We start from the raw sequence: 57,091 nt of genomic DNA on the forward strand, positions 1-57,091 counted from the left end.
CGTTGCCACACGAATGGCGCTGATGTCTTCGGGTTTGTTCGCCAGACGGCAGTGGATGTGAACCGCGCCGCCTTTTTGTGCCAGACCGGCCATCTCCATCACGCCTGCACCCTTGCCGTCGATCTGCGCGGCCTGCGCAAGGATCGCTCCGATAGTGACAACGCCGGTACCCCCCACTCCGGTAATCACCACGTTATGGGTGCCCCTGATCGCTGGCAGCGATGGGGCAGGCAAATCCGGCAGGTCCAGATCAGTGGTTGCCTCTTTGCGGATTTGCGCACCTTCCAGCGTCACAAACGACGGGCAGAACCCGTTCAGGCAAGAGAAATCCTTGTTACAGCTTGACTGGTCGATGGCCCGTTTGCGGCCAAACTCGGTTTCTTTGGGTACAATCGAGACGCAGTTGGATTGAACCCCGCAATCGCCGCAACCTTCGCAGATGTCGGTGTTGATGAAGACGCGTTTATCCGGGTCCGGAAAGCTGCCGCGTTTGCGCCGGCGGCGCTTTTCGGCGGCGCAGGTCTGAATGTAGACAATGACCGAGACGCCCTCGATCTCGCGAAACTTTTCCTGCACACGCATCAGATCGGCGCGCTCGTGGGTTTCGACATCCGAGGGCAAGGCCTTGAAGTTCACATCTTCTTTTTCGTCATAGACAACAGCAACATGCTGTACGCCCATGGCTTTGACTTCGCGCACGATGCGCTCGGCGGTCAGATCGCCTTCATTGTCCTGCCCACCGGTCATTGCAACCGCATCGTTGAACAGGATTTTAAAGGTGATGTTGGTCCCCGCCGACAAAGCCGCACGAATAGCCTGCACGCCCGAGTGGTTATAGGTGCCATCGCCAAGGTTCTGGAACACATGCTTGGTTGTGGAAAACGGCGCTTCACCGACCCAGTTGGCCCCCTCGCCGCCCATCTGGGTGAAACCGGTGGTTTCGCGGTCCATCCACTGCACCATATAGTGACACCCGATGCCTGCATAGGCGCGGCTGCCGTCGGGCACTTTTGTCGAGCTGTTATGCGGACAGCCCGAGCAGAAATACGGCAACCGGGTTGCGATTTCCTGAGCGTTGTCGGCGCGGCGTGCCTCGTCCAGCTTGTCCAGCCCGGCACGGACTCCATCCGTGTCGCGCCCCTCTTCGATGAGGATATTGCCCAGCTTTTCCGCAATCATGATCGGATCAAGCGCACCACGGGTCGGAAACAGCTCTTCGCGGTGCAGCGCGCCGGCGCCGCCCTTGTACCAGCCATAGACCCGACGACCGCGCCGGTCATCAAAGATGGCTTCTTTGACCTGGACCTCGATCAGCTTGCGCTTTTCTTCTACGATAATGATCAGGTCCAGACCTTCGGCCCAGTCGTGGAACCCTTTCATGTCCAGAGGAAACGTCTGTCCGATCTTATAGGTGGTGATCCCAAGACGCTCGGCCTCATTCGCGTCGATATTCAGCAGCGACATCGCATGAACCAGATCCAGCCAGTTCTTGCCTGCCGCAGCGATGCCGATCTTGGCACCAGACTTGCCCCAAACCCTGCGATCCAGCCGGTTAGCATGCGAAAATGTCTCGGCCGCAAAGCGCTTGTAGTCGATGATCCGCGTTTCCTGCAGATGCGGCGTATCCCCAAGACGAATGTTCAACCCACCTTCGGGCATGTCGAATTCGGGGGTCACCAGAGGCATCCGGTCAGGACGCCCGTCCACGACCGAGGTCACCTCGATCGTGTCTTTCATGGTCTTCAGACCGACCCATACGCCGGCAAACCGGCTGAGGGCGAAGCCATAGACGCCATAGTCAAGGATCTCTTGCACACCTGCTGGGCTGACCACGGGCATATACATGTCGACAAGCGACCATTCAGACTGGTGCAGCACCGTCGAGCTTTCGCCCGTATGGTCGTCGCCCATGGCCACCAGCACACCGCCATACTTGCCGGTGCCGGCCATATTCGCGTGGCGCATGACGTCGCCTGAGCGATCCACGCCCGGTCCTTTGCCGTACCACAGACCAAAGACACCGTCGAACTTGCCGTCGCCGCGCAGCCCCGCCTGTTGGCTGCCCCAAAGCGCGGTCGCGGCTAAATCCTCGTTCAATCCGTATTGAAACGTCACATCATTTTCGACCAGCTGCTTCTGCGCGCGCGACATTTGCAGATCGACAGCGCCCAAGGGCGACCCTCGATATCCTGTGACCAATCCGGCGGTATTCAGGCCTGCGGCGCGGTCCCGCGCCTTTTGCATCATCATAAGCCGCACGAGGGCTTGGGTGCCGTTCAGAAGCACCGGGCTTTTGGATAGATCGAAACGGTCGTTGAGCGAAATTTTCGGCTGACTCATCTGACGCCTCCCCTCGTCGGATTAGTGTGCTGCATTTCTATTCAATTTAGGTCATAAAACCTGACCTGTATAGTAATTTTCCCCTTCTACGTAACGATTTCGCCGTTTGATTGTGGAAATTGTTACCTCTTTCATATAGGGCTGCCTGAGGATAACGAAAGTTGCGATGATGGATTGGGATAAGCTCAGAATATTTCACGCGGTGGCTGATGCAGGCAGCCTGACTCATGCGGGAGACAAGCTGAATCTGTCCCAATCTGCGGTCAGCCGACAGATCAGGGCGCTGGAGGAATCGCTGGATGCCACCCTTTTCCACCGCCATGCGCGAGGTCTGATTCTCACCGAACAGGGCGAGCTGCTATTTGATGCCACCTCAGCCATGTCAAAACGGCTGGATGCCGCCGCGGCGCGGATCCGCGACAGCGAGGATGAGGTTTTCGGGGTGCTGCGCGTCACCACGACGTTCGGGTTCGGAACACTCTGGCTGGCCCCGCGCCTGCCGAAGCTCTATGAGAAGTATCCCGATCTCAATATCGACCTGATGCTGGAAGAGCGTGTGCTGGACCTGCCAATGCGCGAAGCGGACGTTGCAATCCGCATGAAAGAACCCAGTCAGGCCGATCTGGTTCGGAAACGGCTCATGACGGTGCGGATGCTGCTTTATGCGACACGAGATTATCTTGAGACCAATGGTGGTGCACCGCAATCACTGGAAGATATTTCCAAGCACCGACTGATTTGCCAGACTCCGTCCGCACCACAGGTTGGCGCTGGCGCATCTATGGTCCGGCATCTGATGACATGCAATCCTAGTTCGCTTCTTACAGTGAACAACTACTTTGGCGTCCTGCAGGGGGTGCTGCATGATCTTGGCATCGGTATGCTGCCCGATTACGTGACCGAAGATTTCCCCGATCTGGTCCCCATATTGTCCGACATCGAAAGCGCCGACGTTCCGGTCTATCTTGCCTATCCCGAAGAACTGCGGCAATCGCAGCGCATCGCGGCATTCCGCGACTTTGTTCAGGATGAGATCATCTCTCATCGCAAGCACTTGCGACAGATGGGAAAACTCTAGCTATGCGCTAGCAACATAGCGGCCATGTCAGAAACTTTACTAATAAATCTTGAACGTACTTACCGTGATAACTAAATGAGCAATCGAAGGCGGTGATGCTGAAACGCTCATCATCTTCATACCTCCCTGTTGGACTACGGCCGAGCTTAGTGCTCGGCCTTTTTTTTGGCTTCGGCTCTTCCCTGCTCGGCCTAGTTGATCAATTTCTCTGGGATTCTGCCTTTTGCCCGCCTATGATACGGTAAAACAAAAATAAACTTTTGCCTTCGAGGGAAAAAATATGTTCCATCCAGCGCGCCTATTTTTGGCGCTGATTGCTGCTATTTATTTGGCAGTGCCAGCTTTCGCACAAATTCCGGCCACCGGTGGTTCTTCTTCATCGGCAAGCACCGTGACGATACCCGAGGACCTGACACCGGATCAGGTGGACGATCTGGTTGCGCGGATGTCCGACGATCAGGTGCGCTCGATACTTTTGGAACGCCTCGACGCAGTTGCCGCCCAACAGCAGGCCGCAACGGCCAAGAAAAAAGGGCTGGTAACGCGCCTGTCCGAGTCTGCCACCGCGATTGCTGCGTCGTGGATGGACGTTATTCACAAACTGCCGTCGCTGGTCACACTGCAGCTCGAGGCCTTTTCCAACTTTGGCAAAACCTTTGGCATGAATGGCCTGACGACATTGTTTGGCTATACCTTGCTTGCTCTTGCCATCGGTTTTGCGGCGGAAAAAATCGTCGGAATCTGGACACGTCGGTGGATCAAAGCCGTTCCTGGAGGCGCCGAAAATGATCTGCGCGGTGCGGTGACGTTTCTCCTCCGCCGATTCTGCCGCGAGTTGCTGGGTCTTGTAGTATTCTATTACTCGCTGGTGCTGGTCGGACGACAATTGCTGGACCCCGAGCAGATCTCGCAAGTCGCACCATTTGTGTTCTTCCTGATCTGGGTTCCTCGGCTGGGCGCTGCCATTTCCCGCTTTGTGCTGGCCCCGGAGAAGTCAGAGCTGCGTTTGGTCAATATCGATGATCACTGGGCGAAATACCTGCACCGCAACCTGATCGGTCTGTTTTTGCTGATCGGTTTCACCATGTTCATCATCCGCTTCAACACGCTGAATGGTGTCGAGATGGGCGAAACGCGCCTAGGCTTCTGGCTGAACACTTCGATCCACATCTATATCGGGCTGATTGCGTGGACTGCACGCGCGGGTCTCAGCGAAATGATGCGCGGCACCGATCCAGATCGCACCGAATTTGATGAGCGTGTCGCCGAAGCGTACCCCTATTTCGCCATCGGCGTTTCATTCGTAATGTGGCTTGTGGTGGAATATCTGGCTGCGACCAGAAACCCCCAACTTGTTGCGCTGGCCGCAGAAGGCGCGCATTTCACCACGATGTTCTGGCTGCTGATCCTGCCGGCGATTGATACGTTGATCCGAGGTTTGGTTCGTCATTTGCAGCCGCCAATCATCGGCCATGGTGCGATCGCCGAACGCGCCTATAAATCGACCAAGCGCAGCTATATCCGCATTGGGCGCGTTCTGGCTGGCATCTTTATCGTGTTGATGATCGCCAACGCATGGGACCTTGACCTGCAAGAGATCGCGGGCGCGGGTACGGATGCCGGTGGACGTGTAATCCAGTTCTTCCTGCTAATCGCCGTTGGTTACATCCTGAACGAGGTCGTCTCGCTCTGGATCAACCGCCGGCTGGCCAAAGAAGAAACCGAAGGCCAGAGCCCGGACGAAGAAGCCGGCGAAGGCGGCGGATCGGGCGGCTCACGTCTGGCAACCGTGCTGCCGCTGCTGCGGGTCACGGCTCAGGTCGCGCTTGCGGTCATCTTCGGCCTGCTCGCGCTGGGCGCGCTGGGCATGGATATCACCCCGCTGCTGGCTGGCGCTGGTATCCTGGGTCTGGCCATTGGTTTTGGCGCGCAGAAACTGGTGTCGGATATAGTAGGCGGGATTTTCTTCCTGATCGACGATGCGTTCCGGGTGGGTGAGTATGTAGATGTGGGCGGAACAACCGGTACGGTCGAGAAAATCTCGATCCGCTCGATGCAACTGCGCCACCATCGCGGGCCGGTACACACCATTCCCTATGGTGAGATTCAGAAGCTGACCAACTACAGCCGCGACTGGGTCATCATGAAGCTCAAGTTCACCGTGCCCTTCGACACAGATCCGAACAAGGTGAAGAAGATCTTCAAAAAGATCGGTGCTGCGATGATGGAGGACGAACTGCACAAAGATGGTTTCCTGCAGCCGTTCAAGTCGCAGGGTGTCTTTGACTTTGACGATGTCGGCATGATCATCCGCGGGAAATTCATGGCCAAACCCGGCAAGCAGTTCACGCTGCGCAAGGAAATCTTCAACAGGGTCAAGGCAGCTTTCAAAGAAAACGGCATCGACTTTGCCCGCCGCGAGGTTCGTGTGGCGATCCCCGGGCTGGATGACGCCGAGAACCTCAATGAAGAGCAAAAGGCCGCGATTGGCGCTGCCGCTGGCGACGCAGTTGCCCAGCAGGCTCAGCAACAACAAGAGACCAAGTAAAACTGAAAACCGAGGGGCCCGAATGTCGGGCCCCTCTTCTTTTTGGGCTGTATTTCTTCGCAGGAACAGCATTCCTGCCTGTCTGCGCCCACTTGCCCCTTCCCAGCGCACCGCCGTTGCCCTAAAAGGCGCGCAACCTCGGCCACCTTTCAAACAGGACAGACCATGCAAGAGCCTGCCATCACTCCGGATCTGATTGCTGCACACGGGTTGAAGCCCGAAGAATACGACATGATCCTTGAGATCATCGGGCGCGAGCCAAGCTTTACCGAACTGGGCATTTTTTCGGCCATGTGGAACGAGCATTGTTCCTACAAATCCTCGAAGAAATGGCTGCGCACCCTGCCTACATCCGGTCCGCAGGTGATCTGCGGCCCTGGTGAAAACGCGGGCGTGGTCGATATTGGTGACGGCCAGGCCGTGGTCTTCAAGATGGAGAGCCACAACCACCCCTCGTATATCGAGCCTTATCAGGGTGCAGCAACCGGCGTAGGCGGCATCCTGCGGGACGTCTTCACCATGGGTGCGCGGCCTGTCGCCTCGATGAACGCGCTGTCCTTTGGTGAGCCCGATCACCACAAAACCCGCCAACTGGTCAATGGCGTGGTTGAGGGTATCGGCGGCTATGGCAACTGCTTTGGCGTGCCTTGTGTGGGTGGCGAGGTTCGGTTCCATCCGGCCTATAACGGCAACTGCCTTGTGAATGCCTTTGCCGCGGGTCTGGCCGACAGCGACAAGATTTTCTATTCGGCAGCGTCCGGCGTTGGGATGCCTGTGGTTTATCTCGGGGCCAAAACGGGCCGTGATGGCGTTGGCGGCGCAACCATGGCCTCGGCCGAGTTTGACGACACCATCGAAGAAAAGCGCCCCACCGTTCAGGTCGGTGATCCCTTTACCGAAAAGCGCCTGATGGAGGCGACGCTTGAGTTGATGAAGACCGGCGCAGTGATCTCCATTCAGGATATGGGCGCGGCGGGCCTGACCTGCTCTGCTGTTGAGATGGGCGACAAGGGTGGTCTGGGCGTCCGGCTTGATCTGGAAACCGTACCTCAGCGCGAAGAGAACATGACCGCATACGAGATGATGCTGTCAGAATCTCAGGAACGCATGCTCATGGTACTCAAGCCCGAACTGGAAGCTGAGGCGCGCGCCGTATTCGTGAAGTGGGATCTGGACTTTGCCATTGTCGGCGAAACCATCGCCGAGGACAGGTTCCTGATCATGCATAACGGCGAGATCAAGGCTGACCTGCCGCTGTCCAAACTCGCCTCGACCGCGCCGGAATATGATCGCCCATGGGTACCGACGCCGCAGGCCGAAGAACTGGCCGAAGTGCCGCAGATCGACCCGATTGACGGGCTGCGCGCCCTGCTCTCTTCGCCCAACTATGCGGGCAAACAATGGGTGTACGAGCAATATGACACGATGGTCATGGCCGATACCGCGCGCGCACCAGGGCTGGGCGCTGGCATGATCCGCGTGCATGGCACCGACAAGGTGCTGGCCTTCACGTCTGACGTCACGCCGCGCTATGTCCGTACAAACCCGGAAGAAGGTGGCAAACAGGCCGTGGCCGAAGCCTATCGCAATCTGACCGCTGTTGGGGCCAAGCCACTGGCAACCACAGACAACCTGAATTTCGGCAATCCCGAAAAGCCCGAGATCATGGGCCAGTTTGTGGGTGCCATCAAAGGCATCGGCGCAGCGGTGGCCGCGCTGGATATGCCCATCGTGTCGGGGAACGTGTCGCTCTATAACGAGACGGACGGTCAGGCGATCCTGCCGACACCGACAATCGGTGCGGTTGGTTTGCTGGCGCACGCTGATGAGGTCATTGGCAACGAGGTGCGCGAAGGCCACGTTGCGCTGGTAATTGGAGAAACCAAGGGCCATCTGGGCCAATCCGCCCTGCTGGCCGAAGTGTTCAACCGCGAAGACGGCGACGCGCCACATGTCGATTTGGACGCAGAACAGCGCAACGGCGATTTCATCCGCGCCAACCGCGACATGATCAAGGCCTGCACAGATCTGGGCGATGGCGGCCTTGCCCTGGCCGCGTTCGAACTGGCCGAGGTAGCGGGCGTTGGTGTCTGCCTTGACGAGGCCTCGACCGAGTTCCTGTTCGGCGAGGATCAGGCCCGCTATCTGGTGGCCTGCAACTTTGATCAGGCCGAGGCGCTGATGATCGCCGCGGGTCAGGCTGGCGTGCCGCTAGTATCGGTTGGCCGCTTCACCGGCGATGCCGTCAAGATCGGCAACTCTGAGGCCCCGCTGGAAGATCTGACCACCACGTTCCGGTCAAGTTTCGCGGCAGCCGTCGCCTGAGTGAAAACACGTATGCCGTGCCCGAAATCCTGCGCGTTCTGATCGCGCGGGATTTGCTGTTTCTCAAGTCACGGATGCTCTTGCACGGGCCTGCCCATAGCTCTACATCTTGAGAAAGACCATCAGGAGAAACCTACATGCCGATGAGCGCCCACGAAATTGAAAGCCTGCTGCGCGAAGCCTTTCCCGATGCGGATATTCAGGTTGGCGGGCATGATGGCGTCCATATGTCCGCGATGGTCGTAGATGAGAGCTTTCGTGGTAAAAACCGTGTGCAACAGCAACGCGCTGTCTATTCGGCCTTGAAAGGCAAGATGGACGGCCCAGATGGGGAATTGCACGCGCTGGCACTGACCACCAAAGTGCCGGAATGATTCAAAAGTTCTGGGACTTGCTATCTGCGATAGTCAGATGGCAAGCTCCCAAAATGAATGGGAAACCACCGCTTGGGATGGAAGCCACAGATATCGACCTCGTCAACAAGGCCCAGGCTGAAAACGAGCGACGAGAACGTATGAATGGGCGCGACTGAGCGCCGACGACAAGGAAACGCGACATGAGCGACGTGAAGACCCAGATCGACGAAACCGTCAAAGCCAACGACGTTGTACTGTATATGAAGGGCACCAAAGAGATGCCCCAGTGCGGGTTCTCGTCCCGCGTGGCCGGTGTTCTCAACTATATGGGCGTGGACTATACTGACGTGAACGTTCTGGCCGATGAAAACGTTCGCCAGGGCATCAAGGATTATTCCGACTGGCCTACGGTACCTCAACTGTATGTCAAAGGCGAATTTGTCGGCGGATGCGACATCATCACTGAGATGACCCTGTCAGGTGAGCTTGACACGTTGTTCGACGACAACGAGGTCGGCTACGACAAAGAGGCAGCCGACAAAATCCGCGAAGCCAACGCCTGATCAGCCGCTCAGCGGCTGCTACATTGCTGATAGATGACCTGCTCTTGACCGGCGGCGCTCCCTGCCGCCCTAAAGCTTATGGTCGCATCCCATCCTTTTGAGCTGAGGATATATGTGCCCTCGCCTCCGATGGATTCATAGCGAATGCCCGACCCGCTTTCGACCTGCCGCAAAGCCACAAGGCTGTTATCCACAATCATGGCGGCAGCACCTGACCCGTCAGATGCGTTAAAATAGCTGACCGGCAGCGGCACATTGTTTTCGCAGGTAAACGTGACCTCTAGAACATCAATCTCGGCAATGGCGGCGACTGGCATGATGATCAGGGACACAAAGGAAGCTGCGCGCAGCAAATTCATTTTATCGACCTTTCTTCGACAACAGATGCCAACGCTTCGGCTCGCGCGGCAAGTTCAGCCAGTGTATCAGTAACTGATGGCGGAACTACGGCAACTTCGATACGTTCTGGTTCCGGTGCTGGCGCATTGCGTAGATTTGACAACTCGGCCTCGACCTCGGCCAGTTTCGCTTCGACCGATTTGATCCGATCCTCGCTTGCCGCGGCTTTGTCCGCCAGCATCAGCCCGGCCATCAGCAACATGCGCGATTCCGGCATGCGCCCGATCTGATCGGACAGAACCTGCGCTTCGTCGTCCAGCATCTTGGCCGCAGCCTGCAGGAACACCTCTTCGCCATCCTGACAAGAGACGTCAAAGCCGCGCCCACCGATATGAATGGTCACCTCAGGCATTACTCCACCTCTCCTTCCGTCAGGTTAGCGCGGTTCAACAACGGTTCCAGCCGGGCCAGCACCGCGTGCGCCTCGGCCGCATCCGTTGCGCGTGCGGCACGTGTCGCCTCGAGCTCGGCGACAGTTGCGCGGTTGAGCATTTCGGCATCTGTCATACCCTCGCTGGCGGCGGCCCGCAGTTCCTCGACCGTCTCGCGCAGCTGGTCATTTGCCTTTCTGAGTCGCTGCAGATCGTCGTCCAGTCGGGACATCGCGGCGCCATGACTGGTCCGCTCGGCCCGTAACATTTCCAACTCTGCATTCAGCTCTGCGACACGCTCGCTGTCGGCCAACTCTGTCCGCAGACGGGCAACTTCTGATTCAAGCTCTTGCGACCGTTTCGCGATCGGGGCCAGTTGATCCAGTTCGGCGCGCAATGCAGTTGCGTCCTCAGCACTTTCCTGCGCGGAACGCATTGTCTCTATCTCTGCCTTCAGCGCCGTTACTTCATCGCGGTTTTCCAACGCGGCCTTGGCATCCGCCAGCTCAGCACGGGCCGCCTCGACAGAGGCCAGTTTTGCAGCAGCTTCGGCCAGTTGCTCGCGCAACCCGTCGGCCTCGGCATTGTCGGCAGGTTCCCGGTTCAGCGCACCGATTTCGGCGCGCATAGCATCAACTTCCTGCGTATGCTGCGTCTTCAGCGAATTCAGCCGCTCTTCCAGCTGTGCATTTGCGATACGTTCTTCGTCCAGCGCCTCACGCAGGTCCTGATCCGACCCGCTGGCCGCAGGGGCTGCCGCACCGAGTGTTTCAACACCCGCACCGATGCGTTCCATGGCAGCGATAATACGGCGCTGTAGTTCTTCTATCTGACTCATGCCCCTGTCACCTCTTTACCAAGGTTCATTCTGTTGCGCTGTGATCCGAATCGAATCCGGCCGCGCGCGGTCCTAGTCTAACGGAATGTTTCGGAAAATACCCACTCTTTGCTTTCAAGCACTTGAGCAGCACTCTTGAAGCACCGGCCGCGTGTCGCACAGGGTTCTGCTTGCACTTTGGGGGTTGAATGGTATTGACCGCCTATCTGTCCGTAATCCAAAGGAACAACGCCCGTGGACCTGACTGCGCTGCGCACTGCCAACCCTGAACACTGGGACAAAGCTGCGGCTATCCGCACCCTGACGCTTGATGCCGTCGCCGCCGCCAATTCCGGCCATTCCGGTATGCCGATGGGCATGGCTGACGTTGCAACCGTTCTGTTCGAAAAGCACCTGAAATTTGACGCCTCAGCTCCGAACTGGCCCGACCGCGACCGGTTTATCTTATCGGCGGGTCATGGCTCGATGCTGGTCTATTCGCTGCTCTATCTGACGGGTCACGCAGATGTCACGCTGAACGAGATCAAGAACTTCCGCCAGCTGGGTGCCAAAACTGCAGGCCACCCCGAGAATTTCCTGGTCGACGGGATCGAAACCACCACGGGCCCGCTGGGTCAGGGTATTTCGAACGCGGTCGGCTTTGCCATGGCCGAAGAGATCCAGCGCGCGCATTACGGCAAGAAGATCGTTGATCACTACACCTATGTGATCGCAGGAGACGGCTGCCTGATGGAAGGTGTCAGCCAAGAGGCTATCACCCTTGCCGGTCGTCATGAACTGGGCAAACTGATCGTCTTCTGGGACAACAACAACATCACCATCGACGGCACCGTGGATATCGCAGACCGCACCGATCAGGTCCGCCGTTTCTCGGCCTCGGGCTGGCATGTGATCGAGATCGATGGCCATGACCCGCAAGCCATCGACGCCGCGATTACACAAGCTAAGAAATCCAAAAAGCCAACCATGATTGCCTGCGAGAGCCATATCGCACTGGGTCACGCGGCGCAGGACACCTCGAAAGGTCACGGCGCGCTGACGGATCAAGACCAGCTGAAAGCCGCTAAGGAAGGTTATGGCTGGCCGCATGATGCGTTTGAAGTTCCGACAAACGTAAAATCCGCGTGGGAGGCTATTGGGGCCCGTGGCGCCGAAGAGCGTGCTGCGTGGGAAGAGCGCTTTGCCCAAATCTCCGAGCGTAAGCAGGCCGAATTCAACCGCGCCTATGCGTTTGATGCCCCGAAAAAGTTGGCCGGTGCCATTCGGGCGTTCAAAAAGCAGATGTCCGAGGATCAGCCGAAACTCGCCACCCGTGCATCGTCAGAGAAGGTTCTGAACGTTGTGAACCCGATCATGCCGGAAACCGTTGGTGGCTCGGCGGACCTGACCGGTTCGAACAACACCAAGTCGTCGGACATGAGCGTGTTCCTGCCGGAGAACCGCAAGGGCCGCTATATCCACTATGGTATCCGTGAACACGGCATGGCCGCTGCGATGAACGGTATGGCCCTGCATGGTGGTATCCGCCCCTATGGCGGCACCTTCATGGCCTTTACCGACTATGCCCGCCCGTCGATGCGTCTGGCAGCGTTGATGAAAGTGCCCACCGTGTTCGTCATGACCCATGACTCGATCGGCTTGGGCGAAGACGGCCCGACACACCAGCCGGTCGAACATCTGGCCATCTCGCGCGCGACGCCGAACACCTATGTGTTCCGCCCTGCCGATACCGTTGAAACTGCCGAGGCATGGGAACTGGCGCTGACCTTCAAAGACAGCCCCTCGGTTCTGTCATTGACCCGTCAGGGCGTACCGACCGTGCGCAAGGACCACAAAACCAAGAACCTGACCGCGCAAGGCGCCTATGTGCTGGCCGAGGCTGAAAGCAAGCGTCAGGCGATCCTGATCGCGACCGGTTCCGAGGTTTCGCTGGCGATGGAAGCCAAAGCGATGCTTGAGGCCGAAGGTATCGGCACCCGCGTTGTGTCTATGCCCTGCATGGAGCTGTTTGCTGAGCAGGACGAAGCCTATCGCAAGCGCGTCCTCCCGGGCGGCGCGGTACGGGTCGGCATCGAAGCCGCCGTGCGCGAAGGCGGTTGGGATCGCTGGCTAATGGGCGAACGTGGCCGCGACACCAAGGCAGGCTTTATCGGCATGTCCAGCTTTGGCGCATCTGCCCCTGCGGGCGAGCTGTACAACCATTTTGGCATCACAGCTGAGGCAACCGTTGCCAAGGTCAAAGAACTGCTGGGCTGAACACGGTCCTGAGCTTTAGACAAGGGGCGGCCTGCGGGCCGCCCTTAGTTGTCTTAGACACCCTTCTTCAGCCGCTCGTGGGCGCGCAAAGCATAATCCAGTCGCAATGCATAGCGGCCCTGCACCACTACTTTTTCAGGAGCCTCGATACCAACACAAAGCAGCGTCTGACGCAGATGCGTACCAGACAGGGGAATGTAAGTCCCCGACTGGCCGGTCAACGCATTGTAAATGCGCCCTCCGAACCATCGGCTGCGCTTTTGCGCTTTGGTTGCGGTATCGATGCGAAAATGCAGGAACCCGTAAAGCTCTTTTTCATCGAAGGGCAGCTCATCCGCAGCGACACTCAGCGCCGACAATAACAGCGATCGTCCCCCTGCCACTGAGCCGCGCGATCCGATTTCTTTGACGACAGGACCTTCTCTAGGGATTTCCAAGTCAAAAGCGGTCAAGCTAATGATCCGCGTTCTTTTTGAACAACGGCATCACTACCTTCGTTGCAATCGGTATCAGAACCAGCCCCCACGCCAGGCCAAATACCCCGTCCATCGTGGCTTTTGATACCCATTCAACAACACCGACCCACTGCTCGGACACCGAATGCCCGATGGCATATGCCCAGTCGTGGATGTGGTGCCCTAGCCAGCCGAACCCCAAAACCTCCATCCCGTGGATGATAATGGACCCGCCGACCCACAGCATGGCCGCCGTTCCAACAATCGAGAGGGTTTTCATAACCGTCGGCATTCCCTTAACCAGCCCACGCCCCAGCCCGCGGCCAATGGGGGTCGGCGCGTTTTGCGCCAGATACAGCCCGACGTCGTCCATCTTCACGATCAATGCGACCGAGCCATAAACGGCCAGCGTCACGCCAAGCCCGACCACCGCCAGAGTAGCGGCCTGCATCCAGACATTCGGGGCCTCGATCGCCGCCAGCGCAATGGTCATGATCTCGGCGGACAGAATGAAATCCGTTTTGATCGCACCTTTGATCTTTTGCTCTTCAAGATGTCCGGGGTCCCGAACGTTCATATCCTGTTCAATGGCATGACTGCCGTGGGGAAAGAGGACATGGAATATCTTCTCGGCCCCTTCAAAACACAAATACGATCCCCCGATCATCAGCAAAGGAGTGATCAGCCACGGCGCGAAATTCGCCAGCAGCAGCGCGACCGGCAGCAGCAGAATGATCTTGTTGAAAATCGAGCCACGCGCGATGCGCCAGATGATCGGCAACTCGCGCGCTGGTGCAAAACCCTGAACATATTTCGGCGTCACCGCCGCATCATCGATGATAACCCCTGCGGTTTTGGCCCCCGCCTTGCCGGCTGCTGCAACAACATCGTCAACTGATGACGCCGCAACCTTGGCAATCCCGGCTACGTCATCCAACAGGGCCAACAGACCACTCATCGCGCTTCCTTTCCAATTCCTGCCGCACCCGGACCCTACCTGATCCAACGGCTAGCGCAAGCGTTAGCGCAACCGGCGTAGGTTTGCGCTAACACCTTAAAATTATGCCACTTTTGCCCTTTTGAGACTCATCATTCGCCGCTATATGGCCTGCAACGCAAGCGCAGTTGGAGACGTCATATGACCATCAAGGTCGGTATCAATGGTTTTGGCCGCATTGGCCGCTGTACCCTGTCGCACATCGCGGCATCAGCTCGCAACGACATCGAGGTCATCAAGGTCAACGCGACCGGCCCGCTGGAAACCTCGGCGCATCTGCTGAAATATGACAGCATCCATGGGCGGTTCCCGCGCGACGTTTCCGTCGAAGGCAACACCATAGATCTGGGCCGCGGCCCGATGGAGATGTTTTCGACCTACGACATGAACGAACTGGACTGGGAAGGCTGCGACGTCGTTCTGGAATGTACCGGCAAGTTCAATGACGGCCTGAAAGCCAAAACCCATCTGGAACGTGGCGCGCAAAAGGTGCTGTTGTCGGCGCCGGGCAAGAACGTCGACAAGACGATCGTGTTTGGCGTGAACCACAACAGCCTGACCGCCAATGACAACATGGTTTCCAACGGATCCTGCACCACCAACTGCCTTGCCCCGCTTGCCAAGGTTCTGGACGAAGGTGTGGGCATCGAACACGGCATCATGACCACGATCCACGCCTATACCGGTGACCAACCCACCCTGGATCGCCGCCACAGCGACCTGTACCGCGCGCGCGCAGCGGCGATGTCGATGATCCCGACATCCACCGGCGCCGCAAAGGCGCTGGGAGAAGTCCTGCCCAACCTCAAGGGGCGTCTGGACGGTTCGGCCATCCGTGTGCCAACCCCAAATGTCTCGGCCGTTGATCTGACCTTCCGCGCCTCACGCGATGTGACCGTCGAAGAGGTCAACGCCATCGTCGAAGAAGCCGCCAAAGGCCCGATGCAGCGGGTTCTGGGGTATGAGCCTGCCCCGCTGGTGTCCACCGATTTCAATCACACCGAGGAAAGCTCGATCTTTGCACCGGATCAGACACGGGTTGTCGACAACCGCATGGTTCGCGTTCTGGCCTGGTATGACAACGAATGGGGTTTCTCAGTGCGCATGGCCGACGTGGCTGTGGCGATGGGCCGCCTTAACTGATCTCGAAGGGATCGCTTGAACAGAATTGCCCGCTCAGGTTATCTGGGCGGGCTTTTTGTTTCGGGGCCGCAATGACAAATCAAATCGCGATCTGGCTGGGAATTCTGCTTCTTGGCGGGTGTATGCTGGACTATGCGGTTTTTGGAACCGAGCATTTCCTGTTCCTGGGAAAGAAGTTTTACGATTTTCTGGATTGGCTGGCCTTCTGGCGCTGACAGAGGTTTTTCTTGACATTTCCGGCCATCTGACTTTGTTAGCGCTAACCAAGCTTCATTCCGGGGCTGGACCTCTATTGAGACGGAGCGCAGCATGACACTCAAACTGGCAATCAACGGCTTTGGACGGATCGGGCGCGGCGTACTGCGGGCCGTTATGGAATCGGGCCGCACCGATGTCGAAATCGTCGCGATCAACGACCTCGCGAAACCTGAAATGAACGCACATCTGTTTGAGTTTGACAGTGTGCATGGCCGCTATTCCAAGCCGGTGTCGCTGACAGAGGCAGGTCTGGACGTTGGGGCCGGCCCCATTCGCCTGACAAGCGAGCGCGACCCAGAAGCGCTGGATTGGTCCGACGTGGACGTTGTGCTGGAATGCACCGGTGTTTTCCGCACGCGCGAAGCGGCTGAACGGCATCTGAAAAACGGCTCGAAGAAAGTCCTGATCTCAGCGCCCGCACGTGGCGATGGTGGCGTGAAAACCATTGTGTTCGGCGTCAACGATGATCAGCTAACGGCTGACGACACAATTGTCTCAAATGCCTCGTGTACGACCAACTGTCTGTCCCCCGTTGCGGCCGCGCTGGATGCGGGGCTGGGCATTCTGCATGGCAACATGACAACCATTCACGCCTATACCGCCAGCCAGCCCGTTCATGACACTGCGGGCAAGGACCCCTATCTGTCGCGCGCAGCCGCCCTATCGATGATCCCGACGACAACAGGGGCCGCGTCAGCCGTGGGTCTTGTCCTGCCGCAGCTGGCCGGAAAACTGACCGGACAGGCGATCCGCGTTCCGACACCCAATGTTTCAGTCGTTGATCTGGTGGCCGAGGTTTCGCGCCCCACAAGCGAAGAAGAGGTCAACGCGCTGTTTGTTGAAGCAGCAGCCAAAATTCCGGGTGTTCTTGCAGCGGAAAACCGCCCGCTGATCTCGGTGGATTTCAACCACGACGCCCACAGCTCGACCGTGTCGCTGGCCGAAACCAAAGTGACCGACGGTACGCTTGTGCGCGTTCTGGCCTGGTATGACAACGAGTGGGGTTTCTCGAACCGGATGCTGGACACGGCGGCAGCGATGGGAGCCCTAGCCTAATCTCTCATCCAGTGCGGTCTTAACGCGGGGCGTGACGAATTTGGACACGTCCCCGTTCAACCGTGCGATCTCTTTGACCAGTTTCGACGCAATGGCCTGATGGCGCGCTTCGGCCATCAAAAAGACGGTCTCAATCGAATCGTCCAGCGCCCGGTTCATACCGACCATCTGGAATTCATATTCGAAATCCGCCACAGCACGAAGGCCACGCACAATGATCTGCGCCCCGACATCGCGGGCGCAATCGATCAGCAGGTTTTCAAACGGGTGCGCAACAATCTCGGTTCCGGTCTGTTCGGTGAGATGCGCGCACTCCGCCTCGATCATTGCGACTCGTTCTTCCAGCGAAAACAGCGGCCCCTTGTCTCGATTGATGGCAACGCCGATGACAAGCTTGTCCACCAACGCTGCAGCGCGGCGAATGATGTCGATATGGCCCAGTGTAATCGGGTCAAAAGTTCCGGGATATAATCCGACGCGCATGGCCACCTCCGGCGCAATAAAATTTCTGCGCAAGCAAACACAACTTCGCTGCGGGGGCAAGTGGCCGTATCAGGCGCAGGACACCTTAGTGCCCCATGATCATACCCTGCAGCGCGTCTTTTTCCATCGCAACCTCGGCCAGTTGGGCCTTGACCACGTCACCTAGCGTAACAATACCAACCAGCTTGCCCTCTTCGAGAATGGGCATGTGCCGAAAACGGCCCTCAGTCATGCGGGACAAGATATCTTGAACGGTGTCCTGCTGGGTGGCTGTGACCAGCTCTTTGGTCATATAAGCACTAACGGGTTCGGACAAGCATCCGCCGCCACGCGCTGCCAGTTCGCGCACGATATCCCGCTCTGACAGGATACCCGATGCGGTCTGGCCACCATCTTCTGAAATAATCACGGTCCCGATACGTTTCGCCGCCAGGATCTTGGAGACTTCTGAAACTGTCGCAGTCGGTTCGACGGTTACCACACTTTCTGTCGCCTTGGATTTCAGAATGGCCTGAACGAGCATATGTGAAAACCTCCGAAATAACGTACTGTTTTCCAAAGCGTTGCCGGAATGTCCGCACCTGTCAAGGTTGAGCTTTGGCTTCCAGCCGCGCAATCTCGTCGCGGATGCCTCGGGTCAGGGCCTTGGCAAAACGGTTCAGTCGCTCATTCCTGTGATCACCCTGATGCCGAACCAGGTGGAAGCTGCGGGTTAAACTCACCTGATCCGTCAGAATTTTTCGGAGTTGCGGATGAAACGGAAGCGTAAAATCATGCGCCACGCAGACCCCGGTTCCCAGAGACACCTGACGCAATTGAACAGAAACCGAGTTGGATGAAAGAGCAACCCGGTCAACGCCGATATCGTTCAGATAATCCAGTTCGCGATCAAAGATCATATCGGGAATATATCCGATCAGGCGATGCCCGGTTAAATCAGCAATGGTACGAACCGGATCGTGGCCCTCAAGATAACTTGCCGTCGCAACCAGGTGCAGCTTGTAGTCGCTGATTTTTTGCACCAGCAGCTTGCCGGCCGTCGGGGCGCTGACCGTCACCGCCATATCAGCTTCGCGCCGAGACAGGTTGATGATGCGCGGAAGCGCGAGGATTTGTATATCCAAATCGGGATTTGCCTCACTGATCGCCGCACAGACCTGCGGCAGCAGGTAGTTGGCACATCCGTCGGGGGCACCGATACGAATCTGGCCGCTCAGGGCTTTTGTAGGTCCTACCACCGCGCCCGCAGCGGCGCGCATCGCCTCTTCGGCGTGCAGGCTGTGGTCCAGTAGGCGTTCTCCGGCCGAGGTCAGCACATAGCCCTGCTGGGATTTCGTAAACAAAGAGGCGTTGAGGGCGGTTTCTAGCCGGGCAATCCGACGCCCAACCGTCGCCGGGTCGATCTTAAGCAGCCGCCCCGCAGATGAAAGGCTTTCCTCACGCGCGACCGCCAGAAATACCCGCATATCATCCCAATTCGGGTTCATGGCCTTACCTTTGCATTTTTGCAAAACTCTTTTGAATTATTGCCTCTGTTCGCGGGATTTCTGCAAGCCTATTCTGCGCCCAAGTTATCAGAGGAGTTTGCAATGCAAGATCTGACCCATTTCATCAACGGCGCAAACGTGGCTGGCACGTCGGGTCGTTTCGACGATGTGTTCAACCCTGCCACTGGCGAAGTGCAATATAACTGCCCGATGGCCAGCGCGGCCGAAGTGACTGCCGCTATCGAGGACGCCGCAGACGCACAGATCGCCTGGGGTGCAACCAACCCGCAGAAACGCGCCCGCGTCATGATGGCGATGGTGCATCTGATGAACCGCGATATGGACAAGCTGGCCGAAGCGCTGAGCCGCGAACATGGCAAGACCATCCCCGACGCCAAGGGCGACCTGCAGCGCGGCCTTGAGGTGATCGAGTACTGCATCGGCGCGCCGCAGATGCTCAAGGGCGAATACACCGACAGCGCAGGCCCCGGCATCGACATGTATTCCATGCGCCAGCCTTTAGGGGTTGTCGCCTCAATCATGCCCTTCAACTTTCCGGCCATGATGCCTCTGTGGCATGTCGGCCCTGCCCTGGCCTGTGGTAACGCGGTGGTCCTGAAGCCATCCGAGCGTGACCCGTCGGTTCCGCTGATGCTGGCAGAGCTGTTCGTCGAGGCGGGTCTTCCCAAAGGTGTGTTCCAGGTCGTCAATGGCGACAAGGAGGCTGTGGATACACTGCTGGACAGCGAAATCATCCAGGGCGTCAGCTTTGTCGGATCGACCCCGATTGCGCAGTACATATATTCTCGCGCAACGGCGAACGGAAAGCGCGCGCAGTGCTTTGGTGGCGCCAAGAACCATATGATCGTCATGCCTGACGCCGATATGGATCAGGCCGCAGATGCCCTTGTTGGAGCGGGGTTCGGCGCGGCGGGCGAGCGGTGCATGGCTGTATCGGTCGCGGTGCCGGTTGGCGACGAAACCGCAGACGCATTGATCGACAAACTGGTGCCTCGCATCGAAAAACTGAAGGTTGGGCCGTACACCGCAGGCGACGATGTGGATATGGGCCCGGTCGTAACGGGCGCGGCCAAAGAACGTATTCTGGGCCTGATCAATTCGGGCGTCGAACAGGGTGCAAAGCTGGTCGTCGACAATCGCAACTTCAGCCTGCAAGGCTATGAGGATGGCTTTTTCGTTGGCCCACATCTGTTCGATCACGTGACCCCGGAGATGGACATCTACAGGCAGGAGATTTTCGGCCCTGTCCTGTCGACTGTCCGCGCCGGTTCGTATGAAGAAGCGCTGAAGCTGGCGATGGACCATGAATACGGGAACGGCACCGCGATCTTTACCCGCGATGGCGACACGGCGCGCGACTTTGCCAGCCGGATCAACATCGGCATGGTGGGCATCAACGTTCCGATCCCGGTGCCGCTGGCCTATCACACCTTTGGCGGATGGAAGAAATCGATGTTCGGCGACCTGAATCAACATGGGCCCGACAGCTTTAAGTTCTACACCCGGACCAAAACCGTGACCGCGCGCTGGCCGTCGGGCATCAAAGAAGGCGGCGAATTCAACTTCAAGGCTATGGACTAATCCCGCAGGTCATTCCCTGATCAAGACCAGAAAACCGACCCACCACTACGAGGTCGGTTTTCCTGCAACTGCTGTAGACGTTTTCAGCCTAGCTCATGGTCTTCACGAGAAATTCAGAAGTCGACCTCTGGCAAAATACAGCCCACGCCCATATTTTACCGGCAAATTAGATGTTCGAGCAGTATTTCTTTCCGGAGGCAGCCTTGTCCCAATCCCGTATGACCCGCCGATCTGCCCTGTTGGGCGCTGCATCTTTGATCGCAACACCAGCGCTTGTTCGCGCGCAGAGCACGGACGCTTTCCCCACAACAGAGGAAGCTATCAGCACACAACTGCCTGTCCGTCGCAATGTCTCATCCTTTTCGCAACAGAATTGGCAAGATCATTTTGATGAGCTTGGCGTAGGCTGCCTGCTGGCGGATATCACCAGCCGCGCGGTTCACTACTGGGCCCCGGATGGCACTTACAAGCTGTACCCAAGTTCGGTGCCGATGAGCGAAGAACTGACCAAGCGCGGCTATACCAAAGTTGTCCGCAAGACCGAGAACCCCAGCTGGACACCCACCGCCTCGATGCGTGAACGTGATCCGTCGCTGCCTCTTCGTATGGAGGGCGGGGATCCGGGCAATCCGCTTGGCACCCGTGCGATGTATCTCAGCTGGCCCGCCTATCTGGTGCATGGCACACATGACACGCGCAAAATTGGGCGGCAAAGCTCGTCCGGTTGTATCGGTCTTTATAACCAGCATGTCGAAGAACTGTACCCGCTGGTTAAGGTTGGCACGCAGGTCCGGCTGGTCTGACGAATATGGCCCCGGACGCGCAAGTCCGGGGCCATATCGCTTTGGTGAAGCGGTGGTTTATTCGGGCAAAAGCACCGTATCAATCACGTGAATGACGCCGTTGCTGGCTTCGATATCAGCCTGAACAACTTCGGCGCTGTTCACTTTTACACCGTTCTTAGCATTCACTTTCAGGCGGTCACCCTGAACGGTCAGAACTTTTGCGCGCTTGCCGGCAATGTCACCGGACATCACCTTTGCTGGCACGACATGATAGGTCAGAATCGCCACCAGCTGATCCTTGTTCTCAGGTAACAGCAGCGTTTCCACGGTCCCCTCAGGCAGCGCAGCAAACGCTTCGTCGGTCGGCGCAAAGACCGTGTAGGGGCCATTGCCCTTCAAAGTGTCGACCAGATCAGCGGCCTGAACGGCAGCGACAAGGGTGTTGAATGACCCGGCGGACACGGCGGTATCAACAATATCAGCGGCCTGGGCCTTGATCGGAAGTGCCAGTGCGATTGCGGCGGCAGCGCCCATGAATGTGCGGCGGAACATAGCTGTCTTCTCCTCTCCAGTTGGTTATGGAAAGGGGTACGGGGGCCCACTCAGACCGGATCACTTTGGTTTTGCGATTATTTTGACTGAACCCAGATGCTCTGCGCCCGGCCTTCGCTTAGAAATGGCAGGGCATCAACCGCGTCCGGTCGTGCCTGCTGCAAGAAGTATCCGGGCCAAAGCATTGAATATGTTCCAGATTGCAGCAAGGCGTGCAGCATATACTGCTCACCCCATCCGGGGCAGTCATAAAAGAACCGCTTGGGATATTCGTAGGGCAAAAAGACGTCGTGGACGTGGATCACGACACCGGGTTTGAGCGCCGGAATAATCCGGCAGAACAGATGCGCCACGTCATTGCTCATCCGAACCACATGGCTGGAATCGATGAACAGAACATCCCCCGCTTCGAGCTGATCGAACAGCGCTGGATCAACCTCTTCCAATCGCTTCTGTTCAAAATCATCCACCACATGCGCGATATCAGCCCGCGGGTAAGGGTCGATGGCGGTGATGCGCGTGCCAAGGCCGCCATCAATGATCGCCTGCCGCGTGACACGGGTTGAGTTACCACAGCCGACCTCGATAACGCGTTTTGGCTGAAACCGACGGATCATCAGATACAAGGCATCTGCGTCAGGGCTGTCGTAATAGCCATTGCCAATACGATACCCGGTCTGATTGCGCGCGGGGTCTTTCAGCGCGGTTAAAGCCTCGGAGTGCTGACGATACTCCTCGGTCAGTTGCGTGATGTCGAACGTGTCCATACCCGGCGACAGCGCATAGGCAGGACGGGTCAGCCCCCCTGCCCGCTCAAACGCCTCTAGCCGCGCGCGCTCATCGCGTTCCGTCACCTTATCGACCAGTTTGACCCCCATCCGGTCGAGGACAGCGTTGATCCGGGGGAATTTTCTGGGTTTCACGCGGGCGGCTCCAATATGGCGTTGCACTGGCCGTTGCATATCGTTGCTTGAGGGGCATCTGCAAGAACCACAAACTCAAACCCTTGGCAAAATGGCAATTTCCGTATTGACTGGTTCGACAATCAGACGGGAGACCCGCGCATGCAGCAGGAATTCACGCTTGGCATCGAAGAAGAGTATTTGCTGGTCGACCGCGACAGCCTTCAACTCGCCGAAGCACCTGCTGCACTGATGGAGGCCTGCCAGGCCGATTTCCAGGGACAGGTCAGCCCCGAATTTCTGCAATGCCAGATTGAGGTGGGCACCCGCCCGCACACTACGATCAGATCCGCACGCGAAGACCTCAAGCGATTGCGGTCCTGTGTCTCAGAGCGCGCAGCGCAATATAACCTGGCGCCGATTGCCGTCTCCTGCCACCCCTTCGCGAACTGGAAGGATCAGCATCACACACGAAAAGAACGCTATGATGCCTTGCAACATGCGCTTGGCGGCGTTGCGCGCCGCATGCTGATCTGCGGAATGCATGTTCATGTGGGCGTCGAGGACCCCGCGCTACGAGCTGATCTCATGCCACAGCTCAGCTATTTCCTGCCACATCTGCTTGCCCTTTCCACCTCATCCCCATTCTGGAACGGTGAGGATACCGGGCTTTCGTCTTACCGGTTGACCGTATTCGACAACCTGCCCCGCACCGGCTTGCCGCCGGTCTTTAGCAGTTGGTCTGAATATGAACGGACCACAGGTATTCTGGTCGATCTTGGCGTGATCGAGGATACATCGAAAATCTGGTGGGACCTGCGCCCATCCCATCGTTTTCCCACGCTTGAAACCAGAATTATGGATGTGCAGCCAAGGCTGGAGCATACATTGTCGCTTGCGGCACTGGCTCAGGCGCTGACCCGAATGCTGTGCCGCCTTAAGGGTCGCAACCTGCGCTGGCGGCAATATGATCGCTTTCTGATCGGCGAAAACCGGTGGCGCGCGCAACGGTATGGTGTTGGCGAGGGGCTGATCGATTTCGGCGATCGTTCCATCAAACCCATGGCCGAACTGATCGGAGAATTGATGGGTATGCTGGCCGAAGATACCGAGGCACTGGGCACCATGACCGAACTGGCGCGCCTACGTCAGATCGCGGAAAGCGGAACCTCGGCCACCCGCCAGCGCCGTGTCCATGCCGAGGCCGTAGCTCAGGGTCAGGACCCCGGACGCGCTGTGGTCAAACACCTGATAGAAGAGTTTCACGCTGACCTCTAACCCCACAAACAGATTTTCGGGCTCGTTCCAACACCGCTTGCGTAGGTAGTCTTACGATTGCTGGCGTTGAAAAACTTCTGTAAGAATTCGGAAATAAACACTCGTTCAATTCATTACTCTGCAGGGAGGCAGGCCATGGATTTCGCGCTGACCGAGGAACAGACCGCCATATTCGATATGGCCTACGCGTTCGGGCAGGAAAACATCGCGCCTCATGCCCGCCAGTGGGAGGCAGACGGCACAATCCCCAAAGAGCTTTGGCCACAGATCGGCGAGCTTGGTTTTGGCGGGCTCTATGTGTCCGAGGAAAGCGGTGGATCGGGCCTGACCCGGCTGGATGCAACCTTGGTGTTCGAGGCCCTGTCGATGGCTTGCCCTTCAGTCGCGGCCTTTCTTTCCATACATAACATGTGCGCCAAGATGCTGGACAGTTTCGGCAGCGATGCGCTGAAGTCGCGCATCATGCCCGATATTCTCAGCCTGCAAACGGTCCTGAGCTATTGCCTGACGGAACCGGGATCCGGTTCTGACGCCGCCGCCCTGAAAACCCGCGCCGAGCGCAGCAACGAAGGGTATCTGCTGAACGGAACCAAGGCCTTCATCTCGGGCGGCGGCTATTCCGATGCCTATGTCTGCATGGTCCGCACGGGCGAAGACGGCCCCAAAGGCATTTCGACTGTTTATGTCGAAGACGGCACACCGGGGCTGAGCTTTGGCGCGCTGGAACAAAAGATGGGCTGGAAAAGCCAACCCACCGCGCAGGTACAGTTCGACGATTGCAGGATACCGTCGGGCAATCTGGTCGGTATCGAAGGGGACGGTTTCAAATACGCCATGATGGGGCTGGATGGCGGGCGTCTCAATATCGCCTCCTGCTCGCTGGGGGCGGCGCAGGCCGGGCTTGATATGACGTTGCAATACATGTCCGAACGCAAGGCCTTTGGTCAGTCTATCGATCAATTCCAGGCCTTGCAGTTCCGACTGGCCGATATGGAGATCGAGCTGCAGGCGGCCCGCGTTTTCTTGCGTCAGGCGGCATGGAAACTGGATCAAGGCGCACCGGATTCCAGCAAATTCTGTGCCATGGCCAAGAAGTTTGTCACCGAGACCGGGTCGAAAATTGTCGACCAGTGCCTGCAATTGCACGGCGGCTATGGCTATCTGGCCGACTATGGCATTGAAAAGCTTGTGCGCGACCTGAGGGTCCATCAGATATTGGAGGGCACCAACGAGATCATGCGCGTCATCGTAGCCCGCCAAATGCTGTCTAACCGCTGAGGATTTCATGCCAGACATCGACATTCGCATCACGGGCCGTGCCGGACGGATTACTCTGACACGCCCGCAGGCTCTGAACGCGCTCAGCTATGACATGTGCATGGCCATCGACGCCGCGCTGCGCAACTGGCGCGAGGATGACGCGGTCGACCTGATTGTCCTTGATGCTCAGGGCGACAAGGCGTTCTGCGCTGGCGGGGATATCGCCGAGCTGTATGACACGGGAACCAAGCGCGATTTCGCCTATGGGCAAACCTTCTGGCGCGATGAGTACCGCCTGAATGCGATGATCTTTGAATACCCCAAACCGGTCGTCAGCTTTCTGCAGGGCTTCACCATGGGCGGCGGTGTTGGAATTGGATGCCACGGCAGCCACCGGATCGTCGGAGAAAGCTCTCAGATCGCAATGCCCGAATGCGCGATTGGCCTTGTCCCTGACGTGGGCGGCTCGCTCATGCTGGCGTTGGCACCGGGGCGGATGGGAGAGTATCTGGGCACTACCGGTACACGTATGCGCGCAGAGGATGCAATCTATGCCGGGTTTGCCGATCTCTATATCCCACAATCGACATGGCCCGATCTTATCCAAATGCTCGAGGCATCCGGGGATGCCGAGATGTTGTCAGCCCATGCCGAAACCCCCGCCCCCAGCGCGCTTAAACGGGCGCAGCCTGACATCGACCAGCATTTCGATGGTGAAACCTTTGGCGATATTCTGACCAATCTGCGCAATGGGGACACCGATTTTGCGCAAAAGACGTTGGGGGCGCTAAGCCGCCCCTCGCCTCTTGCCATGGCCTGCGCTGTAGAGATGTTGCACAGGTTGCGTGGCCCCCTGCTGACGATGCGCAAGGCGCTGGAACTGGAATACCGCTATACCTATCGCGCGATGGAGCACGGAGATTTTCTGGAAGGCATACGCGCCCAGATTATCGATAAGGACCGAACCCCGAAATGGCAGTTTCCGGACATGAAAGTGCCTGCGGTTTCTGTTTCGAGGATGCTGCAGCCATTGGGCGCAAACACACTCAGCTTTGAGGAGGGATGAGAGATGAGAATTGGCTTCATCGGACTGGGCAATATGGGCGCGCCCATGGCGGCGAACCTTGCCAAGGCAGGGCATCAGGTACACGGGTTCGATACCGCGCAGATCGCAGCCGAAGGTGTGACGCTGATGGAAAGTGCAACCGCTGCGGTCGAGGCCGCCGATGCTGTGATTACGATGTTGCCAAACGGCGCGATCCTGCGCGCCGTGGCAGATCAGATCATTCCGCAGATGCAACCCGGCGCGGTGCTGATCGATTGCTCGACCGTAGATGTGGACAGTGCCCGGGCTGTTGCCAGCCAGGCCGAATCTGCTGGTCTTATGTCCGTGGATGCTCCGGTCTCGGGTGGCATCGGTGGTGCGGCGGCAGGAACATTGACCTTCATGGCGGGTGGATCCGAGCCCGCCTTTGCCAAGGCCAGCCCCCTGTTTGATATCATGGGGCAAAAGGCGGTCCATTGCGGTCAGGCAGGTGCGGGGCAAGCCGCCAAAATCTGTAACAACATGATCCTTGGCGTAACCATGATCGCGACATGTGAGGCGTTTGCACTGGCCGACAAGCTGGGTCTTGATCGCCAAAAGATGTTCGATGTGGTCAGCACCTCGTCGGGTTATAGCTGGACCATGAATGCCTATTGCCCTGCTCCGGGTGTCGGCCCGCAAAGCCCTGCGGACAATGGATATCAGCCCGGCTTCGCGGCAGAGCTGATGCTCAAGGACCTGCGCCTCAGCCAGCAGGCCGCTGAAAGCACGGATGCCGATACGCCTATGGGCGAGGCCGCGACGGCGCTTTATGAGCAGTTTGTTGAACACGAAGACGGTCAGGGGCAGGATTTCAGCGCCATGCTGCCTCGGTTCGAGCAACGTAGACGGTCATAACCGTTCGGCGATATCTCGCCCCGAGGTTTGACACACAGCCTGCGAATGGCCATCTGATGAGCGAACAGCAACGGGCGGACCGAACACAAGGACAGCGATATGACCAAGCTTTTTATGACCACAGTAGCGTTGCTTGCTCTGTCTCTGACGCCCGCCACCGCGATTGCCAAGAACAAAGGGGGACACTGTCCTCCGGGCCTCGCCAAAAAATCGATACCATGCGTGCCGCCGGGCCAGGCGAAGAAGATCTATGGCACGGGTGATTTCATTCGCGATGACTATCGGTGGATTAACGACCCCTACCGCTATGGGCTGAACCGCAACGACTATTATGTCCGCGCGGGCGACTATGTCTATCGGGTCGATCCGGAAACTCGGAAGGTGCTGAACCTGATTGGCGCGGTGGCGGATATTCTGAACTAGTGTGGCAACAGCTCGACCCGGGCTTGATCCCGCGCGGGCCATGAGCGAAAAATCTTGATCACTATGGGAACGCGTTCCAACTTTTGACGCAATTTAACGTCACTAGACTCGTCATTCTTCTGAGGATTTATGATGAGTAATGAAAGCCTGCTCTTTGAGTTCCGTGGTCCATGGAATATCCCAATACAATTCGGCCAAAGCCTGATCTTTCTGATTTTGATCATCGTGGGGTTCAATTTCGACCCTGCTAGCCTGCCCTATGCACTTGGATTCGCGGCGATTCTGATCGGCTCGATCCTGCTGCATGAACTGGGGCACGCCTGGGGATGCATGGTTCAGGGCGTGCCCGTAAGCCGTGTGGTTCTCTATGGCGGCGGCGGGTTTTGCGAGCCTCGCCGGTCGACCTCGTCTTATGAAGATGAACTGATCGTCGCGATGGGCCCGATCGTGAACCTGACCCTGTGGGCTGTCTGTTCGCTGGCCGAGCCTTATGTTGCCTCACCTGTGCTGGCCTGGGTTCTGATCGTCACGGCCGAGCTTAACCTCTGGCTGGCGCTGTTCAATCTGCTGCCCTTGATGCCGCTGGATGGCGGGCGGCTTTTGCACGCAGGCCTCAATCGCATCGTAGCACCTGCATCAGCAACCCGGATTGCCGGATTTGTCGGGCTGATCGGGTTCTTGCTGTGGATACCGCTGATGATTTTTGCCTATGTCAGCTTTGGTTTTATCTTTCTGTTCTTCCCGCCGCTGCTGCGGCATTGGCAGATGTTCCGATACGCCCGTTACTGAATGCGCGCAGCGTCAAAGGCGCGGTAGAGATCACTCTGCCGCGACGCGCGCATCATCCAACATCTGTTTCAGGTACCGACCTGTATGGCTGCGCTCGACGGTTGTGATCTGCTCGGGCGTCCCCGCAGCGACGATCTCGCCGCCACCGTCGCCGCCTTCGGGGCCTATGTCTATGATCCAGTCAGCGGTTTTAACCACATCGAGATTATGTTCGATGACGACCACCGTATTTCCCTGATCAACCAGCTCATGCAGCACTTCCAATAACTTACGGACATCTTCGAAATGCAGACCCGTTGTGGGCTCATCCAGAATATACAATGTACGCCCCGTCGAGCGTTTGCTGAGCTCTTTTGACAGCTTAACCCGCTGCGCCTCACCACCTGACAAGGTGGTCGCCTGCTGCCCGACCTTGATATAGCCCAACCCGACCCGCGCCAGCGCATCCATCTTGTCACGGATCGATGGCACGGCTTTGAAGAACTCCTGCGCATCTTCCACAGTCATATCAAGGACATCCGCGATGGACTTACCCTTGAACTTGATCTCCAGAGTCTCGCGGTTATAACGTGCGCCTTTACAGGTCTCACAGGTGACATAAACGTCGGGCAAAAAGTGCATCTCGATCTTGATGACACCGTCGCCCTGACACGCCTCGCATCGGCCACCTTTGACGTTAAAGCTGAACCGTCCAGGCTTGTACCCACGCGCTTTGGCCTCTGGCAGGCCAGCAAACCAGTCGCGGATCGGGGTGAAGGCCCCCGTGTAAGTTGCTGGATTTGAACGCGGAGTACGCCCGATAGGCCGCTGATCAATGTCGATGACCTTGTCGAGATGCTCAAGCCCTTTGATGGTCTCGCAAGGGGCTGGCGTCTGCCGCGCACCGTTCAGACGCATCGAGGCTGTCTTGAACAGAGTTTCAATCGTCAGCGTTGACTTACCGCCGCCCGACACACCGGTTACACAGACAAATTTGCCCAGCGGGAACTCGGCGGTCACAGTCTTGAGGTTGTTTCCTGTGGCCTTGACCACAGTGACCTTCTTTTTGTTGCCCTTGCGTCGCTCGACCGGGACCGCAATCTCGCGCAGGCCCGAAAGATACTGGCCCGTTATTGATGCCGCGTCGCTGGTGATCTGCTCTGGTGTTCCATGGCTAACCACCTGCCCGCCATGCACCCCGGCGCCGGGGCCAATGTCGAACACATAATCCGCCTCGCGGATCGCCTCTTCGTCGTGCTCGACCACGATCACGGTGTTCCCCTGATCCCGCAGGTTCTTGAGCGTATCCAGCAGACGATCGTTGTCCCGTTGGTGCAGCCCGATAGAAGGCTCATCCAAAACGTACAAAACGCCCGTCAGACCGGACCCGATTTGGCTGGCCAATCGAATACGCTGGCTCTCGCCCCCTGATAGGGTTCCACTTGAACGTGATAGCGTAAGATATTCCAAACCAACATTATTTAGAAATCCAAGGCGCTCACGGATTTCCTTTAAGATAGCGCGCGCGATTTCGTTTTTTTGCGCGCTCAGGTGATTGGGCGCGTCTTCGATCCAGGCCAGAGCTTGCCGGATCGACATCTCAACGACCTGACCCACATGCATGTCAGCGATTTTGACGGCCAAAGCCTCGGCCCGCAGGCGATAGCCTTCGCATGTACCGCAAGGACGGTTGTTCTGATACCGCTCGAACTCCTCGCGTATCCAGGCGCTGTCGGTTTCACGATAGCGGCGCTCCATATTGGGTATGACGCCCTCGAAGCTGCGCGTAACCTGATAAACCCGGCCGCCTTCATCATAACGGAACTGGATTTCTTCGTCGCCTGACCCTCGCAGAAACACCTGCTGGACTTTCTTGGGCAAGTCTTTCCAAGGCGTATTCTTGTCAAATTCGTAGTGGCGCGCAATCGCTTCGATTGTCTGCAGAAAATAAGGGGATTTCCCTTTCCGCCAAGGCGCAAGCGCACCATCGTACAGCTTGAGTGTCTGATCCGGCACCACCAGCCGTTCATCAAAAAACAGCTCAACCCCCAATCCGTCACAATCCGGGCAGGCCCCGAATGGCGCGTTGAACGAGAACAGCCGCGGTTCGATTTCGGGAATGGTGAAACCACTGACCGGGCACGCAAAATTCTCGCTGAATGTAATGCGTTCCGGGTCACCTTCTTTCGGTGCGGTTTCCAGCACCGCGATACCATCTGCCAGATCCAGCGCCGTGCGCAAGCTGTCAGCCAGCCGAGTTTCCATGCCTTCCCGCACAACAAGCCGATCTACGACGACATCGATGTCATGTCGGAATTTCTTGTCCAGGACTGGCGGTTCATCCAGTTCATAGAACTCACCATCGACCTTGACGCGTTGAAAGCCCTGCTTGCGCAGTTCAAGGAATTCCTTCTTGTACTCGCCCTTACGATCCCGAACGATGGGCGCCAGAAGGTAGCCACGCGTCCCCTCCTCCATCGTCATGATGCGGTCCACCATGTCCTGCACCTGCTGCGCTTCGATGGGCTGGCCGGTGGCGGGGCTGTAGGGCGTCCCCGCGCGGGCAAAAAGCAGGCGCAGGTAGTCATAGATCTCAGTCACCGTTCCAACGGTTGAACGCGGGTTCTTGGACGTTGTTTTTTGTTCAATCGAAATCGCAGGAGACAGCCCGCTGATGTGATCTACATCGGGCTTTTCCATCATATCGAGGAACTGCCGCGCATAAGCCGAAAGGCTTTCGACATAGCGGCGCTGACCTTCTGCATAAATCGTGTCAAACGCCAGAGAAGACTTGCCCGAGCCCGAAAGACCCGTGATCACGACCAACTGATCGCGCGGTATATCGACATCAATGCCCTTAAGGTTATGCTCGCGCGCGCCGCGCACTTCAATATTCTTCAGCTCAGCCATTCCGGCCCCCAACAAACAAGTGACCTAGAGATAGGCGAGCTGGCTTCAAACTCCAACAGAAAAGTTAGAACGAAGTGTGAACAAACAGATTATTGCCGACACCTGCTGACATTCGCTGGCACCTGCCCCGAACGGGTCTACGTGATCTTGGGCAATTCAGGAAAATGGCGCGGTTGACGGGGCTCGAACCCGCGACCCCCGGCGTGACAGGCCGGTACTCTAACCAACTGAGCTACAACCGCGCATTTAGGGTCTATATGCGACCCGTTCACCCGGATCAAAGGCTGGCAGCGATGGCGCGGTTGACGGGGCTCGAACCCGCGACCCCCGGCGTGACAGGCCGGTACTCTAACCAACTGAGCTACAACCGCCCGCTGCCCGTTCGTTGTTGAACGTTGGGGTGTATTATGGGTACGCCCCGGCATCGTCAAGCGGCGTTTTCAAGTTTTTTGCCCGATCCCGATTTTTTCCACCCGATCCGGGTTTTCATCTACGCCGCATAGGCCTTGATCGTAGCTGTTGAAGAAAACGCACCCACTTTTGTTTTCAAATATTTAGGTGCCGACAACACATCCTGACGCCACCTGCACCCTGAAAACGGGCGACACGTCAGCCCCCGACATAGACCCCCTTTTTGGGGCGATAAAAAATCTTCTGATCGTGCAACCGCCCCAGAAGATCATGTGCCCTGCGCACAAAATCTTCGCGGGCTTCCCTGACCTCATCAACCTCATCAGACTGTGCCTGTGATCTGGATGCTATGACATGGCGCATCGCTTCTTCGATTAGATCCATGTCTTCGACTGAAAGTTCAAACAGATCGTTATATTGAGGCATGCTGGGGTCTCCTGGCTTGACGTTCTTCCAACTTGCCCCAAAGCCTGCATCTTTGCCAGCTTCGATAAAATCGGGGCTGTTCAGCTTCTACTCCGAAATTTCCTCATGATTCTGGCGGCTTGCCAGCTTTCGGGCGTGTTGCGTATGCTGAGGCGAATAGCCGCTGTTTCGGCGGATCTCATTAAGGGCGGTTCGCATGGCAGACCTAAAGCGCGACATTGGCCTTGTCGGACTGACGTTTATTTCGGTCGGCGGCATCATTGGCTCGGGATGGTTGTTTGGGCCATTGCTGGCGGTTCAGCATGCCGGGCCTGCGGCGGTTCTGTCCTGGATTATAGGCGCTGTGGCCATGTTCATTCTGGCCATCACCTTCGCCGAAATCTCAGCCATGTTGCCAATCCCCGGCGGCATCGCGCGGGTTCCCCAGTTTTCTCATGGGAACATCGTTTCAATGGCGATGGGTTGGACGGCTTGGATCGGCTATAACACCACTGCTCCTATCGAAGTGGAGGCCATGTTGAAATACCTGGGCCCCTATGCGCCCTGGCTGCACGCCGCAGATACGGGCGACCTGACAGGAGCCGGTGTCGCCGTGGCCTTGTTTTTCATGCTGCTGTTTGTCGCCATTAACGCGTTGGGGGTGAAATTTTTTGCGCGGGTGAACACGGCTTTGACATGGGCCAAAGTGGCCATTCCGATCGTTCTGTCCGTTCTGTTAATCATCAACCGCTTCAACGTCGAAAACTTTTCGACCCCGGATGGATTTGCGCCGTACGGGCTGAAAGGCATCATGGCCGCAGTCTCGACCGGTGGAGTGATTTTTTCTTTTATCGGCTTTCGCCATGTCGTTGATATGGCGGGCGAAGTGCGAAATCCCAAATTCGCGATACCCGCCGCACTGGTTCTGTCCATCATCCTGTGCGCCATGATCTATCTTAGTTTGCAAATTGCCTTCATCGGATCGCTTGATCACGCGATGCTGCATAGCGGATGGGCGAGCCTGAGCTTTGGCAGTCAGGGCCCGCTGGACGGTGTGATTATGTCAGTTGGTATCCTTTGGTTCCTGAGCCTGCTCAACATCGGTTCAATAGTTGGCCCCTTTGGAAATGGTCTGGTTTCGACCGGCTCAAACGCGCGGATCGCACTGGCGCTGTCCCAAAACGGGGTCCTGCCCCGCCGGTTGCAGACCCTGTCATCGTTTGGCGTTCCACTATGGGCGCTGGCACTGAATTTTGTGATCGGTATCGTTTTCCTTCTGACCGTGCCCTTCACAACCGTCATTGCCCTGAACGGCGCGGCCATTGTGCTGTCTTTTGCCGTTGGGCCAATCGCAGTCGTTTGCCTGCGCGATTTGTTGCCCGATCACCCTCGGTCGATCCGGATACCTGCCGTCAAGCTTGTTGGCCTCACCTCTTTCGCCATCGCAACACTGATTGTGTACTGGAGCGGTTGGGACACGGTCTGGCGGCTGGGGATCGCGCTGGCTGCCGGTATGGTGCTGTTACTGATCAGGTTTCATAGCCGGCTGGAAGAGATGGACGTCACCGAAGCGCTCTGGCTGGTGCCCTATATGGGCGGCATCGGGCTGATCTCTTACCTCGGCCAGTTTGGCGAAGGAGCACTGCGCCAGATACCGTTTGGCTGGGACATCCTTCTGTGTGTGCTGTTTTCGGCCGTGATCTTCATTCTGGCCGTACGATCCGCGCTGCCGCACCAGAAGTTCCGGCGCTATATCGCAGAAGAAGAGGTTCTGGACCCCAAAAAACCGGTGATAGGCTTCTGAATGCAATGAAGGCAGGGTTTTACACCCTGCCTTCGCTGTTTTCTCACACCCGTCAGTGGGCGGTTGCAGAAGGGCTTGCGCTCTCTGCAGCTTTGGTGGCTGCGGCAGCCGCTTCCTCAGCGGCCTCATCCCACTCAATCGCTTCTGGTTCACGCACCAGCGCCTGCTTGAGAACTTCAGACACGTGGCTCACCGGAATGATGGTCAGCCCTTCTTTGACGTTGTCCGGGATTTCGGCCAGGTCTTTTTCGTTTTCCTCGGGGATCAGCACTGTTTTGATCCCGCCACGCAAGGCCGCCAGCAGTTTCTCTTTCAGACCACCGATTGGCATCGCGTTACCGCGCAACGAAACCTCACCCGTCATGGCGATATCTTTGCGCACCGGAATGCCGGTCAGCACCGAAACGATCGAGGTCACCATGGCCAGACCAGCCGAGGGCCCATCCTTGGGCGTCGCGCCATCCGGGACATGGACGTGGATATCCAAGGTATCAAATTTCGGAGGCTTCACCCCGATCTGAGGCGAAATCGACCGCACATAAGACGAGGCCGCATCGATGGATTCCTTCATCACATCGCCCAGCTTACCGGTGGTCTTCATGCGACCTTTACCCGGCAGTTTCAGCGCCTCGATATGCAGCAGATCGCCGCCCACGGATGTCCAGGCCAGCCCGGTGACAACGCCGACCTGATCGTCCTGCTCGGCCAGACCATAGCGGAACTTGGGCACACCGAGGAAGTCATCCAGATTGTCGGGCGTCACCGAGACCGAATCCGCCTCTTTCTTGATGATCTTGGTCAGCGACTTCCGCGCCACTTTGGCGATCTCGCGCTCAAGGTTCCGCACACCCGCCTCACGAGTATAGGTGCGGATGATCTTCTGCAGCGCCTCGTCAGTCAGTTCAAACTCCTTGGCCTTCAGACCATGGTTTTTGACCTGCTTGTTGATCAGATGCTGCTTGGCGATCTCGCTCTTTTCATCCTCGGTGTAACCGGCCAGCGGAATGATCTCCATCCGGTCCAGCAGAGGCCCAGGCATGTTGTAGCTGTTCGACGTGGTCAGGAACATCACGTTGGACAGGTCATATTCGACCTCAAGATAGTGGTCCATGAACGTGCTGTTCTGTTCCGGGTCCAACACCTCAAGCATGGCCGAGGCCGGGTCACCGCGGAAGTCCTGCCCCATCTTGTCGATTTCGTCGAGCAGGATGAGCGGGTTCGTGGTTTTCGCCTTTTTCAGCGCCTGAATGATCTTACCGGGCATCGAGCCGATATAGGTCCGACGGTGGCCCCTGATCTCGGATTCGTCGCGCACACCACCCAAGCTGATGCGAATGAACTCGCGTCCTGTGGCTTTGGCGACCGACTTTCCAAGCGAAGTCTTACCCACACCCGGAGGACCAACAAGGCACAGGATCGGACCTTTCAGCTTTTTCGAGCGTTGCTGCACCGCAAGATATTCGACGATCCGCTCTTTGACTTTCTCAAGCCCATAGTGATCTGCGTCCAGAATGTCCTGCGCGCGGCCCAGATCCTTTTTGACACGGGATTTGGTGCCCCATGGCAGTGCCAGAATCCAGTCCAGATAGTTACGCACAACAGTGGCCTCAGCCGACATGGGCGACATGTTCTTGAGCTTTTTCAGCTCACCTTCGGCCTTTTCGCGTGCCTCTTTCGACAGCTTTGTTTCGGCGATTTTGGCTTCCAGTTCGGCGACTTCGTTGCTGCCGTCCTCACCATCGCCCAGTTCTTTCTGAATGGCCTTCATCTGCTCATTCAGGTAGTACTCGCGCTGTGTCTTCTCCATTTGGGTCTTAACACGCGTCTTGATCTTTTTCTCGACCTGCAGAACCGACATCTCGCCCTGCATCAGGCCATAGACCTTCTCAAGCCGCTCGCTGACCGACAGCGTTTCCAGCAGCTCCTGTTTTTGCTCAACTTCGATGCCCAAATGGCCTGACACAAGGTCGGCCAGTTTGGCGGGCTCAGCCGTTTCACCCACAGCGGCCAGCGCCTCTTCGGGAATGTTCTTGCGCACTTTGGCATAGCGCTCAAACTCATCCGCGACTGTCCGCAGCAGAGCCTGCGTGGTGGTCACATCGCCGGGAATTTCTGTCAGATACTCGGCACGGGCCTCAAAGAACTCTTCGTTCTCAAGGAATTCGGTGATCTGCACGCGTGCCTGCCCCTCGACCAACACTTTTACGGTGCCATCGGGCAGCTTTAGCAACTGCAGTACATTGGCCAACACACCCGCGCGAAAAATGCCATCCGTCTCGGGGTCGTCAACGCTGGGGTCCATCTGGCTCGACAGAAGAATCTGTTTATCATCCTGCATGACCTCTTCCAGCGCACGAACCGATTTGTCGCGACCGACAAACAGCGGAACTATCATGTGAGGGAACACGACAATGTCGCGCAGTGGAAGTACCGGGTAAGAGGAATTCAGAGGCTCTTGCATGCTCAATCCTTATCATTGGCAAGACAGCACCGGTCCCTGATCCAGGCAACCTTTGGCCATCTCCTATCTTGGACGGTAAAAATGGGCTTTCGAGCCGCATGTTTCAACCGTACGTAAATCGTATCGACATCAAAATGAACTGCCGTCGAGGGAAGAACAAGGCATGATTTTTCGAAACCATTCCGAACTGCGGCAATTGCCTTATAATCTGGCTTGAATGACCGAAGCGCCACAATTTAGACACATTCAAATATCTATTTGATCCCTAATTTGAATAGACACATTTGGACCAAATATATGACCCAACAGGGCGACCTTACAGCAGCAGAGATAGATCGCGCGGAATATACAAGAATCCGCAAACAGACTCTTCAGGAACAACTGGTGTACGCCGCTCGGAAAAGCGGTCGTTCCGCTTTAACAATCCAAAGAGATTTCAGTCGTCTAGAGCGTTCAGACTCCAAGCTCAACATGACCGAATTTCTGCTACACGGGATGCACTACGAAGGGCGATACACAGCGCAACAACTCTCTGAATTTATTGGCAACAAAATTCATTGGCCGATAGCCCATGCCTGCAACGACCCAGGGTGGCTTGCTGCTGCAGAAGACAAGGTCCTTTCTTACACGATCATGGGAGCTGATAACCTCCCTATCCCGCAGAACCTTGCCGTCATCGACACTAGCCAACGGACATTTCCCGAACTCAACAAGATCACGACCCCACAAGAATTAAAGAACTTGTGTCTGCCAGAAGCCGGCCAGGGTTTGTTCGGTAAAATCATCGGCGGCATGATCGGCTTTGGTGTGTTCAGGATCGAATCCGCCACGGAATCGGAACTGACCTGTACCGGCATCGGCCCCATTTCATACGATGACTTCTTTACGCAGGTCGTTGGCGACAACAGTTATCTCATTCAACGCCAGCTTCGCAATCACTCCGAGATTGCACCGTATGCATCAGCCCTGGCTACCGTTCGAATGATAAACCTTGTTCGGGATCAGGATATCTATGTGCCCATGGCCGCTATGGCTCTTTCTCAAGGCAACAACATCGCGGATGCATTCTGGCGCGACGGCAACATTGCCTGCGCAATCGATGTGCAAAGCGGAGAACTCACCACAGTTGCGCAAAGAGATGAATACGAAATCGTCTATTTAGATGATCATCCAAACATCCCCGGCCTCAAGGGACGGAAACTTCCATTTTGGGAGGAATTGAAAGAGATCAATGAGCGCGCGGCACGCCTTTTTGCGCCGATGCGGTATCAATCCACCGACATCGCGATCACTGAAACCGGCCCGGTCATCGTCGAAATCAACTATGGCTGCGGCTTCGGCTTGCCTCAGCAGGCAAGCGGGAAAGGTCTTTTGACAAAAGAAGTCAGATCGTTCTTTGAGAACTGCGGCTATGACTTCGCGGCCAAGCCCAAGCGAAGGTTTTCTCTGTTTAAACGATAGCAGAACGCTCAGATCGGCTCGATGTCACCTTGTGCCCTGTGGGCGTGGAAATCAGCCTGCCATGCATCAAAAGTTCCCGCCGAGATGGCGTCGCGCATGCCCTGCATGATCTCCTGAAAATAATGCAGGTTATGCCAGGTCAGCAGCATGCCCGAGATCATCTCGTTCGAGCGGAACACATGGTGCAGATAGGCGCGCGAATAGTTCGAACAGGCCGGACATGTGCATTCTTCGTCCAGCGGGCGCGGATCATCTGCGTGGCGGGCGTTCTTGATATTGACCACGCCGCGCCGGGTGAACACCTGTCCCGTGCGCCCCGACCGTGAGGGCAGCACACAATCCATCATGTCGATGCCACGCGCCACCGCGCCAACAATATCATCGGGTTTCCCAACCCCCATCAGATATCGCGGCTTGTCGACGGGCAGATAATCGGGCGCATAGTCGAGGCATGAGAACATGGCCTCCTGCCCCTCACCCACGGCCAGCCCCCCCACGGCGTAGCCCTCAAACCCAATGTTCTTCAAAGCCTCGGCGCTTTCTTCGCGCAGGTCCTGTTCCAACCCGCCCTGCATGATGCCAAACAGCGCGTGGCCCGGTCTGTCTCCAAATGCGGCGCGCGAACGCTCTGCCCACCGCATCGACAGGCGCATCGACTCGGCGATGCGGTCGCGATCCGCCGGCAGCGCGGGGCATTCATCGAAACACATCACAATATCCGACCCCAGCAATCGTTGGATCTCCATCGAGCGTTCGGGGGTCAGTTCATGCTTGGACCCGTCGACATGCGATTTGAACGTCACGCCCTTTTCGGTCAGCTTGCGCAACCCGGCCAGAGACATAACCTGAAACCCGCCGGAATCCGTCAGAATCGGGCGCTCCCAGTTCATGAACTTGTGCAGCCCGCCCAAACGGTCGATCCGTTCGGCCGTCGGGCGCAACATCAGATGATAGGTGTTCCCCAGCAGAATGTCGGCCCCGGTTGCGCGCACACTCTCCGGCATCATGGCCTTGACCGTTGCCGCAGTGCCAACGGGCATGAACGCAGGCGTGCGAACCTCGCCCCGAGGGGTTTGGATCACGCCGGTGCGGGCTTTGCCATCGGTGGCCTTCAGTTCAAAGGAAAACTGCTGAGTCATATGAACGCCTCTGGTCGCTGAACCGGGCAGGCTTTGCCTCAGAAAGGTTGTGTTTGCAACCCGTCAGGGCAGCATTGCCACCCGTTCTGAGAACAGATCGACAACCCCCGCCCCATCCACATTCCTGCAGACCCGGACCGCAGGTCGCGACGGATCGGGCCGTGTCGCCCCCAATTCATCACCCTCCACTATCACCTGCAGGCCGGTTTCCACCGTCTCGAACATCGCTTCGTGGGTACAGGCGATCACAGCCGTGGAATCATGCAAACCGCATCCTTCCAGATTGCAGGCATCCTTGTAGAATCTGAGATAAAAGGCTGAAATGTCGCGCAAAAATGACCCGATATCGGGGGAACGCTGCGCCAGCGCCGCGAAATCCGAGGTTTCATAGAGCGTTTTCAACGTGACATCCAAACCCACCAGAACCGTGTCTGGCGGCGCGGCAAAGACCTCATCCGCGGCTTTCGGGTCGTGATAGATATTTGCTTCGGCGCTTTTGGTGATATTGCCCGCGCAAAAAACCGCGCCGCCCATAATGACGAGCCGCTTGATATTGGTGGCAAACGCAGGATCCAGACGCATCGCATCCGCGATATTGGTCAAGGGCCCGACAGCGCAGACCACCAGCTCTCCTTTGTGCTGCTGCGCCATATCGACCAGGAATTCAGCGGCGCTCAGACGATGGTTGGCGCCGATCTGAGGGATGTCGGTCAAATCACCAAAGCCTTCTGCCCCATGTACCGCGACCGACGGGGTATGCGCGTCCAATCCACGCGCATTGGCGGCACCTTCCGAAACCGGGAGGTCCAAGCCCAGCTTATGCAGCAAAAACCGGGCATTCCGGCTGGATTGATGCACATGCGTGTTGCCGAAAACGGTAGTCAGACCAATCAGGTCGATATCCGGTGCGGCCGCCGCATAGGCGATGGCGAGGGCATCGTCGATGCCGGGGTCAGTGTCGATAATCAGTTTCATCCCGCCCCGATAGCGCAACCAGCACGGGATGCAAAGCGGTCGCAATCAACAAAATCCGTGTCACACGACCCATTTCCGCCATAGGAATCCTGTTTAATTCCATCCATACCAGAGTTGAAATCAGACGACTCAACCATCAAATGTATACAATGGTACACAATAAATGAGGACAGTTATGACCGAAGACGAAATTATCGGGCTGCTTACATCAAACATCATTTACCTTCTCGCGGCGGTGCTTGTGATCATCGTTGTTCTCAAAGGGATCAAGATCGTTCCGCAATCCGAAAAATATGTGGTCGAACGGTTTGGGCGTCTGCATTCGGTGCTTGGCCCCGGGATCAACTTTATCGTTCCTTTTCTAGATGTTGCACGTCACAAGATATCCATTCTCGAGCGTCAGCTTCCGAACGCCACGCAGGATGCGATCACCAAGGACAACGTGTTGGTGCAAATCGACACCTCGGTGTTTTATCGCATTCTTGAACCGGAAAAGACGGTATACCGCATTCGGGACGTAGACGGCGCGATCGCCACCACCGTTGCAGGTATCGTGCGTGCAGAAATTGGTAAGATGGACCTTGATGAGGTACAGTCAAACCGCGCGCAGCTGATCACTCGCATTCAGGAAAGCGTGGAAACCGCTGTTGATGACTGGGGCATCGAGGTTACCCGCGCCGAGATTCTGGACGTAAATCTGGATCAGGCGACGCGCGACGCGATGCTGCAGCAGCTGAACGCCGAACGCGCCCGCCGCGCACAGGTCACCGAGGCCGAAGGTCAGAAACGCGCCGTTGAATTGCAGGCGGATGCCGAGCTTTACGCGGCAGAGCAAACCGCCAAGGCGCGCCGTATTCAGGCCGAGGCCGAAGCCTACGCCACCGAAGTTGTTGCGAAGGCGATTCAGGACAACGGCATCGAGGCCGCGCAATATCAGGTTGCGCTGAAACAGGTTGAGTCGCTGAACGCGCTGGGCAATGGTACAGGTAAGCAAACGATTGTGTTGCCTGCAAATGCGATCGAAGCCTTTGGCGATGCGTTCAAAATGTTGAAAGGCGGCAAGTAATGGCAGACCCCTTCTGGCTGACATGGTGGCTTTGGCTGGCCGGCGCGCTGGCCTTGGGCATACTCGAGGTCATGCTGCCCGGTTTCATCTTCCTTGGCTTTGCTATCGGTGCTGCGATCACGGGTATTCTGCTGGCCATTCCGGGTGTTGCGCCCCCTCTCGCGGTCCTGCTGCTGATGTTTGCGGTCTTGTCGCTGATCGCATGGCTGGTGCTGCGCCGGATGTTTGCCCTACCCCACGGTCAGGTCAAAACCTTCAAGCACGATATCAACGACTGAACAATGCTGGCGCCCGAATGCGGGCGCCATTGCCCCTCTGGACGCTGACCGGGGCTTTCCCTATATAATTCGTCAGGTAACAGTCCCGAGGCATCAATGACCCACCCAAGTGAACATCTTGAAGGTACCCCGCTGATCGCACCTTCAACCGTCGAACACCCCCTGTATGATCAGGTGGTCGAGGCCTGCCGGTCGGTGTTTGATCCGGAAATTCCGGTGAATATCTATGACCTTGGACTGATTTATACCATTGATATCGCACAAGATAACGCAGTCAAAGTGATCATGACGCTCACCGCACCCGGCTGTCCCGTGGCAGGCGAGATGCCCGGCTGGCTGGTCGAGGCCATCAGCCCGGTGGCAGGCGTGAAAGACGTCGATGTCGAAATCACGTGGGAGCCCCCCTGGGGTATGGAGATGATGTCCGACGAGGCGCGTCTTGAACTGGGCTTTATGTAACCCGACGCTTTTGCACTCTTAAATCGGCGATCTGTCATAAAACGGTAATCTGCGCGTTACCCTTTCTTCCTTTGTTTGTCACATGGATGCAGGACAAACTGCGTGCGTCGGTCGCGCTGGCATCAGATGCGCGCAGAAACTATCTGCCATCCAGTCAAAAGGATGCGTGGCAATCGAACGCGTGGGCTCTGTCACTGTCTGCCCCAAAAATTCCGAGCCCGAATTCGGACCGCTCTTGCCCGAGGGCGGTCCTTTTACACTTCAAGAGGATACAGTCGTTAGCTAATGTTACACTCTGCCTTAATCTGCGCGGATCGCTCATCAAGCTGCTTGATGTAATCCCCTGACAACATCTTGAGCCTTTTGTTCTCGGTCCCGGAAACCAACCCCAGCAGCGCACCTGCCGGAGTGATGGCAGTAACGCTTTCAACCTGTTGATCCTGGGCATGCTTTTTCTCGGCAGCGATAGCCCGCAAATCCCCCTCGGCGGTGGTGCAGTTGACCGGATGGCGCTTGTCCCCTCCGGCGGCTGAGACTGCAACCGCGGATGCGATCAGGACCATACCGCCAAACAACAGCACAGAACGGGCAGATTTGCGGCCAAATATAAATCCAGACATTCGATATCGCCTCTGTAAGATCAAGTTGGCGCCCCTAAACTCAAGGGCTGATCCAACGCTAATACCATTGCCGGAAGTGACGCAAGGATGGGTTTGCCCGATCACTTCCGCGAAATCTGAGGTCTTGCCTACCACTCTGACTTGAGCAGAGCGTCCGTCGGCCCTAGATTAGGGGAAACGCCCGACTACGGAGACCACAATGTTTGGAGTTCCCGGCAAACAGGCCGTGACCATAACGGCTAAAGCCGCAGAGCAGATCGTCCGTCTGATGACCTCGGGGGGGCATGCAGGTCTGCGCATCGGCGTCAAAAAGGGCGGATGTGCTGGTATGGAATACACGATGGACTATGTCGATCAGGCAGATTCAAACGACGAAGTGGTCGAACAGGACGGCGCGCGCGTCATGATCGCCCCCATGGCGCAGATGTTTCTGTTCGGGACCGAAATCGACTATGAGGTCTCGCTTTTGGAATCGGGTTTTAAATTCCGCAATCCCAATGTGGTTGATGCCTGTGGCTGCGGCGAATCCATCAAGTTTGACGAAAGCCTCGCACCGCAGAGCTGACCGCAGCCTGTTTTCATTTTAACGGATACTTAGGCCCCCTTCAGTGTGGGCTCCGCGAATGTTCAAGCGGAATTGTCACTGATCGTATAGGGTGTTAACTGGCATAGTGACGCTCGAACGATCAGGGAGATACCGATATGCGGCGCAAGCTGGCGGCAGGCAATTGGAAGATGAATGGCACAGGGTCGGCTTTGGCTCAGCTCCAGGCGCTGGCGCAAGCGCACCCTGCCCCGACGGTCGATGTATTGATCTGCCCCCCCGCGACATTGCTGCACCGAGCCTCTGAAACCGTTGAAGGAACAGGCATTGCTGTCGGAGGACAGGACTGCCATGCCGAGGTATCGGGTGCGCATACAGGTGATCTGAGCGCCGAGATGTTGAAAGACGCAGGCGCGGGCGCGGTCATTCTGGGCCATTCCGAACGTCGCGAGGATCACGGCGAACAGAACGAAGATGTCCGGGCCAAAGCCCGTGCCGCGATGGAGGCCGGGTTGGTCGCCATCATCTGCGTCGGCGAAAGTCTGGAACAACGCGAGGCCGCGAACACGCTGGACATCATCGGAGGCCAGATGTCCGGATCGATCCCGGACCAGTCCACTGGCGAAAACCTTGTGGTGGCGTATGAGCCGATCTGGGCCATTGGAACCGGCAAGGTTCCGACACTGGAAGAAATCGGAGAAGTCCACGACTTCATCCGCAGCCGTCTGGAACGTCGCTTTGGCGAAGGCGTGGGGCGTTCTGTGCGTCTGCTCTATGGTGGATCCGTCAAGCCCGGCAATGCGTCCGACATCTTTGCTGTGTCCAACGTTGACGGGGCGCTTGTAGGTGGCGCCAGCCTGAAGGCCGAGGATTTTTCGGGGATCATCCAGGCACTGGAAAACGCGTAACGCGCAAACGAACCTCGCGCTATTCAGCGATATCTTCGGCCCACAGCTCGGGCTTTTCTTCGATGAAACGCTTCATGAGCGCGATGCAATCAGGGTCTTCCGCAAGGATGACCTCAACGCCACGCTCGCGCAGGAACGCCTCGTTACCACCAAAGTTCTGAGTATCGCCAATCACAATGCGTGGAATGCCAAACTGAACGATCGTACCCGCGCACATCATGCAGGGCGAAAGTGAGGTGTACAGCACCGTATCGCGATAGGTCTTCTGACGCCCAGCCTTGCGCAGGGCATCCATTTCGCCATGGGCAATCGGATCGCCCTTTTGCACCCTTTGATTGCGCCCCTGCCCGATCACCTGCCCCTTGCGGGCCAGAACTGATCCGATCGGGCATCCGCCCTCATCAAACCCGGCCTTGGCTTCCTGATAGGCTATACGCAACAGCTGCGCGTCTGTCTGTGTAAGCATCGTGGCACCGCTATGGTAATTTCTAAGACAGCCTGCCGAAAGCCGAGGCGGTGGTCAACGGCAGGCTGGGTCCGGGTTCAGGCCATCTTCATGGTGATCATGCCAACAACGATCAGCGCAGCCGCCAACAGTCTCATCGGTGTCAGCGCCTCGCCCAACAACATTACGCCCACCAGAAACGCGCCAACCGCGCCAATTCCGGTCCAGATCACATAGGCCGTGCCCAGCGGCAGCGTCCGCATTGCAAGAGCTAGCAGCCCAAAAGAGCCCATCATAGAGACCCCCATGATGGCGGTGGGCCATAAACGTGTGAAACCCGCGGATTGCTTCATCGCAACGGCCCACACGATTTCGAGCAGGCCAGCACATAACAGATATATCCAGGACATAAGGAAACCTCTGACACATTCGGGTCGTCCCGAAACTGTTTCCAAGATGGAGAGGTCGTCCTCAACCCCTGATCTAAGAAGTGCGGCACTGGGTTCAAGGGCTCAAACGTAAAAAAGCCGGGCGAACCTGTCGCCCGGCTTTTGAAATCGCATCTGTCGATCTAGTTGGTCACAATCTCTGGCCCCATAAAGGTATTGGGCAGGAATGTGGATATCCACGGTATGTAGGTGACCATGATCAGGAAGACGAACAGAACGGCCAGGAAAGGTAGCGCAGCCTTTACCACACCCATCATGGGCATCCCCGCGACACCGGAGGTGACGAACAGGTTCAGACCAACCGGAGGCGTGATCATCCCGATCTCCATATTAACGACCATGATGATACCCAGGTGGATCGGGTCAATGCCCAGTTCGATGGCAATCGGGAACACCAGCGGTGCAACGATCACCAACAGGCCCGAAGGCTCCATGAACTGGCCACCAATCAAAAGGATCACGTTGACGACGATCAGGAAGGTGACCGGCCCCAGCCCCGCTGACAACATCGCCTCGGCAATGTGCTGCGGTACTTGTTCGTCGGTCAGAACGTGCTTCAAGATCAGCGCGTTGGCGATCACGAACAGCAGCGTCACGGTCAGCTTCCCGGCCTCGAACAACGTATGCTTGGTGTCAGGATGCACAAACGCGGTGATCAGGGCATAGGGCTTTTTCAGCAAAGAATGGTTGCGCGCGCCCTCTTCGGTATGCAGCGGCCCCATATCCTTGTAGACAAAGCTGGCGATGAAGAAGGCATAGACCGCAGCCACGGCGGCGGCTTCGGTCGGGGTGAATATCCCGCCATAGATGCCGCCCAAAATGATCACGATCAGGAACAGACCCCAACCGGCCTCGCGGGCCGAGGTGAAGATTTCTCCCCAGCCTTTCCAGTCGCCTTTGGGCAGGTTTTTGACCTTGGCCATGACGTAGATCGTGACCATCAGCATCAGACCCGCCATCAGACCGGGGATAACCCCCGCCAGGAACATACGCCCGACCGAGACCTCGACGGCTGCGGCATAGACCACCATCACGATTGAGGGCGGGATCAGGATACCCAGCGTACCGGCGTTACAGATCACGCCAGCGGCGAATTCCTTGGAATACCCAACCTGCCGCATTCCCGCGATAACGATAGAACCGATGGCCACCACCGTCGCCGGAGAGGACCCGGACAGAGCCGCAAACAGCATACAGGCAAAGACACCCGCAATGGCCAGGCCGCCGGGCAAATGCCCCACGCAAGCAATCGAGAAACGGATAATCCGCCGCGCCACGCCACCGGTCGTCATGAAGGACGAGGCGAGGATAAAGAACGGGATCGCCAGCAGTGTGAAATGCCCCTCGAACGCCTCAAACAGCGTTCCGGCCACAGAGGCCAGCGAACTGTCGGAATACATCAGCAGGAACAGGGTGGAGCTTAGGCCCAGAGCAACCGCTATCGGAACGCCGATCAGCAGCAGGCCGATGACCATGGAAAACAGAATTACAACATCCATCAGTCATGCTCTCCTTGCTGAGCGCGCACTTCTTCGATCTCGTCCTCGACCTCGTGGCTGGCAACGATCCGGTCGGTTTCACCACGCCAGATTTGCACAGCTGCCTGCGTAAAGCGGATCACAAGCAACAGCATGGAAACAGGCAAAACCAGATAGGGGATGACTTTGGGCAGCTTCTCATACCCTTCGCCATAGTTGATCATGTCTTCCAGAAACCGCAGAGGGGCGACCATGGGGATGTCGTCCACCTCGTAAAAGCTCTGACTGCGGGCATCCACATTGAACCCCGTCGGGAACCAGCGGCCCGAGGTCGGTGGTAGATCCGCAAAGACCGCCCAATAATCATAGGCGCCTTTGAGCATCAGCAGCGAAAACACCAGACAACAGCCCACAGCGATCAGCGCCATGATCCTGCGCGGCGCTGGCGCGAGCATATTCAGGATGGCATCAACACCCAGATGAGCATGCTTTTTTATCGCATAGGACGCGCCCAGCAGAACCAGCCAGCCAAAGGTGAACACCGTCAGTTCAAGCGCCCACAAAATGTTCGAGTTGAAAACAAATCGCGCGATCACGTTGGCGAATGTAACGGCCGTCATCAGGCCCAACAGCAACGCGATCAGGGTTTCTTCGATTTGGTCGATCAGCCCTGGTGGGCCGGACCTTGCACCAGACATCTCATTGTCCCCATAATTTTTTGATGAGAGGAGTGTTGGCGGGCCTCATTCGGCCCGCCTGAGCTGCGCGTCCGTAACTCCCCAGTCCCCCGGACGACGCAGTCTGCAAAACGGCTCAGAACCCGGCGTTGATCGCCTGTGCGGCGTCGATCTTGTCCTGACCAACATCGCCTGCAAACTGATCCCAAACCGGTTTCATCGCGTCGACCCAGGCCTGACGCTGCTCGGGGTTCAGATCGCGAATGATACCGCCCGCATCGGTGATCGATGCTTTGGCCGCTTCGTTCACCGCAAAGGCTTCTTTGTTCCGGGTCTCTGTCACCTCGGCCAGAATGGTCGTGAACTGATCACGGACCTCAGGATCAAGGCTGTCCAGCCAGTCCACCGATGTCACGACCAGATAGTCGATTATACCGTGATTGGTCTCGGTGATGCCGTCCTGCACTTCGAAGAACTTCTTGCCGTAGATGTTCGACCAGGTGTTTTCCTGTCCGTCCACAACGCCCTGCTGCAGCGCGCCATAGACTTCCGAGAACGCCATCTTTTGCGGGCTGCCGCCGATGGCTTCCATCTGTGCAACCAGAACGTCCGAGGACTGAACCCGGAACTTAAGGCCATCTGCATCGGATGGATCAACCAGGGGTTTGTTAGCCGACATCTGCTTCATGCCATTGTGCCAGAAGGCCAGCCCCTGCAGACCGCGACGCTGCATGCTGTCTTTCATCGCCTGACCTTCAGCCGAGGCCTGGAACGCGTCGACCGCTTCGATGTTCTTGAACATGAATGGCAGGTCGAACAGACGGAACTGCTTGGTGAACTTTTCGAATTTCGAAAGCGACGGGGCCGCCAGCTGAACGTCGCCCTGCAACATCGCCTCGAGCACTTTGTCGTCGTTGTAGAGGGTCGAGTTCGGATACACCTCAACACACATGACGCCGTTCATCTCGTCATTCACGCGCTGTTCCAGCAAAGAGGCAGCAATACCCTTGGGGTGTTTGTCGGTGTTGGTGACATGCGCGAACTTGACGACGATCTCACCATCGTCACAAGCCGCAAAACCAGCCGTCGCAGTTACAGTCAGAGCAACCGCAGTTGCAGCCGTTGTCAGGAATTTCATCAGTCTTTTCCTCCCAGACTTCCTTGGAAATTCTTCCCGGACGCCAAAACAGCGTCACATAGCGGGCAGTGAACCGAATCGGGCCCGGTCGCTCAACCTTTTGCACCAGATTCGCGAGAATTGCCTATTTGTCATTAATTTCAGAGTTTTATATAGGTTTATCTCGAACACCGCTTAAGATGCACCCAGGCGGTGTGCGGAATTCCGCACGCGCCCGCCGACATTTGTGCGAGATTCCGCACATTTTTCGAATCGCAACTACGAATCGCTTAAATACAAGGTGATAGGGCTGGCAGCGCTGCCCTTGCCATCACGCCGCCTCGCACCACGCGGTCCCTCACCTGCGATAGTCCTCGGGCCGGATCTGATACCGCGCGAGCTTATCATAGAGTGTCTTACGGGGCAGCTTGAGCGCCTTGGCCGCGTCGGCGGCTTTGCCGTTATGCCGCCCCAGCGCGGCTATCAAAAGAGAGCGCTCAACTCGGGCCATCTGCTCGCTCAGACCAAGATCACTGGCCCGCGAGACTTCTTCGGGCATACCCAGCACAAAGCGCATCGCGGCAGACATCAGCGACCTTGCGTTTCCCGGCCAGTCGCCAACCATGAGCGACGCCAGATGTTCCGAGCTTATCTCAGGCTGCGCGATGCCCGCCTGCTCCGCAGCTTGTGCCACATAGTGCTTGAAAATCACCGGGATATCCTCGGGCCGCTCAGCAAGCGAAGGGATGCGGACACGCATCACATCCAGCCTGTAGAACAGATCAGCAAGAAACCGTCCCTGAGACGACAGTTCCGCCAGATCAGCGGTAGTTCCTGCAATGATGCGTATCCCGCTGCCCTGCTCGATCAACTCCAGCGCTGAATACTGCGTATCTTCGGGCATTGCGGACACTTCGTCCAGAAACAGCGATCCCCCCGCCGCATCGGTGCATACGCGCCACAACTCTTCCGGGGTCAAACGGGCTGCAGGTCGTTTGACAAACGGCCCCTGCCCGACCGGTGACATCAGGTGGATCACTTCAGCGACCTTAGAGATACCGCTGCCGGGCGGGCCGGTTACCAAAACCTCAGCATCGGTGGGCGCCACACTGCGCACGCGCTCGCGCATCTCTTCGGCCTGAGCGGAAAGGCCAAACAGCATCCGCGCCGCAGGATCACCTCGCTCCAGCTCGGTTTTGAGCGCGCGTTGTGCGACAACATCGCCACGGGCGGCAAAGGCACGGTCGAGCACGGATAGCAGATCGGCGGCGGCACAAGGTTTCTCCAGAAAGTCGAAGGCCCCTTTTCCCATGGCCTGAACCGCCATTGGTATGTCGCCCTCTCCGGTCAGAAGGATCACGGGCAGTTCGGGGTCGACCTCCTGCGCATAAGACAAAAGGTGAAATCCGTCGCGCCCCGGCATTCTGATATCCGAGACGATAACACCGGGGAAATCGGCATTTATGTGATTTTTTGCGGCGACAAATGAGCTGGCGGCCACCGGGGCATAGTCCGCCAGTTCCAGCGTCTGCGACAACGCTTCGCGCACGGCAGCATCGTCATCGACCAAAAGCACCTTACGGATCATGCGACTTTGCCTTCTGTGAAGTACTCCAGCTCAACAGTGAACATCGCGCCTTGCTGGGTGTTCGACCCGCGGATATTGCCACCAAAGCTTTGCACAAGACCATATGAGATCGACAGCCCGAGGCCCATCCCTTCCGAAGATCCCACGGCTTTTGTCGAATAAAAGGGTTCAAACAGCTTTTCCGTATTCTCGATACCGGGCCCGATGTCCTGCACCGTCACGGTCAGCCGCTTACCTTTGTTGATTGCGATGCGGATTTGCCGTTCGTCCTGCTGGCTCATGGCATCTGCGGCGTTGTTGATCAGGTTCACAAAGACCTGCACCAAACGCACTTCGCCACCCCATGCATGGACAGGATCATCGTCGGGCTGCCAATCCAGCTTCACGTTATCGGCGCGCAATCGTGCCTCAGTCAGCTCGATCGCGGTATTGATGACCTCAACCAGATCAACCTTGCCCATCGGCTCGCTTTCGTTGCGTGCAAAGGACCTAAGGTTCTTGATGATACGCGCCATGCGGACAGCCATGTCCGAAATTCGCTCCAGATTTTCGGTGGCTTTTTCATTGCTGCCCCGATCAAGAAATGCGGAACCATTATCTGCATACTGCCGGATCGCCATCAGAGGCTGGTTCAATTCATGACTGATCCCCGCAGACATCTGCCCCAGCGCGCTCAGCTTACCGGCCTGAACCAAATCCGCCTGGGCACGCTTAAGCGCGGCCTCAGCCTCAAGCCGTTCGGCGACTTCGCGGCGCAGCGCGACATTGGCAGCGGTCAATGCGCGCGTCCGTTGCGCGACACGGCTTTCCAAAACCGCATTGGCGTCAGCCAGAGTGCGGCGTCGTTCCGTCGCCAGATATAACAACGCACCAAATGCCAAACAGATCGCCGCCACTGCGGCAGCCTGCGACGCGGCCAGTCGGCGCGCAGGGGCGACGTCCATCAAAACCTCTCCGGTCATTCCAATCACCGGCAACTCGCGCGTCAAATGCAGTGCCCGCGCCGGCAGGTACGGCCCCCACCCGATACGCCACAGATTGTGTGGCCCCAACCGACCCGAAGAGAAATCAACGGCAACCCCATCCGGGGGCGTCAGCCCCGTTTGGCCATCACGTCGCTGCCAGAACAACAATTCTGACCGGCTGGTGATAAAGACAAGACCTGTCTCATCGACAAAAAAGACGGCCTCGGTGCTGCCGCGCCATGCGCTTTCGACGTCTTCCATATCAGCAATGACCATCAGCGCGCCGATGATCTGCCCATCAGGACCAAATGAAGGGGCGGCGTAGGAATAGATACGATTTCGCGCACCTGACAGCACACCATGCGAGCTGCCCAAAGCGCCGTGCATGGCACGCTCGAACGCCGGGTGATCACGAATACTGCCCTGCACAACGTCGTGCGCCGCAGCAAGAACCTGTCCGTTGGCATCCGCGTAAATCACATCAACGGCTGCTGTTTTGTCGGCGACTTCCAGCAACAGGGCCTGCACCGCCTGCCTGTTCGACGGATCATCAAGCTGCCGCAAGACCGGGTGATCCGCCATCAGAACAGCGAGCTCCTGATAGACCTGCAACTGAGAGCTCAGCCCATCTGAGGCAAGCGCCAGATCTGCCTCGGCCTTTTCGCTTAGCTGCGTCAGGGCCTGCCGATAGCCATACGACCAGACAACGGCCGACAACAGCGCGACCGCAATGAGATATCCAGCGATGATCCAAAATCGTTGCATCAGAGATCGGTCTTGCATTCAGCGCGCGCCATGGCAAGTCTGCGCCGCATGAAAACACTTTGCCAGTCGCCCACAGACCCGACCTTTGCGCAAGACCCCTACCCCTTTTATGATAGGGCGCGCAGCTTTGGCGATCTTGTCTTCTGGGAAGACTATGGAGTGCCTGCGGCGGTTTCTCATTGTGCGGTGCAGACGCTGTTTCGGGATCGGCGCTTTGGTCGTGAGATACCACCGGAGCTGACCGTTGAAGGACCAAGTCACCTGGCACCGTGGCTGATGGTCGAACATAACTCATTGCTCGAGGCGGAGCCGCCCCGCCATACCAGGCTGCGTTCATTGGTCCTGCGCGCCTTTACGTCGCGCGCCATCACCGCGCTGAGCCCATCCATTGCGAACCTGTGCCATGAGTTGATTGATGAGTTTACAGGCCCCTCTTTTGATGTGCTGGAGGCTTATTGCACACAGATCCCGGTGATAACGATCTGCCGCCTGCTTGGCGTGCCAGAAGAGATGGCGCCACATCTGCTCCGCTGGTCCCACGACATGGTGGCGATGTACCAAACAGGACGCACGCGCGAGACTGAAGAGACAGCAGCCCGGTCATCGCAAGAGTTTACTGACTTTCTCGACGACTACATCCGACAACGCCGCAAAGAGTCACGCGACGATCTGATAACCCGGTTGATTGCCGCGGAAGAGGATGGCGACAAGCTCTCGCGCGATGAGTTGATCGCGACCTGCATTCTGCTTTTGAATGCCGGGCACGAAGCGACGGTACATGCGCTGGGCAATGGTCTGAAGACGCTTTTGCAAACCGGGATCGGCCCAGAGGCGTTGGTGCCCGAGGCACTGGACTGTACCATCGAGGAAATTCTGCGGTTTGACCCACCGCTGCACATGTTCACACGCTATGCATATGAAGATGTTGAGCTGTTCGGGCACAGTTTTGCTCGCGGGGACCAGGTGGCGTTGCTGTTGGGCGCCGCCAATCGCGATCCATCTGTATGGAGCGCGCCCGCACGTTTCGACCCGACCCGCGCGATCACAACCAACACCAGCTTTGGCGGAGGCCTGCATTTCTGTGTCGGCGCTCCGCTGGCGCGCCTCGAGATGCGTATCGCGCTTCCGATCTTATTTGATCGTTGCCCTGATCTGCGTCTGGCCGGGATGCCCAGCTATTCAGACAGCTACCATTTTCACGGCCTGACCAAGCTGATCGTGGACATCTGATCAGGTCAGCCTGTTTAGTCTTCGGACAATGCATTCAGAGGCAGCATTGTGGTCGACTTGATCTCTTCCATCGACAGCAGCGCGGTCACGTTATGGACCCGCACTTCGGTTATCAGCGTTTGATAAAAAGCGTCGTAGGCACGGGCGTTTTTGACACGCACCTTGAGGATATAATCGATGTCACCGGCCAACCTGTGCGCCTCCTGCACTTCGGGCCGGTCACGCAGCGCTTTCAGAAAACGTCTTTGCCAATCTGCTTCATGTTCAGACGTTCTGATCAACACGAAAAAAGTCGCCTCAAACCCAAGTGCTTCGGCATCCAGCAGCACGGTTTGCTGACCGATTACACCAGCGCCCCTCAGCTTGCGAATACGATTCCAGACCGGGGTCTTAGAACTGCCGACTCTGGCCGCGATTTCGTCCAGCGACTGGCTGGCGTCGCGCTGCAACTCGGCCAGAATTTTCCGATCCGTGCCGTCTATTCGCACTGACATTCCAAGATTCCTTCCAATTCAAAACCACCGTTCCACCCCGCGCTCGATATAGAACATGCGTTCTTATTTGTCGGGATATATGGCGCAATACCGGGAATATTTCCTATATTGCAAGTCAAGTCAAACAACAGCCAAGGCATTCTGATGCAGGATACGCAAACATACGGAGCAGCAGGACACGTCGATTTTGTCGGCGCTGGACCCGGCGATCCCGAATTGCTGACCCTCAAAGCGCTGACTGCGTTCGAGCGCGCGGACATTGTGCTGCATGATCGCCTGATTAGCGATGCCGTTCTCGAGCTGGCCGGCGCGTCTGCCCAGCTGGTTGACGTTGGCAAAGCCGGCTTCGGCCCGTCGTGGAAACAGGAAGATATTGACGCATTGCTGGTCAGCTTCGCCCTGAAGGGGCAGCGCGTCGTACGGTTGAAATCCGGGGATGCGACCATTTTCGGACGTCTGGACGAAGAGATCGATGCGCTGGACGCAGCCGGTATTTCGTGGAGCATCGTTCCGGGTATCACCGCCGCATCCGCCGCCGTTGCCGAGATCGGCCAAAGCCTGACGCGGCGCGGGCGCAACTCGTCGGTGCGGTTGCTGACCGGTCACGACATGAAAGGCTTTGCCGATCACGATTGGGCTGCACTGGCCCGCGCCGGTTCTGTTGCGGCCATCTATATGGGCAAGAAATCCGCCCGTTTCATACAGGGCCGCCTGATCATGCATGGTGCGGACCGCAAAACACCTGTCACCGTGATCGAAAACGCCTCGCGCCCTGAACAGCGCATTCTGTCGACCACCCTGGATCAATTGCCAGGCGATCTGACTGCCGCCGAGTTCGGCGGCCCCGCCCTGACATTTTATGGCCTCGCACCGCGCCACGCGACCAAGGCCGCCACCGAATTCAAAAAGGAGCTTGCCTGATGGCCCGCGCTTTTACTCCCAAAGTTGTCACCGCCAACGACCTGCTGGAAGGCGACGTAATCTATCAGACCGAAGATGACCGCTGGTCGCGCGATCTGTCAGAGGCCGAGCTGATCACCGACGAAGCCCATGCGCAGGTTCGTCTGCTGGATGCGTCACGTCAGGCCAACACAATCGTCGGCGCTTATCTGGCCGATGCCGTCGCTGGCGAGAATGGCCCCGAACCCACCCACTTTCGTGAAGATTTCCGCCGCACCGGCCCGTCCAACTATGCCCATGGCAAACAGGAAACTTCCCCGCAACCTCGGGCCTGACTTCAGGCCCAATCCTCTCTTCCCTTTTCAAGGCCCCAGGGTTTCGGGGCTGCAACTAAGGACAGCTAGACATGTATCGCTACTCCGAATTTGATCACGAATTTCTGGCAGAGCGCAACGCACAGTTCCGCGCCCAGGTAGAGCGCCGCATTGACGGGTCGCTGACCGAAGACGAATTCAAACCTCTGCGCCTGATGAACGGCCTCTATCTGCAGCTGCACGCCTATATGCTGCGGGTCGCCGTCCCTTACGGCACCTTGTCCAGCGCACAAATGCGCCAACTGGCCCTGCTGGCCGAAAAGTGGGACAAAGGCTATGGTCATTTCACCACTCGTCAGAATATCCAGTACAACTGGCCCAAGCTGAACGACGTACCGGATATGCTGGACGCGCTTGCCGAGGTTGGCATGCATGCCATCCAGACCTCTGGCAACACGATCCGCAATGTGACCGCTGACCATTTCGCCGGTGCCGCCGCGGATGAAGTCGCTGACCCGCGCCCCTATGCAGAACTGCTGCGCCAGTGGTCGACCGACCACCCGGAATTCCAGTTCATGCCGCGCAAGTTCAAGATCGCAATCACCGGTTCGGAAAATGACCGTGCCGTGATCAAGGCGCACGATATCGGCCTGCAACTGGTCGAGCGTGATGGCGTTCTGGGGGCCCGTGTAATCGTAGGTGGTGGCCTTGGCCGCACGCCGATGATCGGCAAAGAGCTGTCCGAATTCGTCGCCTTTGACGACCTTCTGGCCTATCTCGAAGCCACCGTGTCCGTCTGGAACCAGATCGGCCGCCGCGACAACAAATACAAAGCACGTATCAAGATCACCGTGCATGAGAACGGCATCGACACGATCCGCGCCAAGGTTAATGAGCGCTTTTTGCAAACCCGCCCACAATTCAAGGGCGCTGACATGAAGCTTCTGGAAGAGATCAAGGGCCACTTTGCACCGCCCGCCTTCCGTGGGGGTTCGGTCGCGTCGTTCGAAGGCACCTATACCAACGATCCGGTCTTCCGTGCATGGGTCGACACCAACATCGCGCCGCACAAGAATGCGGACCACGCGATTGTCACGATCTCGATCAAGAAGCACGGCGCGACACCGGGTGACGCGACAGCTGAACAGATGCGCGTGATGGCCGATCTGGCCGAAGAGTTCGCCTATGACGAGCTGCGCATCAGCCACGAGCAGAATGTGATCCTGCCGCATGTCCATAAATCGGACCTGCCCGCGATCCACGCCAAACTGAAAGAACACGAACTGGCCACTGCCAATATCGGCCTGATCAGCGACATCATCGCCTGCCCCGGCATGGACTACTGTGCGCTGGCAACGGCTCGCTCGATCCCAGTTGCGCAGGAAATCGCAACCCGTTTCGAAGACCTCAAGCTGGAGCATGATATCGGCCATCTGAAGATCAAGATCTCGGGCTGCATCAACGCCTGTGGTCACCATCACGTGGGCCATATCGGTATTCTGGGTCTGGATCGTGCAGGCGTCGAGAACTATCAGATCACTCTGGGCGGCGACGGTACCGAGACGGCTGCGATCGGCGACCGCACGGGTCCGGGCTTTGCCTATGACGAGATCGTACCAGCCGTTGAGCGTATCGTGGAAACCTATCTGGAACAGCGCGACAGCGCCGACGAGACTTTCCTGCAGACCTACCGTCGCGTTGGTATGGCACCGTTCAAGGCAGCCCTCTACCCCGAGGCACAGGCGAATGCCGCTTGATCTGATCCAGACGGAGCTGGGTGCTGACCGCGCGGAACTGACCGAAAAGGTCGACGCGCTTAATGCCCGGTTCCGCCATCACAGTGCGCATGATGTGATGCACGGAGCGATCCACGAGATCGACGCGCTGGCGCTGGTCTCGAGCTTTGGGGCGGAATCCGTGGTGTTGCTGCATATGGCGGCCGTGGTCGACAAGGCTACGCCTGTCCTGTTCATCGACACGCAGATGCTGTTTGCCGAAACGCTGGAGTATCAGCACGAGGTCGGCGAACGCCTGGGCCTGACCAACGTCAACATCATCCACGCAGATGACGAAGATGTTGAGCGCGACGACCCTTACGGCGCACTGCACCTGCGCGATACGGATGCCTGCTGCAACCTGCGCAAGACCTTTCCGCTGCAACGGGCATTGACCGGGTATTGCGGCTGGATCACCGGGCGCAAACGGTTTCAATCGGGCTCTCGCGCGGCGCTTGAGTTTTTTGAGGTTGAGGACGGTACAGGCCGGATCAAAGTCAACCCGCTGGCCCATTGGGCGCCCGAGGATGTGCGCACCTACATGGATGAAAACAACCTGCCCCGGCACCCGCTGGTGGCCAAAGGATACCCTTCGATTGGCTGTGCGCCCTGCACCTCGCCGGTCAAAGAGGGCGAAGACCCCCGCGCCGGACGCTGGCGCGAACAAAATAAAGAAGAATGTGGCATCCATTTTGTTGACGGCAAAATGATCCGCGATGGAGAAACAACATGAACGTAATCGTAACAGACGAAGGCTTCGCCCCCGACGATTGGACCGATGGCTATGTCACACTGGAAGATGCAGCCAATGACGTGGTTGCATTGGATGTGGCCTCGGACACAGACCCGGACGACTTGATTGACCGTCTGGGCAGCGCCCAGATGGTGCGGGTGGATTTCCCGTCATTTGCGGATGGCCGGGGCTTTACCATTGCGCGTACCCTGCGCCTGAAAGGCTATACTGGTCGCCTGCGGGCCAAAGGACATG

Annotated in this window: 54 protein-coding genes, 2 tRNA genes and 1 pseudogene (2 of these 57 cut by a window edge); 30 read left to right on the plus strand and 27 right to left on the minus strand. The window is 57.4% G+C overall.

All coding sequences use genetic code 11. The features are described 5' to 3' along the window. Positions 1–2,340, minus strand: partial view of an indolepyruvate ferredoxin oxidoreductase family protein gene (locus ACR0I7_RS05055; RefSeq protein ID WP_480509043.1) — the 5' portion only. 1,080 nt of this gene lie to the left of the window's left edge; the window shows 2,340 of its 3,420 coding nt (coding positions 1–2,340); the start codon lies at positions 2,338–2,340; its stop codon lies off the left edge, out of view. 169 nt (positions 2,341–2,509) lie between these two features. On the opposite strand from ACR0I7_RS05055, the gene ACR0I7_RS05060 reads away from it, so the two are divergent. From ACR0I7_RS05060 to grxD, 5 genes are all read left to right on the plus strand, one after another. Then, positions 2,510–3,418, plus strand: a complete 909-nt coding sequence (locus tag ACR0I7_RS05060; protein WP_480509714.1) for a LysR family transcriptional regulator — start codon at positions 2,510–2,512, stop codon at positions 3,416–3,418. A gap of 280 nt (positions 3,419–3,698) precedes the next feature. Further along, a complete protein-coding gene (locus ACR0I7_RS05065; RefSeq protein WP_480509045.1) occupies positions 3,699–5,966 on the plus strand; it encodes a mechanosensitive ion channel family protein in 2,268 nt (755 codons plus the stop codon). A gap of 165 nt (positions 5,967–6,131) precedes the next feature. After that, positions 6,132–8,291, plus strand: coding sequence for a phosphoribosylformylglycinamidine synthase subunit PurL (purL, locus tag ACR0I7_RS05070; RefSeq protein ID WP_480509047.1), 2,160 nt, complete (start codon positions 6,132–6,134; stop codon positions 8,289–8,291). Between the two features lie 137 nt (positions 8,292–8,428). Then, positions 8,429–8,665 (plus strand): BolA/IbaG family iron-sulfur metabolism protein, encoded by a 237-nt coding sequence (locus tag ACR0I7_RS05075; RefSeq protein ID WP_480509049.1) that lies wholly within the window; start codon positions 8,429–8,431, stop codon positions 8,663–8,665. 182 nt (positions 8,666–8,847) lie between these two features. Then, the gene (gene grxD / locus ACR0I7_RS05080) at positions 8,848–9,210 is read left to right on the plus strand and encodes a Grx4 family monothiol glutaredoxin (RefSeq protein ID WP_480509051.1); all 363 of its coding nucleotides are present in this window, start codon (positions 8,848–8,850) and stop codon (positions 9,208–9,210) included. 8 nt (positions 9,211–9,218) lie between these two features. On the opposite strand, the gene ACR0I7_RS05085 is transcribed toward grxD, so the two are convergent. The 3 genes from ACR0I7_RS05085 to ACR0I7_RS05095 are packed head-to-tail and all read right to left on the minus strand — an operon-like array spanning position 9,219 to position 10,818. Beyond that, the gene (locus ACR0I7_RS05085) at positions 9,219–9,569 is read right to left on the minus strand and encodes an MliC family protein (protein WP_480509053.1); all 351 of its coding nucleotides are present in this window, start codon (positions 9,567–9,569) and stop codon (positions 9,219–9,221) included. Continuing rightward, positions 9,566–9,961, minus strand: a complete 396-nt coding sequence (locus ACR0I7_RS05090; protein WP_480509055.1) for a cell division protein ZapA — start codon at positions 9,959–9,961, stop codon at positions 9,566–9,568. The genes ACR0I7_RS05085 and ACR0I7_RS05090 overlap by 4 nt, the downstream gene beginning before the upstream one ends. Next, a complete protein-coding gene (locus tag ACR0I7_RS05095) occupies positions 9,961–10,818 on the minus strand; it encodes a hypothetical protein (RefSeq protein ID WP_480509057.1) in 858 nt (285 codons plus the stop codon). The genes ACR0I7_RS05090 and ACR0I7_RS05095 overlap by 1 nt, the downstream gene beginning before the upstream one ends. Positions 10,819–11,052: 234 nt before the next feature. On the opposite strand from ACR0I7_RS05095, the gene tkt reads away from it, so the two are divergent. Next, positions 11,053–13,074: a transketolase gene (tkt, locus tag ACR0I7_RS05100; protein WP_480509059.1), complete on the plus strand. Its 2,022-nt coding sequence runs from the start codon at positions 11,053–11,055 to the stop codon at positions 13,072–13,074. A 53-nt stretch (positions 13,075–13,127) separates the two neighbouring features. On the opposite strand, the gene ACR0I7_RS05105 is transcribed toward tkt, so the two are convergent. Together ACR0I7_RS05105 and ACR0I7_RS05110 are read right to left on the minus strand one after the other, a co-directional pair. Then, positions 13,128–13,526, minus strand: a complete 399-nt coding sequence (locus ACR0I7_RS05105; protein ID WP_480509061.1) for a hypothetical protein — start codon at positions 13,524–13,526, stop codon at positions 13,128–13,130. Position 13,527: 1 nt separating this feature from the next. Next, a complete protein-coding gene (locus ACR0I7_RS05110) occupies positions 13,528–14,487 on the minus strand; it encodes a DUF808 domain-containing protein (RefSeq protein ID WP_480509063.1) in 960 nt (319 codons plus the stop codon). A gap of 180 nt (positions 14,488–14,667) precedes the next feature. Here ACR0I7_RS05110 and gap (ACR0I7_RS05115) point away from each other — a divergent pair, with 180 nt between their 5' ends. The 3 genes from gap (ACR0I7_RS05115) (at position 14,668) to gap (ACR0I7_RS05125) (ending at position 16,983) form a co-directional block, all read left to right on the plus strand. Continuing rightward, on the plus strand, positions 14,668–15,669 hold the full coding sequence (gap, locus tag ACR0I7_RS05115; RefSeq protein WP_480509065.1) for a type I glyceraldehyde-3-phosphate dehydrogenase: 1,002 nt from the start codon (positions 14,668–14,670) through the stop codon (positions 15,667–15,669). Positions 15,670–15,740: 71 nt separating this feature from the next. Beyond that, positions 15,741–15,884, plus strand: coding sequence for a hypothetical protein (locus tag ACR0I7_RS05120; protein ID WP_480509067.1), 144 nt, complete (start codon positions 15,741–15,743; stop codon positions 15,882–15,884). A 94-nt stretch (positions 15,885–15,978) separates the two neighbouring features. Then, a complete protein-coding gene (gap, locus tag ACR0I7_RS05125; RefSeq protein ID WP_480509069.1) occupies positions 15,979–16,983 on the plus strand; it encodes a type I glyceraldehyde-3-phosphate dehydrogenase in 1,005 nt (334 codons plus the stop codon). On the opposite strand, the gene coaD is transcribed toward gap (ACR0I7_RS05125), so the two are convergent. From coaD to ACR0I7_RS05140, 3 genes are all read right to left on the minus strand, one after another. Further along, entirely contained in the window at positions 16,975–17,466 is a 492-nt protein-coding gene (gene coaD / locus ACR0I7_RS05130; RefSeq protein ID WP_480509071.1) for a pantetheine-phosphate adenylyltransferase, read from the minus strand. The two genes, gap (ACR0I7_RS05125) and coaD, sit on opposite strands and share 9 nt — an antisense overlap. Positions 17,467–17,551: 85 nt before the next feature. Next, positions 17,552–17,989, minus strand: coding sequence for a CBS domain-containing protein (locus tag ACR0I7_RS05135; RefSeq protein WP_480509073.1), 438 nt, complete (start codon positions 17,987–17,989; stop codon positions 17,552–17,554). Between the two features lie 61 nt (positions 17,990–18,050). Next, entirely contained in the window at positions 18,051–18,953 is a 903-nt protein-coding gene (locus ACR0I7_RS05140) for a LysR family transcriptional regulator (RefSeq protein ID WP_480509075.1), read from the minus strand. 102 nt (positions 18,954–19,055) lie between these two features. Here ACR0I7_RS05140 and ACR0I7_RS05145 point away from each other — a divergent pair, with 102 nt between their 5' ends. Both ACR0I7_RS05145 and ACR0I7_RS05150 read left to right on the plus strand, forming a co-directional pair. Further along, positions 19,056–20,555: a CoA-acylating methylmalonate-semialdehyde dehydrogenase gene (locus ACR0I7_RS05145; protein ID WP_480509077.1), complete on the plus strand. Its 1,500-nt coding sequence runs from the start codon at positions 19,056–19,058 to the stop codon at positions 20,553–20,555. A gap of 218 nt (positions 20,556–20,773) precedes the next feature. After that, positions 20,774–21,358, plus strand: coding sequence for a L,D-transpeptidase (locus ACR0I7_RS05150; RefSeq protein WP_480509716.1), 585 nt, complete (start codon positions 20,774–20,776; stop codon positions 21,356–21,358). 57 nt (positions 21,359–21,415) lie between these two features. Here ACR0I7_RS05150 and ACR0I7_RS05155 read toward each other — a convergent pair whose 3' ends face one another. Beyond that, positions 21,416–21,892: a fasciclin domain-containing protein gene (locus ACR0I7_RS05155; RefSeq protein WP_480509079.1), complete on the minus strand. Its 477-nt coding sequence runs from the start codon at positions 21,890–21,892 to the stop codon at positions 21,416–21,418. Between the two features lie 77 nt (positions 21,893–21,969). Continuing rightward, the gene (locus ACR0I7_RS05160; protein ID WP_480509081.1) at positions 21,970–22,815 is read right to left on the minus strand and encodes a class I SAM-dependent methyltransferase; all 846 of its coding nucleotides are present in this window, start codon (positions 22,813–22,815) and stop codon (positions 21,970–21,972) included. A 141-nt stretch (positions 22,816–22,956) separates the two neighbouring features. Here ACR0I7_RS05160 and ACR0I7_RS05165 point away from each other — a divergent pair, with 141 nt between their 5' ends. The 6 genes from ACR0I7_RS05165 to ACR0I7_RS05190 all read left to right on the plus strand — a co-directional run bounded on the left by ACR0I7_RS05165 (position 22,957) and on the right by ACR0I7_RS05190 (position 28,486). Then, positions 22,957–24,072, plus strand: a complete 1,116-nt coding sequence (locus ACR0I7_RS05165; RefSeq protein WP_480509083.1) for a carboxylate-amine ligase — start codon at positions 22,957–22,959, stop codon at positions 24,070–24,072. 135 nt (positions 24,073–24,207) lie between these two features. After that, the gene (locus ACR0I7_RS05170; protein WP_480509085.1) at positions 24,208–25,350 is read left to right on the plus strand and encodes an acyl-CoA dehydrogenase family protein; all 1,143 of its coding nucleotides are present in this window, start codon (positions 24,208–24,210) and stop codon (positions 25,348–25,350) included. Positions 25,351–25,357: 7 nt separating this feature from the next. Further along, positions 25,358–26,398: an enoyl-CoA hydratase/isomerase family protein gene (locus tag ACR0I7_RS05175; protein ID WP_480509087.1), complete on the plus strand. Its 1,041-nt coding sequence runs from the start codon at positions 25,358–25,360 to the stop codon at positions 26,396–26,398. A 3-nt stretch (positions 26,399–26,401) separates the two neighbouring features. After that, the gene (gene mmsB / locus ACR0I7_RS05180) at positions 26,402–27,274 is read left to right on the plus strand and encodes a 3-hydroxyisobutyrate dehydrogenase (protein ID WP_480509089.1); all 873 of its coding nucleotides are present in this window, start codon (positions 26,402–26,404) and stop codon (positions 27,272–27,274) included. Between the two features lie 99 nt (positions 27,275–27,373). Further along, complete coding sequence (locus ACR0I7_RS05185; protein ID WP_480509091.1) at positions 27,374–27,697, plus strand: hypothetical protein; 324 nt, start codon at positions 27,374–27,376, stop codon at positions 27,695–27,697. A 132-nt stretch (positions 27,698–27,829) separates the two neighbouring features. Then, on the plus strand, positions 27,830–28,486 hold the full coding sequence (locus ACR0I7_RS05190) for a site-2 protease family protein (RefSeq protein WP_480509093.1): 657 nt from the start codon (positions 27,830–27,832) through the stop codon (positions 28,484–28,486). 30 nt (positions 28,487–28,516) lie between these two features. Here ACR0I7_RS05190 and uvrA read toward each other — a convergent pair whose 3' ends face one another. The 4 genes from uvrA to ACR0I7_RS05210 all read right to left on the minus strand — a co-directional run bounded on the left by uvrA (position 28,517) and on the right by ACR0I7_RS05210 (position 32,212). Next, positions 28,517–31,375 carry an excinuclease ABC subunit UvrA gene (gene uvrA / locus ACR0I7_RS05195; protein ID WP_480509095.1) on the minus strand — a complete coding sequence of 953 codons (2,859 nt, stop codon included), beginning with the start codon at positions 31,373–31,375 and terminating at the stop codon, positions 28,517–28,519. Positions 31,376–31,540: 165 nt separating this feature from the next. Further along, a tRNA-Asp gene (locus ACR0I7_RS05200) sits at positions 31,541–31,617 on the minus strand. Positions 31,618–31,669: 52 nt separating this feature from the next. Further along, positions 31,670–31,746, minus strand: a tRNA-Asp gene (locus ACR0I7_RS05205). A gap of 238 nt (positions 31,747–31,984) precedes the next feature. Continuing rightward, positions 31,985–32,212 carry a hypothetical protein gene (locus tag ACR0I7_RS05210; RefSeq protein WP_480509097.1) on the minus strand — a complete coding sequence of 76 codons (228 nt, stop codon included), beginning with the start codon at positions 32,210–32,212 and terminating at the stop codon, positions 31,985–31,987. 196 nt (positions 32,213–32,408) lie between these two features. Between ACR0I7_RS05210 and ACR0I7_RS05215 the strand changes: the two genes are divergently transcribed. Further along, positions 32,409–33,995 (plus strand): APC family permease, encoded by a 1,587-nt coding sequence (locus tag ACR0I7_RS05215; protein WP_480509099.1) that lies wholly within the window; start codon positions 32,409–32,411, stop codon positions 33,993–33,995. A 52-nt stretch (positions 33,996–34,047) separates the two neighbouring features. Here ACR0I7_RS05215 and lon read toward each other — a convergent pair whose 3' ends face one another. Further along, positions 34,048–36,456: an endopeptidase La gene (gene lon / locus ACR0I7_RS05220; RefSeq protein WP_480509101.1), complete on the minus strand. Its 2,409-nt coding sequence runs from the start codon at positions 36,454–36,456 to the stop codon at positions 34,048–34,050. A 297-nt stretch (positions 36,457–36,753) separates the two neighbouring features. On the opposite strand from lon, the gene ACR0I7_RS05225 reads away from it, so the two are divergent. Then, the gene (locus ACR0I7_RS05225; protein WP_480509103.1) at positions 36,754–37,917 is read left to right on the plus strand and encodes a sugar-transfer associated ATP-grasp domain-containing protein; all 1,164 of its coding nucleotides are present in this window, start codon (positions 36,754–36,756) and stop codon (positions 37,915–37,917) included. Between the two features lie 8 nt (positions 37,918–37,925). Here ACR0I7_RS05225 and tgt read toward each other — a convergent pair whose 3' ends face one another. Both tgt and ACR0I7_RS05235 read right to left on the minus strand, forming a co-directional pair. Then, a complete protein-coding gene (gene tgt, locus ACR0I7_RS05230) occupies positions 37,926–39,056 on the minus strand; it encodes a tRNA guanosine(34) transglycosylase Tgt (protein WP_480509105.1) in 1,131 nt (376 codons plus the stop codon). A gap of 63 nt (positions 39,057–39,119) precedes the next feature. Further along, positions 39,120–40,031, minus strand: coding sequence for a nucleoside hydrolase (locus ACR0I7_RS05235; RefSeq protein ID WP_480509107.1), 912 nt, complete (start codon positions 40,029–40,031; stop codon positions 39,120–39,122). Between the two features lie 175 nt (positions 40,032–40,206). On the opposite strand from ACR0I7_RS05235, the gene ACR0I7_RS05240 reads away from it, so the two are divergent. From ACR0I7_RS05240 to ACR0I7_RS05250, 3 genes are all read left to right on the plus strand, one after another. Then, complete coding sequence (locus ACR0I7_RS05240) at positions 40,207–41,097, plus strand: SPFH domain-containing protein (RefSeq protein WP_480509109.1); 891 nt, start codon at positions 40,207–40,209, stop codon at positions 41,095–41,097. After that, entirely contained in the window at positions 41,097–41,375 is a 279-nt protein-coding gene (locus tag ACR0I7_RS05245) for an NfeD family protein (protein ID WP_480509111.1), read from the plus strand. The genes ACR0I7_RS05240 and ACR0I7_RS05245 overlap by 1 nt, the downstream gene beginning before the upstream one ends. A 96-nt stretch (positions 41,376–41,471) precedes the next feature. Further along, on the plus strand, positions 41,472–41,834 hold the full coding sequence (locus ACR0I7_RS05250; RefSeq protein ID WP_480509113.1) for an SUF system Fe-S cluster assembly protein: 363 nt from the start codon (positions 41,472–41,474) through the stop codon (positions 41,832–41,834). Between the two features lie 278 nt (positions 41,835–42,112). On the opposite strand, the gene ACR0I7_RS05255 is transcribed toward ACR0I7_RS05250, so the two are convergent. Further along, entirely contained in the window at positions 42,113–42,454 is a 342-nt protein-coding gene (locus ACR0I7_RS05255) for a hypothetical protein (RefSeq protein WP_480509115.1), read from the minus strand. 199 nt (positions 42,455–42,653) lie between these two features. Here ACR0I7_RS05255 and ACR0I7_RS05260 point away from each other — a divergent pair, with 199 nt between their 5' ends. Both ACR0I7_RS05260 and tpiA read left to right on the plus strand, forming a co-directional pair. Further along, positions 42,654–43,019: a HesB/IscA family protein gene (locus tag ACR0I7_RS05260; protein ID WP_480509117.1), complete on the plus strand. Its 366-nt coding sequence runs from the start codon at positions 42,654–42,656 to the stop codon at positions 43,017–43,019. A 137-nt stretch (positions 43,020–43,156) separates the two neighbouring features. Then, on the plus strand, positions 43,157–43,906 hold the full coding sequence (gene tpiA / locus ACR0I7_RS05265; protein WP_480509119.1) for a triose-phosphate isomerase: 750 nt from the start codon (positions 43,157–43,159) through the stop codon (positions 43,904–43,906). A gap of 19 nt (positions 43,907–43,925) precedes the next feature. Here the strand turns inward: tpiA and ACR0I7_RS05270 are convergent, their stop codons facing one another. The 7 genes from ACR0I7_RS05270 to ACR0I7_RS05300 form a co-directional block, all read right to left on the minus strand. Beyond that, positions 43,926–44,372, minus strand: coding sequence for a nucleoside deaminase (locus ACR0I7_RS05270; RefSeq protein ID WP_480509121.1), 447 nt, complete (start codon positions 44,370–44,372; stop codon positions 43,926–43,928). 77 nt (positions 44,373–44,449) lie between these two features. Then, positions 44,450–44,761, minus strand: a complete 312-nt coding sequence (locus tag ACR0I7_RS05275; protein ID WP_480509123.1) for a DMT family transporter — start codon at positions 44,759–44,761, stop codon at positions 44,450–44,452. Between the two features lie 161 nt (positions 44,762–44,922). Next, positions 44,923–46,299, minus strand: a complete 1,377-nt coding sequence (locus ACR0I7_RS05280) for a TRAP transporter large permease (protein WP_480509125.1) — start codon at positions 46,297–46,299, stop codon at positions 44,923–44,925. Further along, on the minus strand, positions 46,299–46,976 hold the full coding sequence (locus tag ACR0I7_RS05285; protein WP_480509127.1) for a TRAP transporter small permease: 678 nt from the start codon (positions 46,974–46,976) through the stop codon (positions 46,299–46,301). The genes ACR0I7_RS05280 and ACR0I7_RS05285 overlap by 1 nt, the downstream gene beginning before the upstream one ends. 115 nt (positions 46,977–47,091) lie before the next feature. Continuing rightward, entirely contained in the window at positions 47,092–48,093 is a 1,002-nt protein-coding gene (locus ACR0I7_RS05290) for a DctP family TRAP transporter solute-binding subunit (protein ID WP_480509129.1), read from the minus strand. A gap of 337 nt (positions 48,094–48,430) precedes the next feature. Then, positions 48,431–49,660, minus strand: a complete 1,230-nt coding sequence (locus tag ACR0I7_RS05295; protein WP_480509131.1) for a sigma-54-dependent transcriptional regulator — start codon at positions 49,658–49,660, stop codon at positions 48,431–48,433. After that, positions 49,657–51,390: a sensor histidine kinase gene (locus ACR0I7_RS05300; protein WP_480509133.1), complete on the minus strand. Its 1,734-nt coding sequence runs from the start codon at positions 51,388–51,390 to the stop codon at positions 49,657–49,659. The genes ACR0I7_RS05295 and ACR0I7_RS05300 overlap by 4 nt, the downstream gene beginning before the upstream one ends. A gap of 48 nt (positions 51,391–51,438) precedes the next feature. Between ACR0I7_RS05300 and ACR0I7_RS05305 the strand changes: the two genes are divergently transcribed. Further along, positions 51,439–52,620: a cytochrome P450 gene (locus ACR0I7_RS05305; RefSeq protein WP_480509135.1), complete on the plus strand. Its 1,182-nt coding sequence runs from the start codon at positions 51,439–51,441 to the stop codon at positions 52,618–52,620. A gap of 14 nt (positions 52,621–52,634) precedes the next feature. Here ACR0I7_RS05305 and ACR0I7_RS05310 read toward each other — a convergent pair whose 3' ends face one another. Continuing rightward, entirely contained in the window at positions 52,635–53,114 is a 480-nt protein-coding gene (locus ACR0I7_RS05310) for an Lrp/AsnC family transcriptional regulator (RefSeq protein WP_480509137.1), read from the minus strand. 135 nt (positions 53,115–53,249) lie between these two features. Between ACR0I7_RS05310 and cobA the strand changes: the two are divergent. From cobA to ACR0I7_RS05335, 5 genes and pseudogenes are all read left to right on the plus strand, one after another. Further along, positions 53,250–54,035 (plus strand): annotated as a pseudogene (gene cobA, locus ACR0I7_RS05315) (uroporphyrinogen-III C-methyltransferase); the annotation flags it as partial. Beyond that, positions 54,035–54,349, plus strand: coding sequence for a DUF2849 domain-containing protein (locus tag ACR0I7_RS05320; protein ID WP_480509139.1), 315 nt, complete (start codon positions 54,035–54,037; stop codon positions 54,347–54,349). The pseudogene cobA and the gene ACR0I7_RS05320, both read left to right, overlap by 1 nt. A gap of 71 nt (positions 54,350–54,420) precedes the next feature. Beyond that, positions 54,421–56,085, plus strand: coding sequence for a nitrite/sulfite reductase (locus ACR0I7_RS05325; RefSeq protein ID WP_480509141.1), 1,665 nt, complete (start codon positions 54,421–54,423; stop codon positions 56,083–56,085). Next, positions 56,075–56,836: a phosphoadenylyl-sulfate reductase gene (locus ACR0I7_RS05330; RefSeq protein ID WP_480509143.1), complete on the plus strand. Its 762-nt coding sequence runs from the start codon at positions 56,075–56,077 to the stop codon at positions 56,834–56,836. The genes ACR0I7_RS05325 and ACR0I7_RS05330 overlap by 11 nt, the downstream gene beginning before the upstream one ends. Beyond that, on the plus strand, positions 56,833–57,091 hold the 5' portion of the coding sequence (locus tag ACR0I7_RS05335) for a DUF934 domain-containing protein (RefSeq protein ID WP_480509145.1). It continues 149 nt past the right edge of the window; only the first 259 of its 408 coding nucleotides appear in the window; its start codon is at positions 56,833–56,835; the stop codon falls past the right edge of the window. The genes ACR0I7_RS05330 and ACR0I7_RS05335 overlap by 4 nt, the downstream gene beginning before the upstream one ends.

Source organism: Ruegeria sp. AM1 (assembly GCF_056540745.1).

Coding starts and splice junctions, on each gene's coding strand:
- gap (WP_480509065.1), top strand. CDS start 14,668: ATGACCATCAAGGTCGGTATCAATGGTTTTGGCCGCATTGGCCGCTGT.
- ACR0I7_RS05120 (WP_480509067.1), top strand. CDS start 15,741: ATGACAAATCAAATCGCGATCTGGCTGGGAATTCTGCTTCTTGGCGGG.
- ACR0I7_RS05145 (WP_480509077.1), top strand. CDS start 19,056: ATGCAAGATCTGACCCATTTCATCAACGGCGCAAACGTGGCTGGCACG.
- ACR0I7_RS05175 (WP_480509087.1), top strand. CDS start 25,358: ATGCCAGACATCGACATTCGCATCACGGGCCGTGCCGGACGGATTACT.
- ACR0I7_RS05250 (WP_480509113.1), top strand. CDS start 41,472: ATGACCCACCCAAGTGAACATCTTGAAGGTACCCCGCTGATCGCACCT.
- ACR0I7_RS05170 (WP_480509085.1), top strand. CDS start 24,208: ATGGATTTCGCGCTGACCGAGGAACAGACCGCCATATTCGATATGGCC.
- lon (WP_480509101.1), bottom strand. CDS start 36,456: ATGCAAGAGCCTCTGAATTCCTCTTACCCGGTACTTCCACTGCGCGAC.
- ACR0I7_RS05300 (WP_480509133.1), bottom strand. CDS start 51,390: ATGCAACGATTTTGGATCATCGCTGGATATCTCATTGCGGTCGCGCTG.
- ACR0I7_RS05255 (WP_480509115.1), bottom strand. CDS start 42,454: ATGTCTGGATTTATATTTGGCCGCAAATCTGCCCGTTCTGTGCTGTTG.
- ACR0I7_RS05090 (WP_480509055.1), bottom strand. CDS start 9,961: ATGCCTGAGGTGACCATTCATATCGGTGGGCGCGGCTTTGACGTCTCT.
- ACR0I7_RS05065 (WP_480509045.1), top strand. CDS start 3,699: ATGTTCCATCCAGCGCGCCTATTTTTGGCGCTGATTGCTGCTATTTAT.
- tgt (WP_480509105.1), bottom strand. CDS start 39,056: ATGACTCAGCAGTTTTCCTTTGAACTGAAGGCCACCGATGGCAAAGCC.
- grxD (WP_480509051.1), top strand. CDS start 8,848: ATGAGCGACGTGAAGACCCAGATCGACGAAACCGTCAAAGCCAACGAC.
- ACR0I7_RS05075 (WP_480509049.1), top strand. CDS start 8,429: ATGCCGATGAGCGCCCACGAAATTGAAAGCCTGCTGCGCGAAGCCTTT.
- ACR0I7_RS05150 (WP_480509716.1), top strand. CDS start 20,774: ATGACCCGCCGATCTGCCCTGTTGGGCGCTGCATCTTTGATCGCAACA.
- gap (WP_480509069.1), top strand. CDS start 15,979: ATGACACTCAAACTGGCAATCAACGGCTTTGGACGGATCGGGCGCGGC.
- ACR0I7_RS05275 (WP_480509123.1), bottom strand. CDS start 44,761: ATGTCCTGGATATATCTGTTATGTGCTGGCCTGCTCGAAATCGTGTGG.
- ACR0I7_RS05060 (WP_480509714.1), top strand. CDS start 2,510: ATGGATTGGGATAAGCTCAGAATATTTCACGCGGTGGCTGATGCAGGC.
- ACR0I7_RS05085 (WP_480509053.1), bottom strand. CDS start 9,569: ATGAATTTGCTGCGCGCAGCTTCCTTTGTGTCCCTGATCATCATGCCA.
- ACR0I7_RS05235 (WP_480509107.1), bottom strand. CDS start 40,031: ATGAAACTGATTATCGACACTGACCCCGGCATCGACGATGCCCTCGCC.
- ACR0I7_RS05240 (WP_480509109.1), top strand. CDS start 40,207: ATGACCGAAGACGAAATTATCGGGCTGCTTACATCAAACATCATTTAC.
- ACR0I7_RS05295 (WP_480509131.1), bottom strand. CDS start 49,660: ATGATCCGTAAGGTGCTTTTGGTCGATGACGATGCTGCCGTGCGCGAA.
- ACR0I7_RS05225 (WP_480509103.1), top strand. CDS start 36,754: ATGACCCAACAGGGCGACCTTACAGCAGCAGAGATAGATCGCGCGGAA.
- ACR0I7_RS05185 (WP_480509091.1), top strand. CDS start 27,374: ATGACCAAGCTTTTTATGACCACAGTAGCGTTGCTTGCTCTGTCTCTG.
- ACR0I7_RS05245 (WP_480509111.1), top strand. CDS start 41,097: ATGGCAGACCCCTTCTGGCTGACATGGTGGCTTTGGCTGGCCGGCGCG.
- ACR0I7_RS05155 (WP_480509079.1), bottom strand. CDS start 21,892: ATGTTCCGCCGCACATTCATGGGCGCTGCCGCCGCAATCGCACTGGCA.
- purL (WP_480509047.1), top strand. CDS start 6,132: ATGCAAGAGCCTGCCATCACTCCGGATCTGATTGCTGCACACGGGTTG.
- ACR0I7_RS05330 (WP_480509143.1), top strand. CDS start 56,075: ATGCCGCTTGATCTGATCCAGACGGAGCTGGGTGCTGACCGCGCGGAA.
- ACR0I7_RS05110 (WP_480509063.1), bottom strand. CDS start 14,487: ATGAGTGGTCTGTTGGCCCTGTTGGATGACGTAGCCGGGATTGCCAAG.
- ACR0I7_RS05285 (WP_480509127.1), bottom strand. CDS start 46,976: ATGTCTGGTGCAAGGTCCGGCCCACCAGGGCTGATCGACCAAATCGAA.
- ACR0I7_RS05290 (WP_480509129.1), bottom strand. CDS start 48,093: ATGAAATTCCTGACAACGGCTGCAACTGCGGTTGCTCTGACTGTAACT.
- uvrA (WP_480509095.1), bottom strand. CDS start 31,375: ATGGCTGAGCTGAAGAATATTGAAGTGCGCGGCGCGCGCGAGCATAAC.
- ACR0I7_RS05140 (WP_480509075.1), bottom strand. CDS start 18,953: ATGAACCCGAATTGGGATGATATGCGGGTATTTCTGGCGGTCGCGCGT.
- ACR0I7_RS05210 (WP_480509097.1), bottom strand. CDS start 32,212: ATGCCTCAATATAACGATCTGTTTGAACTTTCAGTCGAAGACATGGAT.
- ACR0I7_RS05280 (WP_480509125.1), bottom strand. CDS start 46,299: ATGGATGTTGTAATTCTGTTTTCCATGGTCATCGGCCTGCTGCTGATC.
- ACR0I7_RS05190 (WP_480509093.1), top strand. CDS start 27,830: ATGAGTAATGAAAGCCTGCTCTTTGAGTTCCGTGGTCCATGGAATATC.
- ACR0I7_RS05310 (WP_480509137.1), bottom strand. CDS start 53,114: ATGTCAGTGCGAATAGACGGCACGGATCGGAAAATTCTGGCCGAGTTG.
- tpiA (WP_480509119.1), top strand. CDS start 43,157: ATGCGGCGCAAGCTGGCGGCAGGCAATTGGAAGATGAATGGCACAGGG.
- ACR0I7_RS05325 (WP_480509141.1), top strand. CDS start 54,421: ATGTATCGCTACTCCGAATTTGATCACGAATTTCTGGCAGAGCGCAAC.
- ACR0I7_RS05135 (WP_480509073.1), bottom strand. CDS start 17,989: ATGCTCGTTCAGGCCATTCTGAAATCCAAGGCGACAGAAAGTGTGGTA.
- ACR0I7_RS05260 (WP_480509117.1), top strand. CDS start 42,654: ATGTTTGGAGTTCCCGGCAAACAGGCCGTGACCATAACGGCTAAAGCC.
- ACR0I7_RS05165 (WP_480509083.1), top strand. CDS start 22,957: ATGCAGCAGGAATTCACGCTTGGCATCGAAGAAGAGTATTTGCTGGTC.
- ACR0I7_RS05320 (WP_480509139.1), top strand. CDS start 54,035: ATGGCCCGCGCTTTTACTCCCAAAGTTGTCACCGCCAACGACCTGCTG.
- ACR0I7_RS05305 (WP_480509135.1), top strand. CDS start 51,439: ATGAAAACACTTTGCCAGTCGCCCACAGACCCGACCTTTGCGCAAGAC.
- ACR0I7_RS05095 (WP_480509057.1), bottom strand. CDS start 10,818: ATGAGTCAGATAGAAGAACTACAGCGCCGTATTATCGCTGCCATGGAA.
- mmsB (WP_480509089.1), top strand. CDS start 26,402: ATGAGAATTGGCTTCATCGGACTGGGCAATATGGGCGCGCCCATGGCG.
- ACR0I7_RS05270 (WP_480509121.1), bottom strand. CDS start 44,372: ATGCTTACACAGACAGACGCGCAGCTGTTGCGTATAGCCTATCAGGAA.
- ACR0I7_RS05215 (WP_480509099.1), top strand. CDS start 32,409: ATGGCAGACCTAAAGCGCGACATTGGCCTTGTCGGACTGACGTTTATT.
- coaD (WP_480509071.1), bottom strand. CDS start 17,466: ATGCGCGTCGGATTATATCCCGGAACTTTTGACCCGATTACACTGGGC.